This window comes from Marinifilum sp. N1E240 (assembly GCF_009295825.1).
Classification (GTDB): Bacteria; Bacteroidota; Bacteroidia; order Bacteroidales; family Marinifilaceae; genus Marinifilum_A; species Marinifilum_A sediminis.
Genome location: NZ_WHKF01000005.1, coordinates 173014 through 230684 on the forward strand (window position 1 = coordinate 173014; position 57671 = coordinate 230684).

At 33.6% G+C, this 57671-nt stretch carries 49 protein-coding genes and 3 tRNA genes (2 of these 52 only partly in view); 31 read left to right on the forward strand and 21 right to left on the reverse strand.

The genetic code is table 11. The features are described 5' to 3' along the window. The 6 genes from GCQ56_RS14180 to GCQ56_RS14205 form a co-directional block, all read right to left on the reverse strand. Positions 1 to 380: the beginning of a carboxypeptidase-like regulatory domain-containing protein gene (locus GCQ56_RS14180; protein WP_152735149.1), read on the reverse strand. 2341 nt of this gene lie to the left of the window's left edge; 380 of the gene's 2721 nt are visible here — the first part of the coding sequence; the start codon lies at positions 378 to 380; the stop codon falls past the left edge of the window. Positions 381 to 391: 11 nt separating this feature from the next. After that, the gene (locus GCQ56_RS14185) at positions 392 to 1075 is read right to left on the reverse strand and encodes a hypothetical protein (protein ID WP_152735150.1); all 684 of its coding nucleotides are present in this window, start codon (positions 1073 to 1075) and stop codon (positions 392 to 394) included. A gap of 10 nt (positions 1076 to 1085) precedes the next feature. Further along, on the reverse strand, positions 1086 to 2204 hold the full coding sequence (locus tag GCQ56_RS14190) for a DUF4249 domain-containing protein (protein ID WP_152735151.1): 1119 nt from the start codon (positions 2202 to 2204) through the stop codon (positions 1086 to 1088). 244 nt (positions 2205 to 2448) lie between these two features. Continuing rightward, the gene (locus GCQ56_RS14195; RefSeq protein WP_152735152.1) at positions 2449 to 3582 is read right to left on the reverse strand and encodes a DUF4249 domain-containing protein; all 1134 of its coding nucleotides are present in this window, start codon (positions 3580 to 3582) and stop codon (positions 2449 to 2451) included. 62 nt (positions 3583 to 3644) lie between these two features. Then, complete coding sequence (locus GCQ56_RS14200) at positions 3645 to 4766, reverse strand: DUF4249 domain-containing protein (protein WP_152735153.1); 1122 nt, start codon at positions 4764 to 4766, stop codon at positions 3645 to 3647. 366 nt (positions 4767 to 5132) lie between these two features. Continuing rightward, the gene (locus GCQ56_RS14205) at positions 5133 to 5585 is read right to left on the reverse strand and encodes an NfeD family protein (RefSeq protein WP_152735154.1); all 453 of its coding nucleotides are present in this window, start codon (positions 5583 to 5585) and stop codon (positions 5133 to 5135) included. A 226-nt stretch (positions 5586 to 5811) separates the two neighbouring features. Between GCQ56_RS14205 and GCQ56_RS14210 the strand changes: the two genes are divergently transcribed. The 6 genes from GCQ56_RS14210 to GCQ56_RS14235 all read left to right on the forward strand — a co-directional run bounded on the left by GCQ56_RS14210 (position 5812) and on the right by GCQ56_RS14235 (position 12352). Then, complete coding sequence (locus GCQ56_RS14210; protein WP_152735155.1) at positions 5812 to 6957, forward strand: acyl-CoA dehydrogenase family protein; 1146 nt, start codon at positions 5812 to 5814, stop codon at positions 6955 to 6957. Positions 6958 to 6966: 9 nt separating this feature from the next. Further along, a complete protein-coding gene (locus tag GCQ56_RS14215; RefSeq protein WP_152735156.1) occupies positions 6967 to 7962 on the forward strand; it encodes a type 2 isopentenyl-diphosphate Delta-isomerase in 996 nt (331 codons plus the stop codon). A 115-nt stretch (positions 7963 to 8077) separates the two neighbouring features. Next, entirely contained in the window at positions 8078 to 9400 is a 1323-nt protein-coding gene (locus GCQ56_RS14220) for a hydroxymethylglutaryl-CoA reductase, degradative (protein WP_152735157.1), read from the forward strand. A 1-nt stretch (position 9401) separates the two neighbouring features. Further along, entirely contained in the window at positions 9402 to 10328 is a 927-nt protein-coding gene (locus GCQ56_RS14225) for a GYDIA family GHMP kinase (protein WP_152735158.1), read from the forward strand. A gap of 15 nt (positions 10329 to 10343) precedes the next feature. Next, the gene (locus GCQ56_RS14230; protein WP_152735159.1) at positions 10344 to 11393 is read left to right on the forward strand and encodes a diphosphomevalonate/mevalonate 3,5-bisphosphate decarboxylase family protein; all 1050 of its coding nucleotides are present in this window, start codon (positions 10344 to 10346) and stop codon (positions 11391 to 11393) included. Positions 11394 to 11395: 2 nt separating this feature from the next. Continuing rightward, entirely contained in the window at positions 11396 to 12352 is a 957-nt protein-coding gene (locus tag GCQ56_RS14235) for a mevalonate kinase (RefSeq protein WP_152735160.1), read from the forward strand. Here GCQ56_RS14235 and GCQ56_RS14240 read toward each other — a convergent pair. The 3 genes from GCQ56_RS14240 to GCQ56_RS14250 form a co-directional block, all read right to left on the reverse strand. After that, a complete protein-coding gene (locus GCQ56_RS14240; protein WP_152735161.1) occupies positions 12349 to 14262 on the reverse strand; it encodes a tetratricopeptide repeat protein in 1914 nt (637 codons plus the stop codon). The genes GCQ56_RS14235 and GCQ56_RS14240 overlap by 4 nt on opposite strands. A gap of 94 nt (positions 14263 to 14356) precedes the next feature. Next, positions 14357 to 16264: a tetratricopeptide repeat protein gene (locus tag GCQ56_RS14245; RefSeq protein ID WP_152735162.1), complete on the reverse strand. Its 1908-nt coding sequence runs from the start codon at positions 16262 to 16264 to the stop codon at positions 14357 to 14359. A 160-nt stretch (positions 16265 to 16424) separates the two neighbouring features. After that, positions 16425 to 17678: an OmpP1/FadL family transporter gene (locus GCQ56_RS14250; protein ID WP_152735163.1), complete on the reverse strand. Its 1254-nt coding sequence runs from the start codon at positions 17676 to 17678 to the stop codon at positions 16425 to 16427. 192 nt (positions 17679 to 17870) lie between these two features. Between GCQ56_RS14250 and GCQ56_RS14255 the strand changes: the two genes are divergently transcribed. After that, a complete protein-coding gene (locus tag GCQ56_RS14255; RefSeq protein WP_152735164.1) occupies positions 17871 to 19052 on the forward strand; it encodes a Fic family protein in 1182 nt (393 codons plus the stop codon). 52 nt (positions 19053 to 19104) lie between these two features. Here the strand turns inward: GCQ56_RS14255 and sucD are convergent, their stop codons facing one another. Continuing rightward, positions 19105 to 19980, reverse strand: a complete 876-nt coding sequence (gene sucD, locus GCQ56_RS14260; RefSeq protein ID WP_152735165.1) for a succinate--CoA ligase subunit alpha — start codon at positions 19978 to 19980, stop codon at positions 19105 to 19107. After that, positions 19980 to 21149 (reverse strand): ADP-forming succinate--CoA ligase subunit beta, encoded by a 1170-nt coding sequence (gene sucC / locus GCQ56_RS14265; RefSeq protein WP_152735166.1) that lies wholly within the window; start codon positions 21147 to 21149, stop codon positions 19980 to 19982. Before sucC ends, sucD begins: the two co-directional genes overlap by 1 nt. A 559-nt stretch (positions 21150 to 21708) precedes the next feature. Between sucC and GCQ56_RS14270 the strand changes: the two genes are divergently transcribed. The 8 genes from GCQ56_RS14270 to GCQ56_RS14305 all read left to right on the forward strand — a co-directional run bounded on the left by GCQ56_RS14270 (position 21709) and on the right by GCQ56_RS14305 (position 28235). Then, positions 21709 to 22104, forward strand: a complete 396-nt coding sequence (locus tag GCQ56_RS14270) for a YbjN domain-containing protein (protein WP_152735167.1) — start codon at positions 21709 to 21711, stop codon at positions 22102 to 22104. A gap of 20 nt (positions 22105 to 22124) precedes the next feature. Beyond that, on the forward strand, positions 22125 to 22829 hold the full coding sequence (locus GCQ56_RS14275) for a PspA/IM30 family protein (protein WP_152735168.1): 705 nt from the start codon (positions 22125 to 22127) through the stop codon (positions 22827 to 22829). Between the two features lie 29 nt (positions 22830 to 22858). Continuing rightward, positions 22859 to 23404 carry a DUF4178 domain-containing protein gene (locus GCQ56_RS14280; RefSeq protein ID WP_152735169.1) on the forward strand — a complete coding sequence of 182 codons (546 nt, stop codon included), beginning with the start codon at positions 22859 to 22861 and terminating at the stop codon, positions 23402 to 23404. Positions 23405 to 23443: 39 nt separating this feature from the next. Further along, on the forward strand, positions 23444 to 24271 hold the full coding sequence (locus tag GCQ56_RS14285) for a hypothetical protein (protein ID WP_152735170.1): 828 nt from the start codon (positions 23444 to 23446) through the stop codon (positions 24269 to 24271). A gap of 31 nt (positions 24272 to 24302) precedes the next feature. Next, entirely contained in the window at positions 24303 to 25175 is an 873-nt protein-coding gene (locus GCQ56_RS14290; protein WP_227006082.1) for a DUF350 domain-containing protein, read from the forward strand. A 116-nt stretch (positions 25176 to 25291) separates the two neighbouring features. Next, positions 25292 to 26830, forward strand: a complete 1539-nt coding sequence (locus GCQ56_RS14295; RefSeq protein ID WP_299993731.1) for a polyamine aminopropyltransferase — start codon at positions 25292 to 25294, stop codon at positions 26828 to 26830. A gap of 18 nt (positions 26831 to 26848) precedes the next feature. Beyond that, complete coding sequence (gene speD, locus GCQ56_RS14300) at positions 26849 to 27199, forward strand: S-adenosylmethionine decarboxylase (protein ID WP_152735171.1); 351 nt, start codon at positions 26849 to 26851, stop codon at positions 27197 to 27199. 10 nt (positions 27200 to 27209) lie between these two features. Further along, positions 27210 to 28235: a TrkA family potassium uptake protein gene (locus GCQ56_RS14305; protein WP_152735172.1), complete on the forward strand. Its 1026-nt coding sequence runs from the start codon at positions 27210 to 27212 to the stop codon at positions 28233 to 28235. Between the two features lie 145 nt (positions 28236 to 28380). Here GCQ56_RS14305 and rnhA read toward each other — a convergent pair whose 3' ends face one another. From rnhA to GCQ56_RS14335, 6 genes are all read right to left on the reverse strand, one after another. Beyond that, complete coding sequence (gene rnhA, locus GCQ56_RS14310; RefSeq protein ID WP_152735173.1) at positions 28381 to 28839, reverse strand: ribonuclease HI; 459 nt, start codon at positions 28837 to 28839, stop codon at positions 28381 to 28383. A gap of 126 nt (positions 28840 to 28965) precedes the next feature. Next, positions 28966 to 31143, reverse strand: a complete 2178-nt coding sequence (locus GCQ56_RS14315; RefSeq protein WP_152735174.1) for a S46 family peptidase — start codon at positions 31141 to 31143, stop codon at positions 28966 to 28968. A 264-nt stretch (positions 31144 to 31407) separates the two neighbouring features. Continuing rightward, positions 31408 to 32013 (reverse strand): ribonuclease HII, encoded by a 606-nt coding sequence (locus GCQ56_RS14320; protein ID WP_152735175.1) that lies wholly within the window; start codon positions 32011 to 32013, stop codon positions 31408 to 31410. An 87-nt stretch (positions 32014 to 32100) separates the two neighbouring features. Then, on the reverse strand, positions 32101 to 33183 hold the full coding sequence (locus GCQ56_RS14325) for a hypothetical protein (protein WP_152735176.1): 1083 nt from the start codon (positions 33181 to 33183) through the stop codon (positions 32101 to 32103). 30 nt (positions 33184 to 33213) lie between these two features. Further along, a complete protein-coding gene (locus tag GCQ56_RS14330; protein WP_152735177.1) occupies positions 33214 to 33894 on the reverse strand; it encodes a DUF4956 domain-containing protein in 681 nt (226 codons plus the stop codon). Between the two features lie 12 nt (positions 33895 to 33906). Then, positions 33907 to 35055 (reverse strand): metallophosphoesterase, encoded by a 1149-nt coding sequence (locus GCQ56_RS14335; RefSeq protein WP_152735178.1) that lies wholly within the window; start codon positions 35053 to 35055, stop codon positions 33907 to 33909. Between the two features lie 130 nt (positions 35056 to 35185). Here GCQ56_RS14335 and GCQ56_RS14340 point away from each other — a divergent pair, with 130 nt between their 5' ends. From GCQ56_RS14340 to gcvH, 16 genes are all read left to right on the forward strand, one after another. After that, positions 35186 to 35638, forward strand: a complete 453-nt coding sequence (locus GCQ56_RS14340) for a DUF4268 domain-containing protein (RefSeq protein WP_152735179.1) — start codon at positions 35186 to 35188, stop codon at positions 35636 to 35638. A gap of 159 nt (positions 35639 to 35797) precedes the next feature. Beyond that, a tRNA-Met gene (locus GCQ56_RS14345) sits at positions 35798 to 35870 on the forward strand. Positions 35871 to 35949: 79 nt separating this feature from the next. Then, positions 35950 to 36022: transfer RNA gene (locus GCQ56_RS14350), tRNA-Met, on the forward strand. 77 nt (positions 36023 to 36099) lie between these two features. Next, positions 36100 to 36172: transfer RNA gene (locus GCQ56_RS14355), tRNA-Met, on the forward strand. A 112-nt stretch (positions 36173 to 36284) separates the two neighbouring features. Next, positions 36285 to 37157 (forward strand): M23 family metallopeptidase, encoded by an 873-nt coding sequence (locus GCQ56_RS14360; RefSeq protein ID WP_152735180.1) that lies wholly within the window; start codon positions 36285 to 36287, stop codon positions 37155 to 37157. 20 nt (positions 37158 to 37177) lie between these two features. After that, the gene (locus GCQ56_RS14365; protein WP_152735181.1) at positions 37178 to 38326 is read left to right on the forward strand and encodes a 1-deoxy-D-xylulose-5-phosphate reductoisomerase; all 1149 of its coding nucleotides are present in this window, start codon (positions 37178 to 37180) and stop codon (positions 38324 to 38326) included. Positions 38327 to 38405: 79 nt separating this feature from the next. Then, a complete protein-coding gene (gene rseP, locus GCQ56_RS14370) occupies positions 38406 to 39761 on the forward strand; it encodes an RIP metalloprotease RseP (RefSeq protein ID WP_152735182.1) in 1356 nt (451 codons plus the stop codon). A gap of 54 nt (positions 39762 to 39815) precedes the next feature. Next, complete coding sequence (tatA, locus tag GCQ56_RS14375) at positions 39816 to 40013, forward strand: twin-arginine translocase TatA/TatE family subunit (RefSeq protein WP_152735183.1); 198 nt, start codon at positions 39816 to 39818, stop codon at positions 40011 to 40013. 165 nt (positions 40014 to 40178) lie between these two features. Beyond that, complete coding sequence (locus GCQ56_RS14380) at positions 40179 to 41627, forward strand: lytic transglycosylase domain-containing protein (RefSeq protein WP_152735184.1); 1449 nt, start codon at positions 40179 to 40181, stop codon at positions 41625 to 41627. A 25-nt stretch (positions 41628 to 41652) separates the two neighbouring features. Beyond that, complete coding sequence (locus GCQ56_RS14385; RefSeq protein WP_152735185.1) at positions 41653 to 42648, forward strand: DUF4837 family protein; 996 nt, start codon at positions 41653 to 41655, stop codon at positions 42646 to 42648. Between the two features lie 13 nt (positions 42649 to 42661). After that, a complete protein-coding gene (locus GCQ56_RS14390) occupies positions 42662 to 43042 on the forward strand; it encodes a hypothetical protein (RefSeq protein WP_152735186.1) in 381 nt (126 codons plus the stop codon). A 150-nt stretch (positions 43043 to 43192) separates the two neighbouring features. Further along, the gene (locus GCQ56_RS14395; protein ID WP_152735187.1) at positions 43193 to 44632 is read left to right on the forward strand and encodes a M17 family metallopeptidase; all 1440 of its coding nucleotides are present in this window, start codon (positions 43193 to 43195) and stop codon (positions 44630 to 44632) included. A gap of 187 nt (positions 44633 to 44819) precedes the next feature. After that, positions 44820 to 45878, forward strand: coding sequence for a 4-hydroxythreonine-4-phosphate dehydrogenase PdxA (gene pdxA, locus GCQ56_RS14400; RefSeq protein ID WP_152735188.1), 1059 nt, complete (start codon positions 44820 to 44822; stop codon positions 45876 to 45878). Between the two features lie 142 nt (positions 45879 to 46020). Then, a complete protein-coding gene (gene ruvA / locus GCQ56_RS14405) occupies positions 46021 to 46602 on the forward strand; it encodes a Holliday junction branch migration protein RuvA (RefSeq protein WP_152735189.1) in 582 nt (193 codons plus the stop codon). Between the two features lie 46 nt (positions 46603 to 46648). Continuing rightward, positions 46649 to 54175 carry a cell surface protein SprA gene (sprA, locus tag GCQ56_RS14410; RefSeq protein ID WP_152735190.1) on the forward strand — a complete coding sequence of 2509 codons (7527 nt, stop codon included), beginning with the start codon at positions 46649 to 46651 and terminating at the stop codon, positions 54173 to 54175. A 149-nt stretch (positions 54176 to 54324) separates the two neighbouring features. Further along, on the forward strand, positions 54325 to 54699 hold the full coding sequence (gene gcvH / locus GCQ56_RS14415; RefSeq protein ID WP_152735191.1) for a glycine cleavage system protein GcvH: 375 nt from the start codon (positions 54325 to 54327) through the stop codon (positions 54697 to 54699). Positions 54700 to 54754: 55 nt separating this feature from the next. Here the strand turns inward: gcvH and GCQ56_RS14420 are convergent, their stop codons facing one another. The 4 genes from GCQ56_RS14420 to infB all read right to left on the reverse strand — a co-directional run. Next, a complete protein-coding gene (locus GCQ56_RS14420; RefSeq protein ID WP_152735192.1) occupies positions 54755 to 55960 on the reverse strand; it encodes a hypothetical protein in 1206 nt (401 codons plus the stop codon). A gap of 4 nt (positions 55961 to 55964) precedes the next feature. Next, a complete protein-coding gene (locus GCQ56_RS14425) occupies positions 55965 to 56564 on the reverse strand; it encodes a hypothetical protein (RefSeq protein WP_152735193.1) in 600 nt (199 codons plus the stop codon). Next, entirely contained in the window at positions 56542 to 57081 is a 540-nt protein-coding gene (locus GCQ56_RS14430; RefSeq protein WP_152735194.1) for an RNA polymerase sigma factor, read from the reverse strand. Before GCQ56_RS14430 ends, GCQ56_RS14425 begins: the two co-directional genes overlap by 23 nt. Before the next feature lie 244 nt (positions 57082 to 57325). Continuing rightward, positions 57326 to 57671: the 3' end of a translation initiation factor IF-2 gene (gene infB / locus GCQ56_RS14435; protein WP_152735195.1), read on the reverse strand. The gene runs 2672 nt beyond the window's last position; only the last 346 of its 3018 coding nucleotides appear in the window; the start codon falls outside the window, past its right edge; it ends in the stop codon at positions 57326 to 57328.

The window sequence follows — 57671 nt, forward strand, 5'->3', positions numbered from 1 at the left end:
TAATCTTGTTCCGATTCATTTTTAACCTCCTTGTTAATAGGAGTTTCGGGAGTTTTGTTGTTTATAGAAAATTCCGATTTAAGATTTATTCCCTTGGTTAATATTATCACCTTATCTCTAATGATAAAGTTAATATCCGTATCAATTAAAATATCTTGAAGAATTTCCAAAATAGGCTGATTCGAATATTTTTTATTCAGTTTAATATCAGAAACCCATTCGCTTTTGTAGTATATGTTAATCTTGAAATCAGATTCAAGTTTTGTAGAAAATTCTTCAAATGTCATTCCGTCGTATCCAATTGAGAAATTTTCCTGTGCCTTTGATATATTGAGAAATAGAATGCAAAAGCACAGTGTGGTTAGGATTATCTTTTTCATTATATAAGGCTTTAAAGATCAAAATTTAAGATAACAGGTACTATATCCATCGGGTGTTTAGAATTTATTTTCAGTTTATGTAACTGAATGTATTTTTTTATTTCAGTCTTTTGGTCATATAAAAGATCCAGTAAATCTTTACGTTTATTGATAGAGTGTATTTTGTTATCCTTAATGATTGACAACTTATTGTATTTTAAGTATTCATATTTACGAGATTTCATTTTTAATACTTTTTGTTTTTCTCGATGAATAACATAGGTTAAGTTATAAGTTGAAACTAACTGATAGAATGATTTGGGATTTAAGTCTGGGTGAATTAAATCTCCTTTTTTAAAATGAAATTCCTGACCGTTATTCATAAACGAAAATTCCTGTAATCGTGATTTATTAAGTGCAATGATTCGTTTTGTGTTATTTGGAGTAACTATTGTTGCTAACACTTCATTCTGTTCTAAATCGTAACCCAAATTAATGCCATGATATAATACGGAATCAAATCGGATATAGCCTTTCATTTGGAGTTCACCAAGGAAAAGTTGAGAGCCTTCACTATTTAAAATGGTTGGCACCCAAAGTTTACCATTAATGATATTTTCGTTGTCTTGAATTGGAATGGGTTGACACTTTGCTTGAAACTTGACGCATGTTATCAACAAAATACATAAGACAAAGAGGTTTTTAAATGTTTTCATATGAGTTAGTTTAGGGCCAGAATGAAGGTTTTGTGGGTGAGTATTGTAAAGAGCAATCATAACAGAAATTACTTCGCACAAGATATTCGACTACATGTGGTCGAGGGATTACTTGAATGATTTCATATTCATCGGGGTTATAAACAATAGTTATAAATGCTTGACATTCTTCACCCAGAACAGGAAATTCAATATCAAACTGTTCGCTGTTAAATGAACTTCCTAAAGTTGCATATGACGAAACTTGAAAATATCCTAACGCCATTTCTTCAGAATCGCAACATTGTACATTTCCATATATGTTAGCAGGTATGATATCAAATAAATTGCCATTGGTTTGGCTTATTTTTTTAATGTTATTCCAAAAGTTATAACACCTTTGACTTACTGAGTAAGCATTTGCTTTTATGTAATATTCGTAATTTAAATTTACCTGTTCCTCTGTTATAGATGTTAGGGATAAGTGATTTATAGTTTTTTCAGCTAAAATAGATGCATCGTATAGGTTAATGCTTGAAGAAGTTTCTGTGGGATAACAAACATACGCTGGATCTTCTGATTTTGCGATATTTTTAAATGTTCTCCACTCCCAGCTTGATTCGTAATCCCATAAATAATAATCGATATCGTTATTTGGGTTTTCTAAATCAAAATATAGTGAAACTACATTTATTGTTTTGTCTATATCAATGGTTAACGTTTCTTGTTCACCATAAATGGATTTGATATTTATTGGAGAATTTATTTTTTCCGCAATCGATTCATAGGTCTTACCGCCTATGGTGGTTATTTCTACCCAATAACTTTTCCCAATTTCTCCTTTGAAATTTAAATCTGATGTTTGATATGTTCCTGATCTGGATTCTATTAGAGGAATTGAATTGCCATCGTCACAATGAATAATTACCGTAGCTCCGGATTCCATAATAAGGGAATCAGAAGATTCAATATCTACTGTTCGAAATAATTTAACTTTATATGGTCCAGGTTTGTTTGATATTTTACCATCAACAACAAGAATTCCAGATGACGATTCTATTTCGGGAAAAAACTCTTCGGTACATGATTGATTGATATTGAAAATTACAATCAATAGTAGAAAAAATGGGATTTTATTTTTGAATAACATATACTATTTAAAAACTTAATTATGCATTGTGGTGATTATAAATATAATACAAAAAATAGTAAGAGTTATGTTTTTTTTATGTGTTGGTTTGGTCATGCACATAATATAGTGAGAGAGTCAAAAATAAATATGCAACTAGCTAGAGGAATGCTTTGTATTTAATGAGAACACTGTAATTTATTGTGAATTAAAATTAATTTATTTATATCGTATATAAATTAACGTCACATTGAAAATTTAATGATTATGGCCAAAATGATGGTTTATTAGGCGAGTATTTTAAACTGCAATCATAACAGAAATTGTACCGTACATTTAATATTGTTCCTCCTTCAGGTAAGTGATTAACAGATACAATGTGATGTCTTTCAGGATTATATGTTAGTGGGCTTATTTCGAATGTTTTACATTCTGGAGTTATACTTGCAAAATCGACATCATATGACTTTTCATTAAAAGTACCTCCTTTTTGTGCATAGGACGATACCTGAAAATATCCAAGTACTTCATCGTCACTATTACAACATTCGATATTACCTTGCACATTAGCAGGTATAATATCGAATAAATTACCATTAGCTTCACTTACTTTTTTGATATTATCCCAGAAGACATAACACTTTTCGCTTATAGAGTATGCATTTACGGAAATATAATATTCATAAAGTAGGTTAACATGTTTTTCGGTTATTGTGGATAAAGGTAAATGCTTAATATTTTTTTTACTCAGGATTGATGCATCATATATATTTACATTGTTTGAGGATTCATATGGATAACAAATATAGGCTGGATCTTTTGATTTTGGGATTTTACTTATTGTATGCCACTCCCAACTCGCATTGTAATTCCACAAATAGTAATTACTGTTGTTATCTTCATTAATGAAATCAAAATATAATGAAACAGCATTCAGTGTTTCATCTATGTTTATAATTACTTCATTTTGCTCTCCATATATTGTTGTAATTTCAAAAGGAGATTTAATCTCTTCAGAAATGGATTCATAATTATTTCCGTCCGCTGTAGTGATCTCGATCCAATAACTTTTACCAACTTGACCTATAAAATTTAGATCTACGGTTTGATATTTTCCAGGTGTGATTTCAATTAAAGGTACCGAATTGCCATCATTGCAGTGAATAAAAACAGTTGCATTTGATTCATATATTAGAGAATCATTTGATTCAATTTCTACTGTTCTAAATAGATCGACTTCATATGGTCCGGGAGAGTTTGTTATTTTACCATCTACAACTAACATTCCGCCGGAAGAGTCTATTTTTGGAAAATATTTTTCGCTACAAGCGAAGTTCAAAATCAATGTGATAATAAATATTACAGAATACAAACTATTTCTTTTGAGCTTAGGTATCATCCTATTAGAATTGTTTAGCAAAGTGAGAAGTAAGTTTATTTACATGGGAACTAATTAATTTTTCAGTACCAAAATGAAGGTTTATTGGGCGAGTATTTTAAACTGCAATCGTAACAGAATGAGGGTCTAACAGTATAAACTACATCTCCGTTAGGAATTGTTCTCTTGCTAACTATATGATGCAATATTGGATCAGGCTCCATAGTTGGAAAAGAAGTACACTCACCAGGCATATTTCCAGTTGTTAATTCGAATAAGTCTGAAGGAAATGCTTTTCCTCGACTTGTATGAGACGACACTTGAAAATATCCTAATACGGGAGTTTTATCCTCGCACGATTGAATATTTCCTCTAAGATTGGCAGGAATAGCATCAAAAAGACTACCGCTATTTTGACTGTTCTTTTTGATATTATCCCAAAATAAAAAACATTCTTCACTTATTGAATAGACATTTACCATGAAATAATATTCATAAAATATTTTTGCTGTCCTGTCGGTTAAAGTTACGACAGGTAATTTTTCAATGTTTTGAATATCAAATATTGAGGCGTTTATAATATTTATATTATTTGATTTTCCAGTAGGATAACAAACATATTCAGGATTTTCAGTTTTGGGAATGTTTTCAATAGTTTGAAATTCCCAACTTTCTTGGTAATCCCATATGTAGTATTTACTTTTATTTTGATGTTCCTTCAAATTGTAAAAAAAATTAACTCCATCTATTTCATTATCGATATCAATGGTAATTTTTACTTGTTCGGCATATAATGAATCAATTTCTAATTCACCTTGAATTACCTCAGGTATTGATTCATATTTATTTTCATTAGATGTAATTATTTCCACCCAGTAGGTTTTTCCAATTTCACCTATAAAATTTTCGGTTTGAGTTTCGTATACTCCAGTTTTAATTTCATTGAGTATTTCAATATTTCCATCATCACAATTAATAGTGACAATTGCATTTGGTTCTGCAACAATTGAATCTGTAGAATTTATTGCTACTGTTCTAAAAAGTTTAACCTGATAGGGACCGGGAGAATTTGAAATTCTACCATCTACCACTAGCATTCCTTCGGATGAGTTTATTTTAGGACTGTAGACTTCTGTACATGCAAAATTGAATTGTAATAGAATTATAGCAAGCAGGAAGAAAACAAATGATTTAATTAATGACATAATTTATTTATAATCATAGTTTTACTAATTGTTTCCTATAAATATAGTGTGAATAATTGAATGTAATGTATTAATAATGTAAGAAAACATATTTTTTCTCAATCTTAATAACAAGTTAATTATGAATGCCCTAAATGCTTATCTGTGTAAAGGGATAATATGTATGAATAATTCAAAAAAAATACTTTTTGTGCTATTATATTTTTTTTTACGTGTGATGTTTTGTAGATGTTTATAGGAAAAGAAATTTCCTCCCCCGTCAATATTTCTTTTTTATTTAATGAACCGACATGAATAAAATAATTTAGAAACTTGATTATGGGGAGGAAAAAAAGGTTGAAGTTTATCCAACCTAAGGTTTTAGGGTTATACTTTTTCTACAGTTACAATATGATTTTTAGATTTGATAATTTTCACGAAAGATCCTTCGGGTACTTGCTCCCCCAATTTGGTTTCAGCTTTCCATATCGAACCATGTATTATTATTTTTCCAAGACCCTTTTTTTGATTTATTTGTTCCATTACATAAGCTTCTCTACCAATGATGTTTGTGGTAATGTTATTTGTGTAATTGCCTCTTTGAGAAATCAAATGGTTCTTGAAAAGTGGTTTTATTACTAAAAGTATTATCGCATTTAAAACGATAAAAACCAGCAATTGAAGTGATAATTCAAATTCGAAGTAAGCTAATAATCCAACAACAAGAGTACTAACACCAATAAACAGTGATGTGAATGTTGAGATAAAAATCTCAAGAATAAACAATCCTAATGTTAGGCATAGCCATAAGTGCCAAACTTCCAATTCCATTATTGTCATTTTAATAATATTCTAGTGAAATTATGACAAGTATTTATTCTTTCCTAGTGTCAAATGTGTCAAGTTAAATCGATTCTGCAGTGTGCCTTATTTTTGTGGAGATTCAGCCATTTCAAGATAATTCTTTATTAAAAATGATTCTAAATAATTTCAATTAAATAATCTTTTTAATTAGGTTTGCGCTTCAATTAAGACTTGAGGGTCTGAATTAATAGAAAATTAATTTATGAATCCATTTATTACAAAGGAACACGATACTCTTAGAGAAATTGTAAGAGATTTTGCAGAAAAAGAGATAAAAAACATTGCTTCATACCTAGATGAAAAAGAAGAATTCAGCACACATTTGACCAAGAGAATGGGTGAATTGGGATTGTTTGGTATTTATCTTCCAGAAAAATATGGAGGACAAGGAAAGGATTATCTTTCCTTGTTAATTGCAGTTGAGGAAATTGCTCGTATAGATGCTTCCCAGGCTTCCACTTTGGCAGCTCATAATTCGCTGGGAATTGGACCTATTTATTATTTTGGTAGCGAAGATCAGAAGCGAAAATACTTGCCAAAATTGACTACAGGTAATTATGTGTGGGCTTTTGGTTTAACCGAGGATAATGCTGGTTCCGATTCTCGAGGAACAGAATCGAAAGCCATGCTTGAGAAAGAGAAATGGCTGATTAATGGTACAAAACGGTTTATCTCAAACGCCTCTTCAGATTCCTCATTAGGTGTAAGTCTGCAAGTTGCTACAGGGGAAAATAATGGGAAAAAGGAATTATCTGCTATCTTAGTAGACAGATGTACTGATGGATTTTCTGCTGTGCCGTTAAAAGGTAAGATGATGTGGCGAGCTTCCGATACTGCCCTTTTAAAATTCAAAGACTGTAGAGTGCCTAAAGAGAATCTCTTAGGAGAATTAGGTGAGGGGTCAAAAATTATGCTTAAAACTTTGGATTCGGGAAGGTTGACAATTGCTGCAATGGGTTTAGGTTTGGCTCAGGGAGCATATGAAATGGCTCTAAAGTATGCAAATCAGCGTGAACAGTTTGGTAAGCCAATTGCTAAATTTCAGGCTATAGGTTTTAAGTTGGCTGATATGGCTACAAAAATTGAAGCAGCCCGAAATCTATTATATAAGGCATGTTGGTTAAAAGATAATAAACATCCATTTGCAAAGGAGGCAGCTATGGCAAAATTATTTTGTTCTGAAGTGGCACAAGAAGTAGCTAATGAGGCAGTTCAAATTCATGGTGCTTATGGTCTGGTAAAAGAATCAGAAATTGAACGTTTTTATCGTGACCAGAGAATATTGCAAATTGGAGAAGGTACATCTGAAATTCTTAGATTGGTTATTTCAAAGCATATTGGCTGTTAAAATAGGATTATGGCAGATAGAAAAAAGGATCATATTGAATTGGCATTTAGATCTCAAACGGATAAAACAATGCTTGATGAAAGGTTTTATTACGAACCTCTTTTAAGTGCTCATCCTAACAATTCAGAATCTTTATTTACTTTTTTAGGCAAAAGATTAAATACACCGATTTGGGTTTCGAGCATGACTGGAGGAACAGAATTGGCTGGGAAAATAAATCGAAATCTAGCAAAGGCTTGCGCAGAATTTGGTATGGGAATGGGACTTGGTTCTTGTCGCATGTTGCTAGATAGTGATGAATATTTTAATGATTTTGATGTAAGAGATCTTATTGGAGAAGATTTGCCATTATATGCGAATTTAGGTATTTGCCAGTTGGAAGAATTAATCGATAATGATGAACTCCATAAAGTGAGGAGTTTGATATCCCGATTAAGGACAGATGGTTTGATCATTCATATTAATCCAATGCAGGAATGGTTGCAACCCGAAGGCGATAGAATTCTTAAGAATCCAATTGAGAGCATTAAGTATCTAATTGATGAGGTTGACTTTCCAATTGTAGTGAAAGAAGTTGGACAAGGAATGGGACCTGAAAGTATCTGTGAATTGATGAAATTACCTATTCAGGCAATTGAGTTTGCAGCATTTGGTGGAACTAATTTTGCTAAGATAGAAATGATGAGGAATCCTGATAATCAGGTTCAACTGTTTGATCCTCTTACAAAAATTGGTCATTCGGCAGAACAAATGGTAGAGTGGTTAAATGAAATTGTTAGGACTAGTGAGCAAATTAAATGCAAAGAGGTAATAATATCTGGAGGGATTAAGAATTTTCTGGATGGACATTACCTAATGGAAAAGTGTGATATTTCATCGGTTTATGGGCAAGCATCCGAATTGCTAAAATATGCTAAAGAATCTTATGAAGATCTTCATAACTATATTGAATTACAACGAAAAGGATTGGAACTAGCAAAAACTTATTTGAGAGTTAGAAAGTAAGTAAATTGCTAAAAAAGCCCATGTTTTTTGGGACAGCTGAATAAAAAATGTAATTTAGGACTTCGAAGTATTTTATTATTTGCTTTGTTTTTCCCTTAATTCAAAAGATTTGTATATGAGGCGTAAAGAAATTATCTCAGGATTTTCAAAGTTATCTCGTGAAGAAAAAGTAGATGCATTGACTCATAATGCAGAAAAAATTAGATCTCAACTTGATAGTTTTCGATTGCAGAATAAAGAGCAGCAGGATCTTTTGGATGAGATAAGTGAGAATACACTTTCGAATTTTTACTTGCCATTTGGAGTAGCACCAAACTTTGCGATTAACAATCATTTGTATCATATTCCAATGGTTATTGAGGAGAGTTCGGTGATTGCTGCAGCCTCTCGATCGGCTAAATTTTGGGCTGAACATGGAGGCTTTAATGCTCGTGTAGTTTCGGTAATTAAATCGGGACAAGTACATTTTACCTGGAAAGGAGAGAAGGCGAAACTCTTGGATTTACTACCTGAGTTGAAGTATGAACTGTATCGGTCAACTAAAGAGCTTACTCGCAATATGAGACAGCGAGGTGGTGGAATCCAAGGTATAAAGTTGGTTGATTTATCTGAAGAGATGAACAACTATTACCAATTACATGTCACTTTTGATACTATGGATTCAATGGGAGCCAACTTTATCAATTCATGTTTGGAGCAGATGGCAAAAACCATGACTAAGTTTTTCAAATACTATAAAGATCTTAAAGAGGAGGAGAGAGATTTTGAAGTCATCATGTCCATTCTTTCGAATTATACACCAGATTGTTTGGTAGAATGTTGGGTTGAATGTGATGTTGAGGAATTGGATAAAATTCAGCCAGGAATGAGTGGAAAAGTTTTTGCTGAAAAATTTATGAAAGCTGCAAAGATTGCCGAATTGGATGTGTACAGAGCTACAACGCACAACAAAGGAATATTTAATGGGATCGATGCTGTAGCATTAGCTACTGGGAACGATTTTCGTGCCATTGAAGCCAATGGACATGTTTGGGCATCAAAAACCGGTCGATACAAAAGTTTAACTCATGCGTCAATATCTTACAATAAATTCAGATATCAATTGACATTACCATTATCATTGGGCACAGTGGGAGGATTAACAAATTTGCATCCATTAGCCAAGTTTGGATTGGAATTGTTAGGAAAACCTTCGGCAAAAGAGTTGATGATGATTACTGCAGCAGCTGGTCTGGCTAATAATTTTGGAGCATTACGCTCCTTGGTTACTACTGGTATTCAACAGGGACATATGAAAATGCATTTGTCGAATTTATTAAATTCGCTAAAAGCAGATTATGAAGAAAAGAGGCAGGCAATAGAGTATTTTGCTCATAAAACGGTTTCCTATAGTGAAGTGGAAGCTTTTATTAAATCGATTCGTACAAAGCTGCAATAATTTGAAATTACTATATAAATATTATTCGAATGCCAAGTTACTTTTAACTGGTGAATATCTGGTTTTGCATGGTGCTTTAGCATTTGCTGTACCTCTTAAGTACGGACAAATGATGGAAGTTTACGATTCTGATCAGTCAGACTTGGAATGGATTGCCTATGAAAAAGGAAAAGAATGGCTACATTTTTTAATCTCACCTTCCGAGATTGAAAATCAAATTGAAAAAGGGGATACGGAAAAGGAATTTGTTTGCTATTTGTTGAACAGAGCTAAATTTTTGAATGCTGGTTTTCTGAAATCATGCTCTGTTAAAGTAAAAACAAAAATCGATTTTGATAGAGCCTGGGGTTTAGGAACCAGTTCGAGTCTTATTAATAATGTAGCTCAATGGGCAGATGTTAATCCTTATGAACTTCATACAGTGGTTTCGAATGGATCAGGTTATGATATTGCTTGTGCAAATTACTGTAAGCCAATTTTATTTCGCCGCCAGGGAAATCATCCAATGATATATCCTATCGATTTTGATCCTTCATTTCTAAATCAACTCCATTTTGTTTATCGTGGCAACAAACAGAATAGTGAGGAGAGTGTAAGGAAATTTTTGAATGGTAAGCCAGTTTCGAATACCGATTTGGAGAGCATTTCTTTAATTAGTAAAAGAATATTACAATCCGAAAATTCATATGAATTTGATGCTTTAATTTCAGAACATGAACGATTTATTTCTCGGATTTTAGATTGTAAAGCAATTAAGGAGGAGAAGTTTTCCGATTTTAAGGGAAGTATTAAATCTCTTGGTGCCTGGGGAGGTGATTTTATATTGGTTCGTACTGATATGGATAAAAGAGAACTACATAGTTATTTTTTTGAGAAGGGCTTAACAACTATTTTCTCTTGGAAAGATCTGGTATTAGGCACAAATTAAATAGGTTGATAAAAAATGATTGATAAGAATAAGAAAGGTTCAGTTACATGGGAAAGCCCTTCCAATATTGCCTTGGTAAAATATTGGGGCAAAAAAGGAATACAAATTCCATGTAATCCATCTATTAGCATGACGTTAAAAAATGCTGTCACAAAAATGAAGATGGACTATTATCCCAGACAGAAGGGAAATCATCTAAACTTTGAGTTTGAAGGAAAGGCTCAGCCAATTTTCGAACAAAGAATTTCAAAATTTTTAGATGGTTTGAATGATGATTTTTCTTTTATCCAGGATTTTGGCTTTTCCATATTCTCAGAAAATACTTTTCCACATTCAACAGGTATTGCAAGTTCGGCTTCAGCAATGAGTGCTTTGGCATTATGTCTTTGTTCCATGCAAGAAGATGTTTATGGTGTAAAATTAGAAACAGAAGAATTTAATAGAAAAGCCAGTTGTATTGCTCGATTGGCTTCAGGCTCTGCTTCTCGTTCAATTTATGGAGACTATGCTGTATGGGGAGAGAGTAACGCTTTCTCAAAATCTTCGAATGATTATGCTGTACCTTTTGCAAAATATCTTCATCCTGTTTTTGATACTTACCAGGATATGATTTTACTTATTAGTTCCGAGAAAAAAAAGGTTTCAAGTACTGCGGGACATCAACTAATGAAAAATCATCCATATGCAGAATCCAGGTTTGCTCAGGCTAATACTAATTTTGAGAAAACTCTGGGCGTTTTGCGAAGTGGCGATTTAGATAATTTCGTCGAATTAGTGGAAAATGAAGCTTTAAGTTTACACGGCTTAATGATGAATTCAAATCCTTCTTTTACCCTGTTAAAACCGAATACTCTAGAGGCGATTGAAAGAATTCGTGAATATAGAATTGAAACCAAAATTCCACTTTGTTTTACATTGGATGCAGGTCCTAATATTCATTTGTTATTTCCAATTTCAGACTTTGAAAAAGTGAATAGCTTTGTGAATTCTGAATTAGTAGACTTGTTAGAAAACGGAAAGTATCTGTTAGATGAAAAAGGAAAAGGTCCAAGAAAATTAAAATAGAAGTGAAAAATCATCCTGACTTGTTTTACGCTAAAATATTACTCTTTGGGGAGTATTCTGTCTTATTGAATTCAATGGGATTAAGCATTCCATACGCTCACTTTAAAGGAGAACTTACCTTTATTGATGAGGATAAATATACCGATAGAAATTTTGCTAGAAGATCAAATGAAGAATTGAAAAAGTATTTTGAATTTCTCGATTCTAATAGCGAGTTTGGCTCTATTATCAACCTAAGACAATTCAATCAGGACATACAAAATGGATTGTATTTTGAATCCTCTATTCCTGAAAGTTATGGCTTGGGTAGTTCGGGTGCTTTATGTGCTGCCATTTACAAACGTTATGTAAGCAATTCCGATTTATCTGGAGATATCGATGATAAAAAAATTCTTCGAATTAAGGAGTATCTTTCAAAACTTGAATCAGGTTTTCATGGCAGAAGTTCCGGATTAGATCCTTTAAATTCGTATCTAAAATCACCATTGCTAATTCATAATCAGGGAAAAATTGAAATGGTACAGCTTCCGGGAGAGAAGTTTGGAAGTGAAAGTGCTATTTTTTTGATTGATACAAAGCAAATAGGAAATACAGCACCTTTGGTTCAAAATTTTCTCGAAAATTGTAAAAATAAAGAGTATGAAAAGTTGATATGTGAAACTTTAATTCCTTTAAATAATTCTTGTATCACAGATCTTATTGCTGGTAGGTTGGATTCTTTTTTTAATCATCTTACTCATTTATCTCTATTTCAAATTAAGTACTTTAAAAGTTTAATTCCGGAATCTTACCTTAAATTATGGCAAGAAGGATTGGACTCAGATAAGTATTGTTTGAAACTTTGTGGCTCTGGCGGTGGTGGATTTTTACTTGGTTTCACTAAAAATTTCTGCGAGGTAAAAAGTATTCTTCAACAAAAAAATATAGAACCTATACCTGTGTTTCAGAAGCGAACTTAAATGTTGTTTACAGTTAAAGGTATTGAGTAACTAACTTTTGTTCCATGTAAATTGGGGTTGATGTATTTCAAATCTATAATTTCAAAATGCATTTTTTTAGACGATTTGAAATTGTAAATTTTAACACGATCCATAGCTATAGAAGTAGCCAGTGATTTATGACCTCTTTTTAGACTTTGTTTTTTGGCTTCTTCCATTCCAATACCATTATCAGTGATACTGAAAATAATAGACTGCTTGCTTTCGGATAATGAGATATCTATATTGATTTTAGCCTCAGGGTTAGAGCGCAACCTACCATGTATGAGTGCATTTTCTACAAATGGCTGAGCAAGCATTGGAGGTATTAAAACATGATTTTCATCGATATTGTTACTCACTGTAATTTCATATGTAATGTCATTATCGAACCTCAATTTTTGTAAATCGATATAATCCTTTAAAGTAGAAATTTCCACATTTAGGGAAACAAATTCTTCACGTGAGTTTTCTAGAATACCTCGCACCAAACTTGCTAGTCTGGATAAGTAATTATTTGCGTCATCATTTTTTTCATCAAGAATAAAACTTTGAATTGCCGTTAATGAATTGAATAAGAAGTGTGGATTCATTTGAGTTAACAGAACCTTCTGACGCAAATCCATAATTTTGTGATCGGCTCTTAAGCGATTGATTCTTAGTGAAACCAAAACGGCAACAATCCCCAGAATCATAACGATAGTAAGTATAATTATCCAGGCATTTTTTTGTGTTAATTCCAGATTTTGGATCTGCGTTTTTTGTTGTAAGATTTCAAACTCTTTGGCTTTCTTCTCAGATTCGTATAAAGCTGTTAGTTCAGCTACTTTTTCTTCCTGAAAAATGCTGGTTATTGAATCTTTAAGTTTGATGTATTTTTTATAGTATAAAATCGAATTTGGGAAATCACGATTAGATTCCAAAAATTCGGAATAGTATAAATAAGTATCCGCAAGATCTTCAATTAAATTATTCTCTTTATTCGCATTTTCTGCCTTTTTAAAGTAATCTTTAGCAAGTTGATTTTGTTTGGTTTTACTATATAAAACAGCTTTAAAGGTAAAAATCTTACCAAGACCCCAAATGTCATTTAATTTTAACCTAAGATTTTCGCATTGAGAATAATAGTCAAGAGCTTTATCAAACTCTTCCAATCCTTCATAGGCTTGACCAATGTTTAAAAGAATTATGGCTTTATCGCGTACGGTTCCTAATTCTTCATTTAGTGCCAGAGCATCATATTGAATGTTTAAGGATTCCTCGAATTTATTTTGACTGTATTTTATGACTCCAATATTGATAAGTGATTGTAGCAACCTGGATTTATTATCCAATTTCTCAAAAGTATTTTTGGCATGTACGTAGAAACTTAAAGCATTCTCTAAATTCCCAAGCATATGATATACTCCGCCAATATTAAAATAGGTTGAGGCTAGTCCCTTTTGATTATCTAAAGATTCATACAATTTTATAGCCTTGAAATATTGTTTTAAAGCTTGATCATATTTGCAAGTTCTACGATAAATAATACCCATATTACCTATAATCTTGCATACATTTAAAGAATCTCCAGTGATGGTAAATTGTTCAATGGCTTTATTGTAATAGTACATTGAGGAATCGAATGTTCCTTTGTGTATATAGGTGTTTCCTAGTGATTTATATGAGGCTCCAAGTTTTGCTGGTGAATGCAAAGAATCAGCAAATGAAATTGCTTGTTTTCCTACTTTAATACTTGCATCGAAGGAGGAATCACGAAGATGTGTCGCTTGATTTAATAGGTTCTGAAATTGTGTGTTGTTCTGTAATTCTGGAATTGTATCCGAAAAGTTAAACGAATAGGAATTTAGACTTACAAGTATAGAAAATAGGGTCAGAAAAAATATCTTCATAATTAGATCAGATTGATAATCTTAGGGCAAAACTAATCTAAATATCTTCTTTAAAGAAACGGTATCGAACAAAAAATGCGAATGGTAAATTAACTTATGATTTAATGCTTTGAGGAATGCTAAAAGTAACCTGCGTGCCGTGTAAGTTTGAATCGATATGCTTAAGATCAGTGATTTCAAAATTCATCTTTTTAGATGATTTGAAATTATATATTTTCACACGATCTAAAGCTATTGATGTAGCTAAGGATTTGTGATTTTTTTTAAATGTTTGTTTTTTAGCTTCATCAATACCAATACCATTATCTGTTATGCAAAACTTAAGAATTTCCTTATCCGAAGATTGAGATATGCTAATGTTTATTAAAGCTTTAGGATTTGTTCTTAATCGACCATGAATTAAAGCATTTTCAACAAATGGTTGAGCCAGCATAGGAGGAACCATAATTAAATTTTGATCTAAATTTTGATCCACATCAAATTGGTAAGCAATATCATTTTCGAACCTTAATTTTTGCAAGCCAATATAGTCTTCCAGAGTATTTAATTCTGTTTTTAATGAAACAAATTCTTCTCTTGAATTTTCGAGAATACCTCTTACCAAACTGGCTAATCTTGCCAGATAACTATTTGCTTTATCATTTTTATCATCTAAAATAAAACTTTGAATTGCGGTTAAAGAATTGAACAGGAAGTGAGGATTCATTTGAGTTAACAAAACCTTCTGTCGTAAATCCATTATTTTATGATCTGCTCTTAAGCGATTTATCCGTAAGGAAACTAAAACTGCAACTATGCCTAAAATCATAACCACTAGTAGGATGATAATCCATGCATTTTTCTGTCCTAATTCCAGATTTTGAATTTGAGTTTTTTGTTGTAACAATTCAAATTCTTTTTCTTTTTGCTCCGAAAGAAATTTTGCGTTTATTTCATTAAAACGCTGTTCTACTTCTGCATCTTTAATCGAATCATTAAGTTGAATCATTAACGATTGAGTTTTAAATGCCTCTTCATATTTGTTCTGTTGTTGATAGTTTTCTGTTAGGTATAAAAGAATTTCTGCTTGCCAATGTGACATATTATTAGCTATCGCAATGCTTTCTGCTTCCTTGATGTATTTTTCGGCTCTTTTAAAATTATTTTGACTCGCCAGAATTCGACCGAGTTCTATTTTGCAGCTTATATTTCCATTTAAATCGCCAATTCGAGTTCTGATTTCTTCTGATTTTTTTACTTCTTGTAAAGCAATATCCAATTTCCCTTGAGCATGATGAACGTATCCGATATTGAATAAAAGTTTTGATTTAAATAGTTCATCATTTAATTTACTATTTTCCTGCAGAGATTTATCGTAGTAATCCAGACTCAATTGGTAATTCTTCCTTTTTTCGTTGATTACTCCAAGATTACAATAGGCATTAGCAAGTTCCTTTATATTCTTGTGTTTTTTGAAGTTTTTTAAGGCTAAAAGATAGAACTCTTCTGCCTGTTTTAATTCTGTTTGCTCGTGATATAGATTCGCGATATTATTTAAAACACTGCCTTTTCCTTTATCATATTTAGCTTCTTCGTATATGGTTAAATTTTGAATGTAATATTCTAAAGCTTTATCGTACTTTGCTTGTCTTTTGTAGAGTAAGCCTATATTTCCAAGGACCTTTCCAATATCTACTTTCGAATCTATAGCTTCAAATTGCGAAATCGCTTTGTCGTAATAGACAAAAGCGGAGTCGTTGTTGCCAAGGAAATAATAATTGATTCCTTGTGTTTTATATAATTTAGATAATATTTGAGGGTTATTTTCTGTTTCGGCTATATTTACAGCTTGTTGGCAAATAGTAATACTTTCAACCAAAGAGACGTTTCGTAAGTTTAAGGAAGAATCTAATAGAATGGATATTTTTTTAGATGTGATATCTTCACTATTTACATTTGCTACAGAATATGTGTAGTAAAAAAAGGTACTTATTATTAAAATGATTGATTTTAAATTAATCATTTGACTTAGTTGAAGTTTGATTTATAGTCGTTTGGATCTTTACAGACTACAAAATAAAAAAAAATACTTAATCGGTAGCTTTAAAATGATCTATTTGAAATATCTGGTATAAAAAAAGCCTGATCAAATGATCAGGCTTTAATGTTGAGACTATTAGGTCTTATAAGTTGTATGTAATACCAATTCCTGGTAAGAATCCAGTGTTTTTATATTTTCCACCAAAACCACTGTTGCTATCCATTCCATTAACCTCTTCACCTTCAATGTAAAGAAGAGAAATGTCTAAGCTTAGCTTATTGTTTAGCATATAAGAAGCACCTACAGAAAGACCAATTTTATCAGCCCCTGGTGTTTCAGGAGTGTAGTAGTTTTTATTGGTTGGAGTTTCATCATAGTAAAAACCAGCTCTAAGGTCTAATTTTTCATTAGCCGAATATTGAGCACCAATACGATAAATCATTGTATTATCCCAGTTTCTAAGACTTTTAGAATCTAGTACACCTGCTGGATCATTCTCAAAATCAAAATCTAAGGATTTGTATTCATCCCATTTAACAAAATTTACATCAGCTGAAACTAACCATTTTTCGTTAATTTCATATGCCAGACCAATGTTAAAGCTTGCAGGCAGAGGAAGAGTTGCAGAAATTCCACCATCAGGGAAAGCACCAGCAAATGGAGCCAAACTTGAAGGTAAAGTAAAATCTGCTTCACCTTCAGAATAATCTAAATCAATATCAACTTGAGAACGATAAGATAAACCAATATTTAATTTTTCATTAGGTTGTAAAAAGATTCCTAAATTGTAACCATATTTTATCTTGTCACCTTTTAAATTAACATTACCATCAGCAATATAAGATCCGTCTGCAGGATTTAAAACTGGAAAATTTCGGTTTAAATCAAATTCTCCATACACAATATTTAATCCAGCTCCAACACTAATCCAATCAGCTAATTTATAAGAAATAGTTGGTTGGATATAAATTGCTTTTAAGCTAATATCTTGGATTAGATATTTACCAGACCATTCTTTACCCCAATCCACTTTATTACCAAATGGAGTATAAACTCCTAAACCCAATGCAAGCTTGTCATTAACTTTCATTGATCCATATAAATAGAATGGTGTTCCTGTTGGATTATCGGTTTCTTCAACACCTGCTGCTCCTGTAAATTCAGTTTTGATTAGAGTTGCAAAGCCACCAACAGAAAAACTATATTTTTGATCTAAGGTTGCCAAGGCTCCTGGGTTCCATTGCATACTACTAGCATCGAAGTTTAATGCAGTTCCAACATGTCCCATACCGGTTTGTTTAACACCTTGGACATTTACAGCATAACCTTCTGCTTTTACATTTACATTGTATGCCATTACAATAACTGCAATCGCCAAACAAATTTTCCTTATCATAAGTTGATGTTTTAAAATTCGGTATGAATATAATTTATTTTCTTTTGCGTGCAAGACCTTTTACTCCAATTCAGTTACTATTTCTAGTATAAGTTGTAGATTAACAGAAAGATATATGTATTTATATTTGTTGATATGAAAAACATTTTGCTTAAATGAGAATGGATATTATTAAATTTTAATACTTTTATCTTGAATAAAACATACTTATTCAATTATATGAGTGTTAAGTTGAATAAAAATACGCAAGGAAATTTTGCTTATCAAAGTTTTAAAGAAGGGTATCGTAGCGTAACTCCCTCATTAATCAATCGTTCGTTTGAATGGAAGGATAAGCAGATAAATATTTTACTAGAATCGGCAATGTTGGAATTGGGAGAATTGAATGCATATTCAAAATTTTTCCCAAATATGAATCAGCATGTGCCTTTATTTGTAGCGCAAGAATCTGTCGCATCAAATCTGATTGAAGGTAGCAAGTGTAATATCTCTCAAGCCTTTGTGCCTGAAAATTCGAGAAGTTTTAAACGAATTTATGAACAAAAGGAAATCACGAATCATGTTGAGGCTATAAATTGGGGTGTAAATGAACTGCGTAGATTTCCGCTTTCGGTTCGTTTGGTTAAAGAAGCACATAAAATTTTGTGTTCCGATTTACCACAAAAGGAGGATTTTGGGGGCAAAATTCGACCTTTTTACGATTCTAATGATAGTAAATTTGATTCTGATTTTGAATATATTCCACCTAACAAACATGAGTTAAAAATTCTTATTAATGATGGTAAGAAATTTTGGCGTAACGATAATTTGGAGTTGCCCCAGTTAATAAAAATGGCAATTTCGCTTTATCAGTTTGAAAATATTTTACCATTTCTTGATGGTAATGGAAGAACTGCCAGAACCTTGATTCTTTTTGAAATGTTGGAGTTGAAATTCGTTTATAAACCGGTATTTTGCTTGTCGGTATTTTTTGAAAAGAACAGGTTGGAATATTATAATCGATTGAATTTAATTCGATCTAAGAATGATATTGAGCAATGGATTAAGTTTTTTCTTACTGGAATTCGAGAATCTGCGATTCATAGTAAAGAGATTTTGGCTCAACTAAAGAAATTGATCGATAAGTACAATGTTCAGATAGAAACTCAAATGGGTAAGAAAAGACATCAATCAGCTAAGTTGTTGATGTCTGAGTTCTATAGTAAGCCATTTTTAACTGTGAATGAGGTTAAAGAAAAACTTAAGCTTAGTTTTCAATCAGCAAATCAATTGATTAAAGAGTTTGAATCGGCTGGTTTAATAAAAGAGTTGGTAGGTGCTCGTAGAAACAGAATTTTTTATCTGTGGGAGTATTTAAATTTATTCGAATTGTAGGTAAGAAAAAAGGTTGATTCTAGAGAACCAACCTTTCTATATTTTAGTTTTTTTATCCTAAAACTTCTTTCATTTTTTTACCAATATCTGCAGGAGAACTAACCACGTGAATTCCTGCTGCAGCTAGTGCTTTCATTTTTTCTTCGGCAGTACCTTTTCCACCAGCAATAATTGCGCCGGCATGTCCCATACGTTTTCCTGGAGGCGCAGTTTGACCTGCAATAAATGCAACAACAGGCTTATCAACATTTTTAGCAATATATTCAGCAGCAGTTTCTTCATCAGATCCACCAATTTCGCCAATTAGAACAATTGCCTCTGTTTTTGGATCATCATTCAATAATTTCACTGCATCTATGTGTTTGGTTCCAATAATTGGATCTCCACCAATACCAATCGCAGTGGATTGTCCAAAACCTGCCTCACCTAATTGGTGAACAGCTTCGTAGGTTAATGTACCCGAACGAGAAACAATACCTATGGTTCCAGGATTGTGAATAAATCCAGGCATGATACCAATTTTAGCTTCGCCAGGGGTAATAACACCTGGACAGTTAGGACCAACCAAAGTTGTCTCAGGATATTTCTTTAGAAATTCGTGAACTTTTAACATATCAAAAGTTGGAATTCCTTCGGTAATACAAATAACCAATTCAACACCAGCTTCAGCCGCTTCCATAATTGCATCAGCAGCGAATGGAGGTGGAACAAAGATAACAGATGCGTTAGCTCCTGTCTTTTCCACAGCACCTCTCATGGTATTGTGAATCGGAATTTTATCCATAAATAGTTGACCGCCTTTACCAGGAGTAACACCAGCAACTACATTCGTTCCATATTCGATCATTTGTTGGGTATGGAAAGCCCCTTCAGAACCAGTGATTCCCTGAACCACTAACTTTGTATTTTTATCGACTAATACGCTCATTATGCTTCAATTGTTTTAAGGGTGGCTACTACTTTTTTAGCTGCATCTTCTAATTCTGTTGCAGCAATAATATTCATTCCAGATGCCTCTAAAAGTTTCTTGCCTTCTTCAGCATTGGTTCCTTGTAAACGAACCACAATTGGCACTTTTGTATCGATATTTTTGATAGCTTCAATAACTCCTTTAGCAACTCTGTCGCAACGAACAATACCACCAAAAATGTTGATTAGAACAGCTTTTACACTACCATCCGATAGAATAATTCTAAAACCTTTCTCAACAGTCTCAGCAGAAGCCCCTCCTCCAACATCAAGGAAGTTAGCAGGTTCGCCACCAGTAAGTTTAATAATATCCATGGTTCCCATTGCTAAACCGGCACCGTTTACCATACATCCGATATTACCATCTAGCTTAATGTAATTTAATCCAGATCTTCCCGCTTCTATTTCTAATGGTTCTTCTTCGTCTAAATCGCGAAGAGCAGCAATGTCTTTATGGCGATATAAGGCATTTTCATCGAAATTTGCCTTTGCATCAAGTGCGATAACACCTCCTTCTTTTGTAACAACCAAAGGGTTGATTTCAAAAATAGAAGCATCAGTTCCCATGTATGCCTTATAAAGTGCCATTAAGAACTTCACACCATTTTTAAAAGCATCACCAGTTAAATCAAGTGCGAAAGCCATTTGTCTGGCTTGAAAAGCTTGTAAACCAACAGCAGTATCAACTACTACTTTTACGATCTTTTCAGGAGTCTCCTCAGCTACTTTTTCAATTTCCATACCTCCTTCGGTAGATACCATAAAGGTAACTGCAGATGTAGCACGATCCATTACAATACCTGCATACAACTCACGGTCGATATTCGATGCCGCTTCAATTAGAACTTTTTTTACTAGATTTCCTTCAGGACCAGTTTGATGCGTGATCAGTGTCATTCCTAATATGTCATTTGCATATCTGGATACATCCTGAGCTGTAGGTGCGAATTTAACTCCTCCACCTTTACCTCTACCACCGGCATGAATTTGGGCTTTAACAACAACGGGCAATCCAATTTCGGTTGCGGCCTCTTCAGCTTCCTTTACCGAAAAAGCAATTTTGCTTTCCGGAACAGGAACACCAAACGACCGTAAAATTTCTTTTGCTTGATATTCGTGAATCTTCATTCTGTGTAATTTTTTGTTAGGCTTGGAAATGACCTGCAAAAGCTCTGCTAGTATTGTTTTAATTGATTTTGAACAGGTTTAGGCAAGTCGGTTAATAAAATACAATTGTTTAATTTTTTGATGAACCTAAATATATAAATATCTGCATGGAATAAAAAGGACATTTATTGGAAATTTAAAGATTTTCGCATCTTTAAATGATTGTTTGATTTAACTGTTTGATTGCCATGGTTTATGATGTGTATTATTCTTTTTCGATATGGATATAGATTTCAATGATGCTATCAGGTGATGATTAGCATATTTATAATTTGCCAAAATTTCTCCAATGTATTTCTTCAAATTTCAGGAAAACATGTAAAAACTCCCATTTATCGATTTTTTTGAAGATTCTCCCGATTAAATAATGTCTGTATGCTGCGGATTTAGTAATTTCAAACTCAAACCTTAAAAATCAGGGAAGTTGGAGAAATGTCTTTAGTGGCCATAACAGATAAATATTTCTCCAAGAGGATAAATTGTTCTAATTTTAATTAATTCAATTTTAAAACTAAAAAAAATGAGTACATATTATAACAAGGTAAAAGATTACCTATTGAATTTAGAATACAATATTGTTCAGGAAGATACAGCCGAAGAACTTTTCGTAGTTGAAAATCCTGATGGTGGAATTGCAAATTTAATCGTAGATTGTGAGGATCCAATTTTAATTATTGAAGGATTGCTTTTTGAGATATCTGATGAAAATCCTGATATCTATAAGTCCTTATTGATTAAGAATAGAGAAATTATACATGGAGCTTTTACATTGGATGAATCAGGAAAAAAAGTTATTTTCCGCGACACTCTTCAGTTAGAGAATTTAGATCAGAATGAATTGGAAGCAACATTAAACTCATTAGAGATGTTGTTGAGTGAATATTCTGAGGAGATTATTTCATTTTCAAAATTGTAAACGAATAAAATAAAATACAAATGGGAATTTTTAGTAGACTTTTTAACGTGGGCAAAGCAGAAGCTCACTCAGCTATAGATAAATTGGAAGATCCAATTAAGATGACCGAGCAAGGAATCAGAGATCTTAAAAAGGATTTAGATAAAAGCTTACAAGCATTGGCAGAAGTTAAAGCTTTGGCAATTCGCAGTAAGAGAGAATTAAATGAACAATCATCTGTTGCTAAAAACTACGAGCAAAAAGCAATGTTGTTATTGCAAAAAGCTGAGAAAGGTGATTTAGAAATGTCGGAAGCTGAACGTTTGGCTACCGAGGCTCTTACTCGTAAAGAGGAAGCAACTGCAAATGCAGCCCGAGCTCAGGAAGAGGTAAGCAAGTTTGATACGAACATTAGCCAGTTAGATGCAAATGTGAAGAAACTGAAATCGACAATTACTCGTTACGAGAATGAGTTGAGAACTCTAAAAGCACGTGCTCGAGTAAGTTCGGCTACTCAGAAAATTAACAAACAACTTTCAGGAATCGATAGCTCGGGAACAGTTTCTATGCTTGAGAAAATGAAAGATAAAGTTGCTCAACAAGAAGCAATGGCTGAAGCTTATGGCGAAATTTCGATGGAGAACAGAAGTTTAGATGACGAAATTGATGCAACATTAAGCGATACGAATGTGAAAGCTTCAAACGCCTTGGAAGAATTAAAGGCGAAGATGAAGAGCAAAGCATAGCTGTTTTACAAATTTGAACGATAACAAAAATGGGAATATCCGATTTTTTTAAAAGGAAAAAACAGCCCAAGTACGACAGCACCAATATCCGGGTAACCGACCTGGATGTTGGTTTTGTTTTTGAATACGACTTGGAAAGCTGGGAAGTGCAAGCTTGTTACGAGTACGATTGGGGAGATAATTTCTTCACTCAGGAATTTAAGATTTTTAATGGTGTAAAAACCTTGTTTTTATCTGTTGAGGATGATGATGAGATATCTGTTTCAGTTTCTACTAAGATTAAAACTCGTCAACTGGGAACAAAGGTTCACGAAGATTTATTGAACCGTCAAAAAGCACCAACATCTTTCGAATATGAAGGAAGAAAGTACTTTTTTGAGAAGGAAGCTCCAGGTTATTTTAACGATGTAGCTAAAGGAGAGGAGTGGTTGGAATTTGTATCCTGGGATTTTGAAGATGAAAGTGGCGAGTACACTGTAACCATTGAACAATGGGATGAAAAGGAATTTGAAGCTTCAGCTGGTAAGGTGATTAAAGAATTCGAGATTTCGAACATTCTACCTTCTGAGAATTAATAATATTGCCAATAACCTAATATTTAAAAGCTATCATTTATGAATACTGCAGCAAAAATAGTCATTGGGATTATTGTGGTGTTTTTTATTGCAAAAACTTGTGGAAGAGATAAGTCTTCAAGTTCAAGCTATAAAACATCATCATCCCAAACCGCAAAAACATGGGAGAAATCTCCAGTTGATGATTTGATAAAGGATTTGAATGGGGAACAGAACTTTTCAATTATCCTTTTTGATATGGATGCTGATGAGAATGGAAACACCTACCGTCATCAATATCAAACAATCATCCAACGTCCCGATACGGTTATCGAAAGTAAAAGCGATTGGAAAAATGTAAGCGAAACATTCTTTTCTCAGAATATCAATAATATGGGAATGGAGATTGCTTCGAAGAAGGATGGTAAAGTTACCAAACAAGCTGTTCCTGCCGGATACAACCATTACGTTGGTAATGAAAAATACGGACGATGGGAAAATCGTGGAGGTACCTCATTCTGGGCTTTTTATGGGCAGTATGCTTTTATGTCGTCTATGTTTAATATGATGACTTACCGCAGATCGTATTGGGATGATTACAACCGAGGTGGATACTATGGCGGATCTCGTGGTTATTATGGTCCTAGTGGAAGCAACCCTGTATACGGGACTAAGAGTTACACTTCTTCAAGCTCTGGAAGCAAAAGTAAGTGGGCAAGTAAACCATCTACTTTTAAAGATAGAGTTCGCACTAAAGTAAGCCGATCTTCTTCTACGAGCAATTCAAAATTCTCGAAGCAAAGAACTGCTACAAAAACAAAAAGAAGTTCATCAAGATACAGTTCAAGTCGATCCACTCGTTCAAGAAGTGGTGGATTTGGAAAATAAACCCAGTGTATAATTCATAGATTAAAATATTATGATGTCATTATCAGAAATTTCGTTTATCGTTTATGATGCTGTGGTTTATATAGCCGTGGCTTTTGCTATTTTCCTAATTGGGAAATTTGTTTACCAATTGCTTCATCCTTCGTTTAAGGTGAAAGAGGAGTTGGTTAAGAAAGATAATTTTGCTTTTGCAATTGCACATGTTGGTTACTATGTTGGTTTGCTGTTGGCTATTGGAAGCGCAATAGTTGGTCCGTCGAACGGATTGGTTGCCGATATTATCGATATTGCAGTATATGGTTTGCTGGCAATTGTATTGTTGAACTGTTCCATTTTTATTTCCGATTACTTAATGTTGCGTAACTTCTCAATTCGCAAAGAGATTATTGAGGATCAGAATGCAGGAACAGGAATTGTGGAAGGTGCTGTTTCGGTAGCTTCTGGATTGATTATTTTTGGTGCTGTTTCTGGTGAAAGTGGAGATATGCTATTTGGTATTCTTACTGCAGTTGTATTCTGGGCATTTGGACAATTGGCATTAATTTTAACCACTCGTTTCTACAATTGGATAACTCCATACGATCTTCATGAGCACATCGAAAAAGATAACGTTGCTGTTGGTGTCGGTTTTGCCGGAGCTATTATTGCCATTGCCAATTTAATTCGTTTTGGATTGGCTGGTGATTTCGAAGGTTGGTTGCCATCCTTTACCGAAACAGGATTCGAATTAGTTGTTGGTTTAATTCTTTTACCTGTAATGCGTTTAATTACAGATAAGATTTTACTTCCAGGTGAAAGGTTGACTGACGAAATTATCAATCAGGAACATCCAAATGTGGGTGCAGCTTTGGTAGAAGCTTTTGCTTATATCGGAGGATCAGTACTTATCACATGGTGTTTGTAAATAATTAAGAATTAGCAATTACAAATTATTAATTAAATGATTGTTTAGAGAAGTATGAGTAATTGAGTGTATCTCAAACTTGTAATTTGAAATTCGTCATTCGTAATTAAATTATTGTGTTTAAGAATCGATCTACATTACTAAAAGCAGCAATATTTGCCACCGGATTTTCGGGTGTGGTGGCAGAATATATACTGTCTACTCTTGCTCAGTACTTCCTGGGGAATTCTATTATTCATTGGGTGATGATAATTTCACTCATGTTATTCTCCATGGGTTTAGGTAGTAGGATTACCAAGAATTTTGAAACTGGATTATTGAAACGTTTTCTATTATTAGAATTCGCATTATCCTTTATCGTTTCGTTTGCAGCATTGTTGGTTTATACTGCATCGGCATACACGCAAGCTATTGGGATTTTGATTTACTCCTTAGCAATTCTGGTTGGACTTTTAATTGGAATGGAAATTCCGTTGGTGATTCGAATTAACGATGATTACGAGAAACTGCGTTTTAACATTTCCAATATTTTGGAGAACGATTATTATGGTTGTTTGTTGGGTGGTATCTTTTTTGCGTTTATTGGTTTGCCAATATTTGGATTGATTTACACACCTTTTATTCTAGGTTTTGTCAACTTCTCAGTTTCAATCGTGGTTCTTATTTTTCTTTGGGATTTGTTGAAAGCGAGTGATAGAAAACTACTGTTGAGTATAGGTGTTTTCATAATGATAACCTTAAGTACAGGGCTATTTGTTACCGATCCTATTATTAGGTTTGGCGAGCAACAGAAGTATGCTGATAAGGTGATTTATGCGGAGCAAACCAAGTACCAACGAATAGTTATTACCCAATGGAAAAATGATTATTGGTTGTATTTAAATGGCAATCAGCAATTGTGTACTCGCGATGAAATCATGTATCATGAACCATTAGTACATCCTGCAATGACAATGCATCCGAATCCAACGAATGTTTTGGTTTTAGGCGGTGGAGATGGTTGCGCGGTTCGTGAGATCCTGAAATATCCAAAAGTGAAAGAAATCACCTTGGTAGATTTGGATCCTGCAATGACGAATCTGGGGAAAACTAATCCTATATTGACAAAGCTAAATCAAAATTCGTTGAGTAACGAAAAGGTTAAGGTACTGAATGACGATGGATATAAATACCTGCAGGCAACTGATGATTATTACGATATAATTATTATTGATTTACCAGATCCTCGCTCGGTTGAATTGGGCAGATTGTATTCCCACGAATTTTATAAAGTTTGTTATAAACATTTACGCCCTGGTGGTGTAATTATCACACAGGCGGGTAGTCCATATTTTGCGACACAAGCTTTTACCTGTATTCTGGAAACCATGAAAAGTGCTGGTTTCGAAACGGTGCCTATGCACAATCAGGTAATTACACTTGGTGAGTGGGGATGGAGTTTAGGAGTTAAGCAACCTAATGTAGATGTGAAAAAGCAATTGCAGAAACTGGAATTTGATGTGCCTACAAAATGGATAAATAATGAAGCAATGGCATTGATCACTTCTTTTGGTAAAGATTTTTATCCATGGGCAAAAGACAGTGTATATGTGAATAAGATACATGAACCCGTTTTGTACAAGTATTATTTAAAAGGAAACTGGGATCTGTATTAGTAGTAAAAAAGAGTCTAAATGGAGGCAGAAACAAAAATATTAACAGCAAAAATTCACAATCTAAGATTTTGGGTAACAGAGTGCGATCCGGATATCTTAAAAGAAACTTTCCAAAATTATTTGGAACAGGTTGAATTTGTGATTTTGAATTGTTCCGATCATCATTTTCCGGTGCAAGGATACACTGCATTTTGGTTGTTGGCAGAATCGCATTTAGCCATTCATACTTTTCCAGATAAAGGATGGTCCTACGTAGAATTGAGTTCTTGCAATCAATTAAAATCGAAGAATTTTAAGGAGTTGGTTGAAAGAAGCAATTTGGATGTAAATTGGAATGGAAATGGTATAGAAATTTGTTTACCTGAATAAGTCAATTCTTATGAATAAAAAACTCGGGTTTTTAATTGCCTTTTTGGTATATGTTATTGCGATTTTAGCGATTCACTGGTTCGAAAGTCAATCGGCAGAATCCAATATCAAAACCATTGGCGATGCCTTTTGGTATGCAATTGTAACACTTACTACGGTTGGCTATGGTGATTTTTATCCGGTGACTTTACCAGGGAAAATTATTGGTTTAATTGTAATTATTGGTAGTCTTGGAATTTTAGGATTTATTATTGGAGAAGTAACGGTTAGATTCAATCAGTATATGGAAAAGAAAAAAAGTGGTTTTTGGGGAACCGATTTTGACAATCATTATGTGATTATTGGTTGGAATGAGTTCGGACAAAAAGTAGCAAATCAAATTATTCATGCTGGGCAAAAGGTTGCATTTGTAACCAATTCAAAAGCCGATTTAGATCTGATTTCGGATCTGTATTCTTCAAAAGATGTCTTCTGTTTATTTGCCGATTACTCTAATATTGATGCATACAAAAAAATTAATATCGAGAGCTCGAAACGTGTTTTTGTAAATTTTGTAGAGGATTCGGAAACACTGGTTTTTGTTATCAATCTGAAGAAACAATATCCTACTGCAAATGTTGTAGTTACCTGTACTAACCCAAGTTTGAAAGATACTTTCCTGAATGCAGGAATCGATCATGTAATTGCTCAAAACGAGGTGGCTTCTAAATTGGTTGCTTCCTATTTATTTGAGCCTCATGTAGCAACCTATACCGAAGATTTAATTGCGACTAGTGTTGCCGAAGAGGACTCAGATATACAGCAATATTTAATCACAGAAGAATGTGATTTTTCGGGATCGGATTACATGAATGCTTTCATGAAGCTGAAATTGGATTACAATTCCATATTAATTGGCTTGGTAAAAGATGATAAAATCATTAAAAATCCTGTAAAAGGAACTACTATAGATACAGGAAACTATTTGATTCTGATTTCAACAGGGGACAGCAAACAAAATCTGGAAAACTTTTTTGGAGTAAAGGAAGGAGAATAGCATTACCAGAAAGAGGAAAGTCCACTCAGCCTAAGGGTGAAGTGGTCCCCTGCTTAAGGGGTAATAGTGTCGTAGCCTAAGGAGGAATGCTCTTCCTGCTTAAGGGTGAACAGTCTCACATTATAAATTGGCGTATTATAGAAATTTACTCTGGATTGTATCCTACATCATCCGGAAGGTTGGGTGCCTTAGAAGCCATAACTGCGAGTTCATCTGCTCGCTCGTTACCAGGAATGTTTGCATGACCTTTCACCCACACAAATTTTACATTGTGTTTCTTATAGATCTCAAGAAATCGCATCCATAAATCAGCATTTTTCTTTCCCTTAAAACGTTTTTTCACCCAACCGAATACCCACTTTTTATCTACTGAATCGATTACGTATTTTGAATCAGAATAAATCGTAACATCGCAGCCAGGATTTTTAAGCGTTTCCAAACCTACGATTACAGCCAGTAATTCCATTCTGTTATTGGTAGTAAGTTTATAACCCTGGTTTAAATCTTTACGGTGTTTCCCCGATATTAAAACAACTCCATATCCTCCCGGTCCGGGATTTCCACTTGCTGCACCATCGGTAAACATTGTAATTTTTGCTGACATCTTAATTGGTTTGGGATTTCTAAATCAAAAGTAAGAAAATTTACCTTCCATTTCTCGATTTGCAAACATAGAAAAAGGATGTCCGAAAATTCGAACATCCTTTTGATTTATTTTGTGAGTGGTTAATTACTTCACAATAGTTAATTCGTCGATGATGTTTTGAGCACCTGCAAACTTATCAATAATGAAAAGTGTGTAACGAATATCAAGGTTGATACATCTTTGAAGGTTATCCTCAAAATCGATATCACCAGACATCGCTTCAGAGTTACCATCGAAAGCAGTACCAATTAACTCACCATTCCCGTTGATTACAGGAGAACCTGAGTTACCACCAGTAATGTCGTTGTTTGTAAGGAAACAAGCTGGTAAGTGACCATTCTTGTCCGCATACATACCGAAGTCTTTCTTTTCGTATAATTCCTTCAATTTAGCAGGAACAACGAATTCTGGATTTGTTGGATCTTCTTTTTCCATTACACCTTTTAAAGTAGTGTAGTGGTAGTAGTAAGCACCATCTTTAGGAGCATATCCACCAACAGTTCCGTAAGTTAAACGAAGAGTAGAGTTGGCATCAGGAGCAAGATTTTTCTCTTTGTTGATTTGCAATAAACCATCAACGAATAAACGCATACCTTTATTTAACTCATCAGCACCTGCACTCATTTTTTCATAGCTTGCGCCATACGACTTTCTTACAGAAAGCCCAATGTTTAGAAGTAAATCATTTTCTAAAACTTCTAATTCAGGAGCTACGATAAACTTGTTGAATTTCTCCTCAGATGCGAACACTGAATTTGCATAAACTTCTTCAGCAAACTTATCAAAGTCATTGTTGTACTCTTCAGCAATAGTTTTGAAAATTTCAGGACTTTCTTCTACAGCGATTTTATCAGCATACATTTTATACAATCCAGCCATCAATTTTTGATCGGTTGGAGCATTGTAATCTTTATAGAATCTTTTTGCAGATGCCTTTAGTTTTGTAATTGCCTTTTCAATTGCTACAGTATCTTGCTTTTCAGCAGCTAATAATTTTTTCAAATTCTTAGCTCTAGAAGCAAACATTGGAGCTTCAGCACCTTGAGCAAGAGCTTCGCCAATATATGAACTTGCAAAGCGTGCATCTTTTCTATCAGCAAAAGCTTTTTTAATCATATTTAAAGCTTCTGCATATTTTGCTGCACGTTTTGGTTTCTCATTAGCCCAATCAAGATATTCTTTTTCAATATCTTCTTTAGCGCCTTTTGTATTTAGTTTCTTAAGTGCTTTGTTCTGCTCGTTAGAGTATTTCCAGTAGTTAGCACTTCCCGCATGCTTCGAAGCATACTGAATTCTAACTTTAGGATCTTTAAGCATATCTTTTTTCATGATATCCAACTTCAAAGTACGAATGTCGTAACGATTTTGGTTGGTAATTTTCATTGTCTCATCAAGACCATAAGAAGTTAGGTAACGATTTGTAGTTCCAGGGAAACCCATAATCATTGCAAAATCTTGTTCTTCAACACCTTTTACAGAGATAGGTAGGTGATGCTTAGGCTTCAATGGTACGTTTTCTTCTGCATAAGCAGCAGGCTTTCCATCAGGAGCAGTATAAATTCTGAACATTGAAAAGTCAGCAGTGTGACGAGGCCACATCCAGTTGTCAGTATCGCCACCAAATTTACCCATTGATTGAGGAGGAGCACCAACTAAACGAACATCTTTGTAAATTTCATATACGAAAAGGAAATATTGATTTCCCTTGAACATACTTTTAATGTTTGCTTTGTAATGTGTTCCTTCAACTGCTTTTTCTTCCAATTTTATTGCAGCTTCCTCAATAGCTTTGTAACGCTCTTCTTCAGTCATATCATCTTTAACCTTAGCAAGAACTTTTTTGGTTACATCTTTCATGCGAACCAAAATTGAAGCAGTAATTCCAGGATTTGTTAACTCTTCTTTTTTATCATATGCCCAAAAACCATCAGAAAGGTAATCGTGCTCTGGAGTAGAGTGTGATTGAATTACACCGAATCCACAGTGGTGATTGGTTAAGAATAATCCCTGGTCCGAAATAATTTCACCAGTACAAAAATGACGGAATGGTCTTCCTTCACTTCCTAAACCAACAATCGCATCTTTTAAACTTGAATTGTTAATGTCGTAAATATCTTCAGAAGATAATTTTAATCCCATCTCCTGCATTTCTGCAGCATTTTTTTTCAATAGAGATAAAAGCCACATTCCTTCGTCAGCCTTCACATTCGAAAAGCTAAGCAAAAGGCTTAATCCCAAAATTAATGATCCTAATTTTCTCATTTTAGTAATTTAATTTTAAAAAGATCCTCAAAGTTTTATGCTAAAACTTAAGGAAGTATTTATTGTTTGTAAGTATTCTGTTGACAAACAAAGTTAATATTAATTCGATGTATTAAAATGTCTGGATTGGGGTTGAAAAACAGTATAGAATCTAAATAATACAAAATCAACCGTTTATGAGTTTATGCGCTTTCTGTTTTTAGACAAACACATTAATTTTCTCGTTCAAATTTGACTCATAATCAATTGTTAATGAAGTTTTTGTTAGAATTTTAACTCCATTTGATCGGGTTGTAATCCAAAACTTTTTCGATGATATGGGGTAATTCCATGTTCACGAATGGCGAGTCTGTGTTTTTTTGTTGGATATCCCTTGTTGCTGTTCCAATCGTAATTTGAATATTCCTTATGGATGGATAACATATAGTCATCACGGTAAGTTTTCGCTAATATGGATGCTGCAGCTATGGATAAAAATTTGCCATCGCCTTTTATAATGCAGGTATGTTCAATTTTTGGATAAGGATTGAATCGATTGCCATCAATTAACAAATGTTCCGGCTTAACCTTCAATTGATCAATTGCTCGATGCATTGCCAGAAAAGAGGCATTTAAAATATTTATTTGATCTATTTCCTGATGGTCAACAGTTCCAACAGCCCATGCCAGAGCCTCTTTTTCGATTATCTCACGAAGTATATACCTTTTCTTTTCCGATAATTTTTTAGAATCGTTAAGCAAATCGTTAGAAAAATTAGTAGGTAAAATTACTGCTGCGGCAAATACAGGACCGGCAAGACACCCTCTTCCAGCTTCATCGCAACCGGCTTCAATTCTATTCTTTTCCAGGTAAAGAGCTAAATCATTCATGTCAATTCAAATTTTCGACAAATATAAACCAATAGTACATTCATCGACGAAAATACTTGAAATAATGAACTCAAATATAGCTAGGAATTACTTTTGATATTTAATGGTTCTGGCGTGGTCTATGAATTCAGATTTAATCCTTTTCGGATTTTCGATAACTTTATAGAAATCATCGAAATAATTCAAAACTCGTTCCTTTTCTTTGTCGCTAAGATATTCACAGTTAGTGTACAACTCGTAAAGAACATTTTTTTTCATTCTGAATTCTCTAAATATATATTCCAAATCTTTTGCAGATCTTTTATAGCCTCTGTACAATCTTTCATGAATAGATTTGATATCTAACTTTTGATTGGGAACGGCATAAGGAGCATTTACCAAACTTGCCCAATCAAAATCATAGGGTACGGGAGTTGGTCGTGAATTGGGTGTTTTACTAATTAACTTGATGTTGTGAAGAGTAGGAACGCCCCAGTCTGTGTTTCCAATCAGGTACTGAAAAATTGCCAGTTTTGTTACTTTATTTATTAGGGTATGATCTTGATGGACTTTGGAATCATATCGTGCAATTTTTCCATTACGTTCAGCCATTTTCTCAAAATCTTCAATAAAAAAGGCATGTTTAATAAGTGGATCCATCTGTCCCTTACTGTCTTTGTAAGTTATTTTTGCAAGCCTTACTCTAAAGCTTTCAGGTGTAAATAAATTGTAGGCTTTGTAAATCAAATATTCCTGAATAATCATTTGCTCATATCTGGAATTGCGATTCTGACAATGAGTAACCATTTTCAGTTTCTTTTGATTGTGAAATAGTGAGTAGCTCGATTGAGATTTATTAAATTTTATTCGAATTGGAGGAAAAGCACAGATGCTTCGGTCTTTTCTAAAATTCCCCCTGGTTTTTAAATCCACTGTCATGGATACAATAGAATCTCCTAAATGATAAGATAATCGTGCTTTATGATATTTATTTTTGTCACCAATATCTCTTACCAAACTTTTTAAGTCCGTAGTTATTGATAGTTCTATTAATGAATCAGATTCAAACAGATTTGGCGCACGGTAGATAGAGTCTTCCTGTATACTTGCAGCTCCTTTTGAAACTAAAGGGTGCAAGAGGATAAAACTCCATAATATAGAAGCTAAAATATATCTTAATTTTGTTATCATAGCAGTGGGAAACTATTGATGTATTTTAAATTATTCCATTCCTTTATCGCTTAATTCAGCATCAGTTAGGATGTTTGTATTTGCATCATCTTTATAGAAAATGGTTAAGCGAATACTGTTTTTGGCTAAATCGATTTGTCCAATTTTAAATCGAGTGATTTCCATTCCGGTTCTGGCTTTAATATCTTCTCGTAATAGATGATGTTTTCCAGGATGAATTAGATCCATTCGATCGTAAATTATGGTTCGTCTTGCCATGTGGCGACGCATCCAAACTCTTTCCATAACCCATGTGGTAGCCATAAAGGCAAAGTTTGTCACCAAAATTTCACCAAGACTCACATCTCTTCTTGCTAGTGCATTAATAACTGATATGGTAATTACCAGAAAAAGATAGGTCATTTCCCGAATTGGAATGGTATCTGTTCGATAGCGGATAATTCCAAAAATGGCAAATAATCCAAGGGCAAAACCCAATTGCAGATCTATACTACCTAATAAGAAACATAGAAAGAACACTGTTGTACTTATCATGATATAGGTAAACACATAAGTTCTTTTTCCTGTTGCTCTAAAATAAACGTAATTGATAACAAATACGGTTACAATAAGGTTTAAACCAAATCGAAGTAAAAGCTCCAATAAATCATTTGGGTTAATAACAGTTGTTGGCACGCCTACGGTACTAATTAAATTTGTAAGTAATTCCATTCTTTCTCAACTTTATTGTAATCGTTCTTTTTCTTTGTGTGCAAATATCCGATAATATTTTTGATTCTCAATCAATAAGCCCTGGTCTATAAAACTTGGATCTCCAATTGGAACGTCCATAGCAATAAGCTTAAACGAATAAAATGGATATACTCTTGCAACTGGAGTATGCCCAAATATGATGACAATTGAATCATAGAATTCCAAGGTTTTTATTACATCAGCCAATGCTATGCGATCATAGTTTGGAGTTCTGTTTAGATATCCTCGATACCACAAAGGACTATATGAATATAAGAATAAATCGACTAATGTTGTATCATTAAGTTGTGTATAATTGTTTAAATGATACCTCATTTTCATGTTTACTTCATCAATTTTAAACTTTTTCGCTAAAAATTGAGGAGATATTCCTGCATGAACAAACAATTGTTTGCCTATTCTAACCAATGTATTTTTAGACCTTAACCAATTTCCTAAAACCGAATATTTATCAAAGAAATGAGAATAATGATACTTTAAATGGCGCGCCGCATGTTTGTATTTATCATCAACGTATCTATCATCAAATAGTAGTGCCATCATTTCGTGATTTCCAATAATGTAGTGTACGTTTCCTCCAGCTTTTTTAGCCTGTATTTCCAGTTGAAAAATTAACCACAAACATTCGGTTACTTCACTTCCTCTATCAAATACATCGCCTGTGAAAACAATTCGACCTTTACCATATTTCCATTGATTGTTTTCGTCAATTACACCGTTATTTCTAAGCATTTTTAGGAGAGATTCATATTGACCGTGAATATCTCCTAAGACTATAATTTTATCTGAAGATTCGTAAATTCCAGAGTGAGGTTTTATTTTTTTGGGAATAATATAGGTTGATGTGTCTTTTCCTACAAAGCCTTTAAAAATGATAGTGTCATTTTTGTATCGAAACGATTTGGAAATTTTTCTTGTTCTGTTTTTTAAACTATCATGCTGAATGTAAAAAATATCTACACGATTACTTGTGGAGTATCTAATGTGAGGTCCCTCGGTATATGAAGAAACAATCAACGAATCTTTTTCTTTTTGTATTTTTTGTGAAAAAGAATTGTTGCTAAAAGATAATAAGCTCAAAAGACTAATAATATATGTAGTGGTAATGTAAATACGCATTTAAAATTTCCCTATTTAGAGTATTTAAAGATAGGATTATTTTTTTATCTCAAGAATGACATTAAATTATAAGCAAAGGGTTAGACAAAATCGTAAGATAAATTAATTTTGTGCTCAAAGAGAAATTAAGATGTATACAAAAGAAGAGAAAAGAGAAATCAGAATTGAATTTTGGGATGGATTTAAAAGATACTCAAAGAAAAAGGGTCGTAAAATGACATCATGGGTATTGAAAGGAACTCAAATGAGAGAAGCTCAGCTAAAGTTCGATCTAAATGAGAATGGCGCTTTTGTAATGCTGCAAATTGATAGTAAGTTTGATTCTAAGCGTTACTCTGTTTATGAGAAGTTCGAAAAGTATAAAACTGTTATAAATGAAACTTGTGGGGAAGATCTTCTGTGGGATAAAGATTATTTTATGGATGGTTTTAAGGAAGTTAGTTTGATTTATTTTCATAAGGCAGAGGCATCTGTTTTTAATAAAGATGAATGGAATAACTATTTTGAATTTCTATTTTCAAAAATGAGCATGCTAGAAGAAGCATTTCTAGATGTGAAGGAAGTTGTTCAAAATTTGGAATAAAAAATTGCAAATGTATATGTATGATTTTCAGGCTTAAAAAATCCTAAAGAGTTGTGTGTTGAGGGATTTGTTGGGAATTTTGCATTTAAATTTTGTTTTAGAATAAAAGGCTCTTATCTTTGCAACCGCAAAAAGAAAGATATAAGTCTTAAGATATATTGCGGGGTGGAGCAGTTGGTAGCTCGTTGGGCTCATAACCCAAAGGTCATCGGTTCGAGTCCGGTCCCCGCTACTAAGAAGCTTTGAAAAGTCAAAGCTTATTTTTTTACCGAAAGGTAAATGAAAAAGACATATCAAATATAAAAATATATTGCGGGGTGGAGCAGTTGGTAGCTCGTTGGGCTCATAACCCAAAGGTCATCGGTTCGAGTCCGGTCCCCGCTACTAAGAAGCTTTGAAAAGTCAAAGCTTATTTTTACCGAAAGGTAAATGAAAAAGACATATCAAATATAAAAATATATTGCGGGGTGGAGCAGTTGGTAGCTCGTTGGGCTCATAACCCAAAGGTCATCGGTTCGAGTCCGGTCCCCGCTACTATTAAAAGGCTTTGAATTTATTCAAAGCCTTTTTTTATTCCATCCATTTAAAGACTCTTTAATTAAGTGATTTCTGTTACCTTTGCGTAAATATTTTAGATTCTTTCACTATGAGTCAGTTAAAAGAGAAAACTCCTTTATTAGAAAAATTAAAGAATAAATACAGGCTAACTATCTCTAACGAAGCCACTTTTGATGAAGCACTTTCAATTCGATTGTCTCGCTTGAATGTTTTTACCGTAACAGGTGTATTTTCCATTCTTCTTATTGCTTTGGTAACTTTATTGATAGCGTTTACGCCACTTCGAGAGTATATTCCTGGGTATCCTGATGGTGAAATGAGAAAAAATATAGAACAAAACTCGGTTCTTGTTGATTCACTAATTCTTGAATTGGAAAAAAGGGATCAGTTTTTTAATGGAATTCGAAATGTTATCTCTGGTAACGATTTTGATAATGTAAGTCAGAGTGCTTCAGATACAATTGTCGATCCAAAATATAAAAATCTAAGTTTTACGAAATCAGCCTCTGATTCTATATTTCGAGAGGAGCATGAGGAAGATGAAAAGTACAATTTAACCTTAGACGATGCTCCAAAATCGAAAGGTTTATCGAATATTCATTTCTTTGCTCCTATAAAAGGAATGATATCCAATCATTACAATAATAAAATGGAACATTACGGTACTGACATTGTTGGTGGTGTAAATGAAAGAATTTCCTCGATTTTGGATGGAACGGTAATTTTTTCGGAATGGACATTGAATACCGGTTATGTGATACAGATTCAACATTCAAACAATTTGTTATCAGTTTACAAGCACAATTCGGAACTTTTAAAGAAAGCTGGAGAGAGAGTTAAAGCTGGTGAAGCAATTGCTTTATTAGGAAATTCAGGTGAATTAACTTCTGGTCCGCATCTTCATTTTGAACTGTGGCACAACGGAAGACCTTTGAATCCGGAAGATTATATAAAATTCTAAAAACAAAATTCAAAATATTAATGAGCAAACATATTGCTATTCTGGGATCAACTGGTTCCATTGGGACACAAACGCTTGAGGTGGTTGAGGCGAATCCGGAAGAATTTACAGTAGATGTTTTAACGGCAAATAACAATGTTGAACTTCTAATTGAGCAGGCAATTAAATTTAAACCAGATGTGGTTGTTATTGCTTGTGAAGAAAAATACCTTCAAATTTCCGATGCTTTAAAAGATGAACCGATAAAAGTTTATGCTGGTCATGATGCTATTGCACAGGTTGTGCAAATGGGAGCGATTGATGTTGTTGTTACGGCGATGGTTGGTTATTCAGGATTACTCCCTACAATTAATGCAATTAAAGCCAGAAAGAATATTGCTTTGGCAAATAAGGAAACTTTGGTTGTAGCCGGTGAAATCATTCAGAAACTAGCATTGGAATATGGCGTTAGTATTTACCCAGTAGATTCCGAACATTCGGCAATTTTTCAATGTTTGATGGGAGAGTTTGATAATCCTATCGAGAAAATTTATCTGACTGCATCGGGAGGACCTTTTAGAGGGAAGGATAAAAAGTTTTTGGAATCAGTTACATCCAAACAAGCACTTAAACATCCCAACTGGGATATGGGAGCGAAAATTACCATTGATTCTGCAAGTATGATGAATAAAGGTTTTGAGGCAATCGAAGCCAAATGGTTGTTCGATTTGCGTCCAGATCAGGTAGATGTTATTGTACATCATCAGTCAATTGTTCATTCTGTTGTTCAGTTCCAGGATGGATCGATGAAAGCGCAAATGGGTTTACCCGATATGAAACTTCCTATTCAATTTGCTTTAACGTATCCGAAAAGGTTAAAAACCGATTTCGCCCGATTTAATTTTATGGATTATCCTGAATTGAGTTTTTCAGCTGCAGATTCAGATAATTTTAGAAATTTGGCTTTGGCTTACGAAGCTATGAATAAGGGAGGGAATTTACCTTGTATTATAAATGCGGCGAACGAGATTGTCGTTGATGCTTTTTTGAGAGATCAGGTAGGTTTCTTACAAATGAGTGATATTATTGAATCGTGCATGCTTAAAGCGGATTTTATAAAAAATCCAACTTATGAGGATTATGTATTTACAGATACTGAAGCTCGTAAATTAGCTCAATCAATGTTGTAAAAAATACCTATCTTAGGCAGCCTTGAAATAAGCCGAAAATGGATTAGGTGTATTGATGAAATTATTTAATTAAAATTGAATGGAAGTATTAGTTAAAATAGGACAATTTTTATTGAGTTTGTCCATCTTGGTGGTGTTACATGAATTAGGACACTTTGCCTTTGCTAAACTATTTAAAACCAGAGTTGAGAAATTTTATATGTTTTTCAATCCTGGATTTTCACTGTTTAAGTTTAAAAAAGGCGATACAGAATATGGTATAGGATGGATTCCTTTGGGAGGATATGTGAAGATATCAGGAATGATTGACGAATCAATGGATAAGGAGCAAATGGCATTGCCTCCAAAACCTTACGAATTTAGATCGAAACCTGCATGGCAGCGTTTATTGATTATGGTTGGTGGAGTTTTGGTGAATTTTATATTGGCATTTGTAATTTATATTGCTGTATTGTTTGCCTGGGGCGAGCAGTATTTACCTGCTGAAAATGCAAAGTATGGTGTTGTCTGCGATTCTTTATCTCATAGCATAGGTCTTGAGGATGGTGATATAATTGTAGCTTTGGATAATCAGAAATTGGAGCGATTTTCTCAAATTGTCCCAAAAATTATTTTGAACCGTCCAGCAAGTATGCAAGTTATTCGCGATGGAGTGAATACCGATATTCAAATTCCTTCCTCATTTGTTCCTGAATTGCTAGAACGAAGCAGTAAGAAATTTGCTGTAGATCCATCAATTCAATTGCGAAGACCTTTTCATCCGTATAAGGTTGCTAAAGTAGCAAAGGATTCTCCTGCGAAATTAGCTGGTCTTAAAAAGAATGATGAGATTAAAAATATTGATGGTTTGGATTTTGAATTCTTTAATGAATTCCAAAATTACATGAAAACCAAAGCAGATAAGGAAGTTCAAGTTTTGGTTCTTAGAGATCAAAAAGAAATCTCACTGAATATTACTTTAACTGATGAAGGCCTTTTAGGGATTAGAGGTGGATCTGATGTAAATCAATTCGAATATGAGACAATTAAATATAGTTTTGCTGAAGCCGTTCCTGCAGGAATTAATAAAGGCTTAAATAAATTAGGAGAATACGTAAAGCAATTCAGTCTTATTTTCGATAAAGAGGTGAAGGGATATAAATCAATAGGTGGATTTGGAACCATTGGCAGTATTTTTCCTCCGGTTTGGGATTGGCATGCATTCTGGAATCTAACAGCATTCTTGTCTATTATTCTGGCAATAATGAATATCTTACCAATCCCAGCTCTTGATGGAGGACATGTGTTGTTCTTGTTTTATGAAATTATTACTGGACGTAAGCCGGGAGATAAATTTCTGGAATATGCACAAATGGTAGGAATGGTCCTTTTGTTTGGATTGTTAATTTTTGCCAATGCCAACGATGTGATGAAATGGATTTCTAGTTGGAAATAGAAATTAAACTAAAAATGCTAACTTAGCGGTATAAAACAATAAAACTCAATAGATATGAACCTTTTTGTAATAGCCGGAATGATCGGTCCCTGGCAAATCGTTATTATTGTATTCGTAATTGTACTTCTTTTTGGAGGGAAAAAAATTCCAGAACTAATGAAAGGATTAGGACAGGGAATGAAGGAGTTTAAAAAAGCTACAGACCTTGAAGACAAAGACAAGGATAAAGATAAAGAGTCAATGGACAAATAAATGAAAGGCAGGTTTTATCCTGCCTTTTTTAATGAATTCAAGTCAAGTTCTAAACTATAACTAAGTTTTTCGTTTGAAATTTGATCTATCATTTGGATGGTACTTGTAATTTAATTATTTTCAATTCGAATTTCGATAACCCGAAACCTATAACCTCTATTTTGCATGAAGAAATATTTACTTCTTTTTCTGATTTGTTTTATTGGAAGTGCTCAGTTATTTGCGCAATCTCCTTTTCGTATACTGAATAAGGAAAAACCAGAAAACTTAAATGAAATAAATCAGCGCTTGATCTATTTTACAGATGAAATGTTGAAAGAAGAATTGCCTAACAATACAATTCTTGATGCAAATTTTATTCCCGTATTTTCTGATGAGGTATATAAGGAAAGGATGAGAAAATTGGATGATCAAACTCCAATTGCTTTGGATTTTAAGCCTGTGGTTAGAAGACATATTGAGGCTTACGCTGTTCGTCATCGTGAGAAAACTGGAAGAATAATGGAACGATCAGAATTGTATTTTCCTTTATTCGAAGAGTGTCTTGATAAATATGGACTTCCTCTGGAGTTAAAATATCTATCGGTAATTGAATCGGCACTTGATCCAAAAGCAAAATCTAGATCTGGCGCAATGGGTTTATGGCAATTCATGTACAACTCATGCAAGATGTTCGATCTTAGAGTTACATCTTATATTGATGAGAGAATGGATCCTGAAAAATCGACCGAAGCGGCCTGCAGATATTTGCAATATTTACATAGGATTTTTGGAGATTGGCAATTGGCTATAGCAGCATATAACGGTGGTCCAGGTGTTGTTCGAGATGCAATTCAACGTTCTGGCGGGAAAACAGATTTTTGGGCTATCTCTCCTTATTTGCCGCAGCAAACAAGGAATTATGTGCCTGCATTTATTGCAGCCAATTATATTATGAATTACAATAGAGAGCACAATATTATTTCTGGAGCATATGATCATCCATACTTTAGAATTTCACCTGTAAATGTCAAAAAACAAATTTTTTTCAAAAATGTTGCTTTGGCAATAGATATTCCTTTGGAAGATTTGCGAAAGTTGAATCCAATTTACAAGCGAGATGTTATACCTGTAAGTGAATTGCCTGCAAAATTAGTTTTGCCAGCTGAAAAAATTGGTTCTTTTATTGATCATGAAGAGCAGATTTACGCCATGACCAATGAGCCTAAAAAATATATGGAGTTGCAAAAAGAGCTTTCATCTACCAAAGGAAAATATTGTATAGTCCATGTGGTTAAATCAGGAGAATATTTTCATAAAATTGCGATGAAATATTCCTGTACAACTCACAATATAATGGATTGGAATCAACTTAAAAGTCAGGATATTTATGTTGGTCAACGATTAAAAGTTTGGGTTGTACCTTCCGATGAAATTGCACAAAAACCCAATAGAGAACCATTAATAAAGAAGAGTAAATTTTTGCTTTATGAGGTTCAGGAAGGTGATAGTTTACAATCTATAGCAAATCAATTTGAAGTAAAATCATTGGACGACCTGGTTGAAATAAATAGTATGAATGACAAATCATCAGTAGTGCCAGGTACGATATTGAAAATAGTTCAATACGAATAGAAAGAAATCAAAAAAACATCTAGTTATGAAAAAAATAATTCACATTACACTTATCTGCATACTGGTATTAATCGCTGCAGTATCCTGTAAAAAAACAACTAAAGGATTACGACCTGTTGTAACGGGCGCTTCAGGAGAACTTCTTATTTTGGTGAATGATGCCCTGTGGGAAGGTGTTGTTGGTGATACTTTAAAAAGTATAATTGCCGATTATCAAGTTGGTTTGCCACAAAATGAACCATTATTTGATATTCTTCATCTTAATCACAATGCATTTGGAACCATGTTTAAAACCCATAGAAGTATTCTCGACTTAAGAGTTTCAACTAAGGTTAAAGAAAATGGAATTGCGGTAAAGGATGAGTTTTATGCAAAAACTCAATCTTTTATGAAGATTGAGACTGATAGCAAAAAGGCGATGATCGATTTGCTTACTGAAAATAGAATTAAAATTCTTTCGTATTTCTTATTAGGTGAAAGAAATAGAAAGATTAAAACCATTAAAAAGAATGTTGTTCAGGAAGTATATGAAAAGGTGAAAAAGAAATATGATATTACCTTATCATTTCCTGGAGGATATACCATTAATAAAGAAGAAGGTGATTTCTTATGGATAAGTAATGAAACTCCAACAACTAGTCAGGGAATGTTTATTTATTCATTTGAGTACTTGTCAGAGGATATGTTTTCTAAAGAGTCTATTTTGCAAAGAAGAAATGCTCTATTAAAGAATTACGTGCCTGGTCCTACCAAAGGTAGTTATATGAGTACAGAAGAAGAATTCCCAATTTCGTATCGTCAATTTGAATTTGATGGTAATTATGCTTGCGAATTAAGAGGATTGTGGAAAGTTGAAAATGATTTTATGGGAGGTCCATTTGTTAGCATTACTTACTTGGACGAGAAAGCCAATAGAATTGTATGTCTTGATTCTTACGTGTACTATCCAAACAACAACAAACGAGAAATGTTGCGTGAATTGGAAGCAATCATGTACACTTTTGTAGATTTGAATAAATAAAAATTATCATCATATGAAATTACCCGATTACAATAATTTGAGTATCGAACCTTATCGGGATCGAGAGGAAATTATTCGTCAAGTGGCAGCGCAGATCGAGAAAGATTTTGCGCAATTTGGACTTGAGGTTCAATTTTCGGGTGATATTAATTATGCATACGAAGAGTTGTACTCGCAACTAAAGGAGCACTTAATATGGTTGATGGATCGAGATTATCATCGGTTGATTCTTTTATTGTATCAAATAGATTTGAGTGAAAAACAGGTTATTCAAGCAGAATTAAAATATCCGGATGTACCAAAATCAGATCTTTTAGCAGAACTGGTAATTCTTCGGGAATTGAAAAAAGTATTAATCAGGAATTACTTTAAAGAAAACCCTGATAAACTATAATTACAGAACCGTAGCTTTTGGCTACGGTTTTCTTTTTGCATTAAATCGAAGAGATCATATTCTTTTTACTATTTTTACTAGACTCCTAAATTTTTAGGGAAATAATAATTGAACTCATTAGCTTAGTTCTAATCTTTAATATTATAATTCATGAATTTAGAACTTATAAAATTCGATAAATCAGTGGATAATGATAATGTTATTTATTTGTCAACCATTGAGAACTATAAAAATTTACCACTCTCTGATGTGGAACTACAATACCTTATCAAACAGGTAGATCAGGACATAAAATTGATTGAAATAAATCGATATTCTCATAAGATTTTTGTTTATGTGTCAGACATTAAAATTTATGGCAATAAGGATTATGAAAAAATGAGAAAATTGGGATTTAGTTTACATGCTAAAATCCAGGAAAGTAAAATTTCAAAAGTAAGTATTGTTGATCACCTATTGGAAAAAGAGGCAGTGTTGCCTTTTGTAGAAGGGCTTTCGTTGACTAATTATCAATTTATTAAATATTTAAAAGATACTAGCAAAGTAAAGCATCACCTTACTGAGCTTCATCTCCAAAGTGAGGTGGTTTCAGAAGCTGACTTGGAAGAATTGCAGGCAGTTTGCGAAGGTGTAAAAAATGCTCGAGAATTGGTAAATGAACCTTTGAGTTATCTTACCGCAAAAAAGCTTAGTGAAGAGATTGAAAGAATGGGTAAGGAATCCGGATTCTCAGTAGATGTTCTTGAAATGAATAAAATTCAGAGCTTAAAAATGGGAGGTTTGTTAGCTGTAAATAAAGGCAGTTTGGATGGACCTACTTTTTCAATTCTGGAATGGAAACCGGAAAATGCTGTGAATTCAGCCCCAATTGTTCTGGTTGGGAAAGGAATTGTATACGATACAGGAGGATTAAGTCTGAAGCCAACTAAGGATAGTATGGATTTAATGAAATCTGATATGGGAGGTGCCGCTTCAGTTGCTGGAGCATTGTATGCAGTATCGAAAGCGAAGCTTCCAGTACATGTTATTGGTTTAATCCCTGCTACTGACAATCGACCTAGTGGCAATGCTTATGTGCCAGGAGATATCATTACCATGTACAATGGCTTAACGGTTGAGGTTTTAAATACCGATGCGGAAGGACGTTTAATATTGGCAGATGCATTGAGTTACGCTAAGAAGTATGATCCTGAATTTGTTGTTGATTTGGCTACTCTTACAGGTGCTGCGGCAGTTGCAATTGGAAAGTATGGTCTTGTTGCCATGGGAAATGAGGATTGTGCTCCTAATATGAAAAAGCTGAAAGAATCTGGTGAAAAAGTTTACGAAAGAGTTGTGGAGTTTCCGTTTTGGGATGAATTTGGTGAACTGATTAAATCGGATATTGCAGATCTTAAGAATATGGGTGGCAGAGATGGTGGTGCCATTACTGCAGGAAAATTTTTGGAGCATTTTACAGATTATCCTTGGATACACATTGATATTGCAGGTCCAGCTTTTTTAGGTGGAATGGATAATTACAGAGGTAAAGGAGGTACTGGTACCGGTGTACGTTTACTTTATGATTTTATTAAAAATTATCAATCATAAGGAATCCTGAAAAACATGGTTGTGATTAGATGATTCTTTATATTTTTGTAATCGCAGATTTTATTGTTTTTCTTTTGGATTACAATATCTTGCAATAGAGTTGTACATGTAATTGATAATAACTCAAAAATTATAGATTGCGAAGGATTTAGATTCTTTGTGATTGAAAAATGAACGATTTAGACAGATGAAAAATACAAAGATAAAAGTAGGAATAACACACGGTGATATTAATGGAATTGGTTACGAAGTGATAATAAAATCACTAATGGACAATCGAATTTTTGAGATTTGTACCCCTATTATTTACGGTTCGCCAAAAGTGGCAGCCTATCACCGAAAGGCATTAAATATAGATAATTTCAGTCTGAACAATATTAAGGAAGCACATGAGGCTCATCCTAAAAGAGCCAATATAATCAATTGTGTAGATGAGAATGTAAAAGTAGAATTGGGAAAATCCAGTCGTAGTGCCGGTACTTCTGCTTTTCAGTCTTTGGAAGCTGCTGTTGCAGATCTTAAAAAAGGTGCAATTGATGTATTAATTACGGCTCCAATTAATAAAAAAAATATTCAATCTAAGGATTTTGAATTTCCTGGGCATACTGAATATCTAGAAAGTAAATTGGAATCAGGAAAATCTTTAATGTTGCTATTGAGTGACAAGCTTCGTGTTGGAGTTGTGGCTGGACATGTTCCTATTGTAGATGTTCCTAAGAAAATTACCAAAGAGGCAATTTTAGAGAAATTGGAAATTCTGAATACTTCTTTGCTTAAAGATTTTGGAATTCAACGACCTAAGATTGCTGTTCTTAGCTTAAATCCTCATGCTGGAGATGATGGATTAATTGGCATGGAAGAGAAAGAAATTATTAATCCTGCTCTCGATGAGGCTAGAAAGAACAGTATTATGGCTTTAGGTCCATTTCCTGCAGATGGATTCTTTGGATCTGATGACTATAAAAAGTTCGATGCTATTTTAGCAATGTACCACGATCAGGGATTGGCTCCATTTAAAGCATTGGCGTTTGATTCTGGAGTGAATTTCACTGCTGGTTTATCAGGAATTCGTACTTCTCCTGCTCACGGTACTGCCTACTCAATTGCAGGAACCAATGTAGCATCAGAAACTTCTTTCCGCGAAGCATTGTATTTGGCTATTGATATTCATAAAAATAGAGATTGTTTCGAAGAGGCAACGAAAAATCCACTTAAACCTGCAGAAAGTGTAAAAAATATTCAATAAAAAATTAAACAATATTAAAGAAAGAGCGGTTAAATGTAAATCGCTCTTTCTTTTTTTGTTAAAAGCTGAATATCATTATTAAAATTGCATATTTTTACATATTTTAAGTTTTTCAAAATTTGAAATAGCCAATTCATAATTTATGTTTGAGTACATTAAAGGAGATCTTGCCGATCTAACACCTACATCTGCAGTAATCGATAACAATGGTATCGGTTATTTTCTGAACATTTCATTGAATACATATTCTAAATTATCTGGGCACAATACGGCTCATTTATATCTTCATCAGGTAATTCGAGATGATGCACATTTACTTTTTGGATTTATTGATGATAAGGAAAGACAGATTTTTCGTCATTTAATTTCGGTTTCAGGAGTTGGAGCCAATACTGCCCGAGTGATGTTGTCTTCTCTTACGCCTCCAGAAATACAAACTGCAATTTTATCGAATAATGCTAAAACATTACAGGGTGTAAAAGGAATTGGAGCCAAATCGGCACAACGAATTATAATTGAGTTGAAGGATAAGTTGGGTAAAGATTCTGATATCTCTGAAATTTCGCTTCTTCAAGACAATACAAGTAAAGATGAAGCGTTATCAGCATTAGTAATGTTGGGTTTTGCAAAAAATGCTGTTACAAAAGTTATAGATAAATTGTATAAGCAAAATCCAGCATCAAGTGTTGAAGAATTAATCAAATTGGCTCTGAAACAATTGTAATAAATCAACGTAATTGCTTTACTAACCTAAGGTAATCTAACTAGAATTGAAAAAACTGTTTAAATATACTCTGGCCCTCTGTTTTGTATTACTGTGTAGTGCTTTAAAAAGCAACCAATCGGTTAATGCTGGTTATTTTCCATATGATAATCTGTTCGAAAACTACCAACAAACAGATACTTTGAAGAATGCTAATGCCAATTCTCAAAGAATCGTAAATCCGCGATCACCTTTTTTTAAAGATAATCCTAATGCTAAGAATGATTCTTTAAGGTATCCTTTTGATGATGAAAACGACAATGTTGAGTTTGGTTCTCAGCAAGAATCATCTTTGTATTTAAAAGATCCTAAAAATATTCAATCCTCTATTCAATATGACCCTGTAAGCGGGAATTATATTCTTGTAAAAAAGATTGGAGAAATGCAGTATCGAAGACCAATATCGATGACTGCTGAAGAATATGAAAAGTATGTGGCGGAAACTTCTATTCGAGACTATTGGATGGAACGTAGTCGTAACGATGGTGCATCTTCGAATAACGAATTGGTTCCAGATATGAAATTTGGAGGACAATTTGTAGATAAAATTTTTGGAAGCAATACCATTAAAATAAAGCCACAGGGGTCGGCTGAATTAACTTTCGGAATCAATACAACAAAGGTTGAAAATCCAACTCTTCCCGAAAATTTAAGAAAAACGACCAGTTTCGATTTTGATGAGAAAATTCAAATGAATGTAACTGGTACCGTTGGGGAGAAATTGAAAATGGATGTCAATTACAATACTGAAGCAACTTTTGATTTTGAAAATCAAATGCGCCTGGAGTATACTGGTGACGAAGATGAGATTATTAAGAAAGTGGAAGCTGGAAATGTTTCTATGCCTATTTCGAATACTCTTATTACAGGAGGTCAAAACCTTTTTGGTGTTAAAACACAAATGCAATTTGGCAAATTATCGGTAACATCTGTTTTCTCACAACAAAAAGGTGAAACTTCGGTCATTCAGTTAGAAAATGGAGCTCAGGAAAATGAGTATGAAATTTCGGTTGATCAGTATGAGGCAAATCGTCACTTTTTCCTTTCAAAATATTTCTATGATAATTACGATAAGGCACTTGCAAATTTGCCTGTTGTAAATTCTGCAATATCTATTAATAAAATTGAAGTTTGGGTAACCAATAAAACATCAAATTTTCAGAGTGCCAGAAATGTAGTTTCATTTGTTGATTTGGCTGAAGATGCTGCTAATATTGATAAAACTGGGCTTTTTACTGCAGATGTAAGTAGTACGTTACCTTCTAATGAAAGGAATAATTTGTATGATCGAATGCTGAATGAATTTTCGGCTATTCGCGATATTAACGAGGTTACGAGCACACTGAGTACTGTAGGTGGTGGTTTTGCAAGTGGATATGATTATGAGAAGGTAGAAAATGCGAGAAAACTTACTGAGTCGGAATATGAAGTTAATGAGAAGTTAGGATACATTTCTTTGACTCAGGCTTTGAATGCCGATGAAGTTTTGGCCGTATCATACGAATATACATATAGAGGACAGGTGTATAGAGTAGGAGAATTTTCTTCTGATGGAGTAAGTGCTCCGCAAACTCTAATAATGAAACTTTTGAAAGGTACTAATCTAAGTCCTAAGCAACCTACCTGGGAGCTTATGATGAAAAATATCTATAATATTGGTGCGTATCAGGTTAACCAAGAGGATTTTGTGCTGAATATTTTATATCAGAACGATCAGGCAGGAACTAAGGTTAATTATTTACCTGAAGGAGATATTAAAAATGAGATATTACTACAAGTACTAAATCTGGATAATCTTAATTCTCAGTTGGATCCTGGTTCAGATGGGATGTTCGATTATATCAATGGAGTAACAATTTATAGTAATAATGGTAGAATTATCTTCCCTATAATAGAACCATTTGGAGAATTTTTAAGAGAGAAAATAGGAAACAATGCAATTGCTGATAAATACGTTTTTGAAGAATTATATGAATTAACTCAGAATGAAGCGCAGCAAATTGCAGAAAAGAATAAATACTCTCTTAAAGGAAGTTATAAGTCATCTACCAGTTCAGAGATTTCGCTGAATGCCTTAAATGTAGAGCCCGGATCGGTAAGTGTAAAGGCTGGAGGTATCAAATTGGTTGAAAATATCGATTATACCGTAGATTATACTTTAGGTCGTGTTAAAATTATTAATCAAAGTTTGTTAGAGTCAAGTACTCCAATTACGATCGAATCTGAGAACAATTCACTTTTTAATATTCAAACAAAAACATTACTTGGTGTTCAAATGGATTATCAGATTAATGATGATTTTAATTTAGGAGCCACTGTAATGCACCTTTCTGAACAGCCATTAACACAGAAAGTGAATATTGGTGATGAACCAATTTCCAATACAATTTGGGGATTAAACGGTAGTTACCAAACCGAATCGATGTTTCTAACCAGAATGATAGACAAGCTACCATTTATTGAGACAAAAGAGCCATCGAAAATTTCGGTAGAAGGGGAATTTGCTCAATTAATTCCTGGACATAATAGTGCCATTGGAAGTTCGGGAACTGCTTATATAGATGATTTTGAGGGCACCGAAACATCTATAGATATGAAAAGTTTGAGTTCATGGGTGTTGGCGAGTACACCTCAAAATAATGAGGCTCAGTTTCCTGAAGGAAAATTGAGTGATGATTTATCGTATGGTTTCAACCGTGCAAAATTAGCATGGTACGTTATCGACCCATTGTTCTTGAGAAACAATTCAGCAACTCCAGGTCATATTAAAGCGGATAAGGATCAACAATCAAATCACTTTGTTCGTGAAATTTACGAAGAAGAAATTTGGCCAAATAAAGAGAGAGCTTCTGGAGTTCCAACGAATATATCTGTATTAAACTTAGCATATTACCCAGAGGAGAAAGGTCCTTACAATTATGATGTTGATGGTGAGCCGGGAATTTCACAGGGTATGAAACCTGATGGAACATTGAATGATCCAGAAAGTAGATGGGGAGGTATCATGCGTAGAATAGAAACCAATGATTTCGAAGCTGCAAATATTGCCTACATTGAGTTTTGGATGATGGATCCATTTGTTTACGATGAAAACCATAAGGGTGGTGATTTGTACTTTAATTTGGGTAATGTTTCGGAGGATGTACTGAGGGACTCAAGAAAATCTTTTGAAAATGGATTACCAACCGATGAGAATATCACATTGGTTGACAGTACGGTTTGGGGACGTGTTCCATTGGTACAATCTCTAGTAAATGCATTTGATAATAATACCAATTCCAGAAGATATCAGGATGTTGGTCTTGATGGATTAAGTACGACTGATGAGTTAACTTATTTCGATGATTATATACAAGCTATTAGTATATCTGGAAATTTAGGAACAGGATCTGGAGCTTATCAAAAAGCAGTAAATGACCCATCTAGTGATAACTATCATTATTTTAGAGGTAGCGATTACGATGCTGATGAAGTTAGTATTCTGGAAAGATATAAACAATATAATGGTCCGGAAGGAAACTCTCCTACTTCGGAATTATCTCCAGAAGCTTATCCAACATCGGCAACAACTCTGCCTGACGTGGAGGATATCAACCATGATAATACTTTGAGTGAGAGTGAAGCTTACTATCAATATCGAGTTCACCTAGAACCTAGTGAAATGGAAATTGGTAAAAATTTCATTACTGATAAAATCACGAGTAATGTTGATTTAGAGAATGGTACCGAGGGAACTGTAAATTGGTTTCAATTTAAAATTCCGGTGAGTGAATTCGAAGATCAATTTGGTAATATTAGTGACTTTACCTCCATTCGATTTATGAGAATGTTCTTAAAGGATTTTGATGAAGAGGTAATCATGCGTTTTGCGACACTTGATTTGGTTCGAGACGATTGGAGAAAATATGAACAGGCCATTAATGAGGAGATTAATGATGTTGTTGTTTCGGATGCTGGTTTTGATATCACTGCGATTAATATTGAGGAAAATGCAGCTAAGGAACCTGTAAATTATGTATTGCCTCCTGGAATTGATCGTGTTGTAGATCCTAGTAATCCACAACTTATTCAGTTGAACGAGCAGGCAATTTTGCTGAAAGTTACCGATTTGGAGAATGGAAAAGGAAAAGGTGCTTATAAAACCTTAAATATGGACGTTCGTAAATATGGCAAATTAAAAATGGATGTTCATGCCGAAGAAATTGATGGTTTTCCATTGAATGACGAGGAAGTAACTGCATTTATTCGATTGGGATCCGATTATCAGGATAACTACTATGAATATGAAATACCATTGCACTTGACTGCTCCAGGTTTATATAATGGAGATAATGAGGATGATAGATTATTGGTTTGGCCAGATGAAAATAGATTTGATTTTAAATTGAAATTGTTTCAAACCATAAAGCAATTGAGAAATGATGCGGTTAGAGCTTCGGCATTAGTTGATTATTCAACAGTTTATAGTTCTACAGTAGAGGAGCTTTCAGATGATTCAGATCCTAATAAAACCAATCATATTGTTCGAATTAAGGGTAATCCAAATCTCGCTAACGTAAGAACTGTAATGATTGGTATTAAGAATCCGATTGAAGATATTACGGGAAGTGACGATCAGCAACCAAAGTCGGTAGAAGTTTGGATGAATGAATTGCGTTTGACTGATTTTGATGAAGAAGGAGGTTGGGCAGCCAATTTAAGAGTAACAACAAAATTGGCGGATTTAGGTACGGTTACCTGGGCAGGAACAAAAATAACTTCCGGATTTGGAGGAATAGAAGATGGAGTTAATGAAAGATATACCGATGATATCTTCCAGTATGATTTATCTGCTAGTTTGGAATTAGGAAAGTTTTTTCCTGAAAAATCGGGGGTTAAAATACCATTGTATTATGCCATATCTGAGGAAACAATAAGTCCTGAGTACAATCCATTAGATCCGGATATACCACTAGATGTAGCTTTGGATAATGCAGACACGAAAGCCGAAAGAGATTCGATAAAACACATCTCTCAGGAATATACAAAACGTAAGAGTTTCAACTTAACCAATGTAAGAATTGAAAAGAAAGAGGGGAAGCCAAAATTATTGGATGTGTCAAATCTTTCCTTAACCTATTCTTATAATGAAACTTATTCGCGTGATGTGAATACGGTTCGCGATTTAGAAAAGAATTACCGAGGCGTTATTAATTATAACTATACCAATCGACCTAAGATTGTTCAACCGTTCAAAAAGGTTAAATCACTACAGAAGCCAGCATATAGGTTAATTAAAGATTTCAATTTTTACTATTTGCCTACTCAGCTTTCTTTCAGGTCTGATTTGCAACGATACTACCATGAAATAGAAAATCGAAACATTGAAGAGCCAGGTTTAAAAATTGACCCTTCGTATGATAAAGATTTTATTTGGTACAGGTATTATGATTTGAAATACAATTTAACTAAAGGTTTAAAGTTTGATTTCTCTGCAACGAATACCTCGAGAATAGATGAACCTGATGGAATTGTTGATAGAGATCGTGATCGCGATGCCTATGATATCTGGAAAGATTCGATTTGGAATAATATAATGGATGGTGGTAGAAACATTCAGTATCACCATAATTTTAATGTTACTTATACGGTACCAATTAATAAAATACCATTGCTAAATTGGACTTCGCTTAATGCAAGATATTCCGGATCTTACGATTGGGATGCAGGTGCAGTAACAGCCGATACAATTGAGTTAGGGAATACAATTCGCAATTCCAATAACATTCAGTTGAACGGTCAACTAAAAATGGTGAGTCTTTATAATAAAATTGGATTCCTGAAAAAAATCAATCGGAAATACGATTCGAACCGGAAATACAAAAAGAAAACCAAGAGTTATAAGAAAGTAAATTACGAGGGAAATCTGGATGAGTTAAAGGCTGGAGTTCCTACATCAATTTACCACAAACTATTAACCGAAGACATTACTGTAAAGGTATACGATAAACAAGGGCGAGAGGTAAAAGTTAAGGTTAAACCTGTAACAGGAAACCGCGCTAAAATCACAGCATCGAAAAATGTGAAAGATCTTCGTGTGAGAATTACAGGTAAAGTAACCGAGAAAGATGGTATTCTTACGGTTATTGGTGAAAAGTTTTTACGAACATTGATGAGTGTTAGAAATATCAGTATCAACTATTCGGAGATAAACTCGACTACTTTACCTGGATACTTACCACAAACCAATTACTTTGGTGGAGAATCGTTTAATGGGACTAAAGCACCGGGATTTAAGTTTTTAAGCGGAGGTCAGGATAGAGGTTTTGCCAGAACTGCTGCTGATAATGGTTGGATTACCACTGATCAAACCTTGAATGAGCCTTATGTAATGAGTCATACTCAAAATTTCTCATTGCGAAGTACAATTGAGCCAGTTAAAGGTTTAAAGATTGATTTAACAGCCAATAGAAATTATTCAAGGAACAGAAGTGAATACTATATTTATAATGAAGATAATTCTACTTTTTCAAATGAAAATCTAGTAAAATCAGGTAATTTCAGCATGAGTTTTATGAGTGTTAAATCTGCATTTTTCACGATTGGAAACACCGGAGATTACTCTTCCAAGTATTTCGATGAATTCCTTGAAACCCGAAAAAGTGAATCGTTGAGATTGGCGAAGAATCGATATGGTTCTTCATATGAAGATCATTCAATATTAGATGAGAAAGGTGATGAAACTGGATTTTACGACGGATACAATTCTACTTCTCAGGAAGTATTAATACCTGCATTTTTAAAAGCATATGGTAATGGTGGAAGTGGTTATAACAAACTATTCCCAGGTATCGATAAAATGATGCCAAATTGGAGAGTAACTTTTGAAGGTTTGTCTAAACTGCCATTTGTTAAGCGTTATTTCAAATCCATTAATATGAGTCATGCATATACATCTACATACGATGTTGGTTCATACAATACCAATTTAAGCTATGAAGAAGGGGATGATGGTTTTAGTATAATCAGAGATATGTCTGATAACTTTTTGCCACTATATGAAGCAAATTCGATTTCGATTAACGAACAATTTAATCCACTTATAAATGTGGATATGATTTGGAAAAATAACTTTTCTACAAGTTTTGAGATTAAGCGAACGCGAAATTTAATCTTGAGTTTAACCAATACTCAATTAACCGAAGTAGCTTCTAACGAGGTGATATTTGGATTGGGTTATAGATTCGATAATTTCGGAATGATCATTGGTTCGGGATCGCGACAAAAGAAATTTAAGAGTGATTTGAATTTACGTGGGGATTTATCGATACGTAAAAACAGTACGATTATTCGAAAAATTGTTGATGAAGTGGATCAGTTAACTTCAGGACAGAAAGTAGTTACATTGAAAATGAGTGCCGACTACGTTTTAAGTAACCGATTCAATTTGCGACTGTATTATGATCGTATTGTAAATACACCGTATGTATCGCTTTCGTATCCGACTACTACTACCGAGTTTGGTGCGAGTATTCGATTTACATTGGCTAATTAATCGTCTTTTAAGACTGGTTTTAAATGACTTGTTAAAATTTTAAGATTAAGTTGTAAAACATTCATTTCAAACAAAAGTCATATTTTATAATTGAAAAAAAAATGTAAATTTGAGCCATTAATAAACCTCTTTTAAAACAACATACTATCATGAATGTACCTGAAAATTTAAAGTACACAAAAGATCACGAATGGATTCGTGTAGAAGGTGATAACGCTTTTATTGGTGTGACAGACTTTGCTCAAGGAGAACTTGGAGACATCGTTTTTGTCGAAGTTGAAACCGAAGGCGAAGAATTAGATAAAGAAGAAGTATTTGGAACTATTGAAGCTGTTAAAACAGTATCTGATATGTTCATGCCAATTGGTGGTGAAGTATTAGAGTTTAACGAAAAGCTTGAAGATGCTCCTGAATCAATCAACTCTGATCCTTATGGTGAAGGTTGGATTGTTAAAGTAAAAATTGCTGATACTGCAGAATTAGAAGAATTACTAACTGCTGAGCAATACCAAGAATTACTATAAGAGAATTCTCGATATAGAAAACCCCTTTCACCATTGGTAAAAGGGGTTTTTAAATTTAGAAATTAAGAGAAAAACCAATACCTAGAAGGAATTTCTCATCGTGAAAAGAGTAATTGAATTCGGGTTGAATATTTATTCCATTATGGAAACCGTACTTGAAAAATATTCTTCCAGTATCTTTTCCATAAATCTCCCCTTCGCGCCTTACTAAGTATCCAAATCCAGCTCCTATCCATTGATTTTTACCAATTGGATCACCGGTTTTAATATCCATTAAAGCATCTATAAATACATTATTTTTAATCTTATTATCTTGACCAAAAGATTTAAGTTGAGTTCTCAATCCTACTTTAGATGAGTAATTCATTTTTTCATTAAATTGTAAGTATAAATAGGTGTTAGCATTCGCAGAAAGCTTGCCTTTTACGATAGAAGTCCCAACACCAGCATCTAAACCTACTTTTAAAAACCTCGGTCTTTCGTTTCCTTTCTCACCTAATTTTCTGTCATATTTAAATTCACCATTTTCTTTTTTGTAGTGTAGTTTTGAAAAGTACTGATAATATCTTCTCTTCAGGAATCGTTCTTTTTCGCTTGCTAGAAAGTTTTTGATTTTATTAAAATCAAATTCATTTATTTCATCTAGATCTGTTACATAAAATCTAATGCTCCAAAGCAATTCTTTAACTTCTATTATATGTTGCCATTGTACTTTGTTATACAATTTGTTTTTCTTAATTAAAAACTCTCTACTTTCTTGCGAAGTTTTTCTTTCGTTAACGCTTAGTTTATATTTTTTACTGATTTTGCCTTTATAGTAGTTTTTGTACGTTATATAGTTTAAACTATCTCGTTTTTCTTTTGAAATACCTGCGTCTTTTGATTCTTGATTATTAAGTTTTATAGTTTCAAAAAATTCTTTAGAGTATAAGTTTGGTCTTTTTGAGTGGAGTGTTATATGATATTTTCTTTCATCTTTAAATGGGATTTCATGCAGTTTTTCCTTTAAAATTTCTAGATCATGATTAAGAGGATTCCAAAAAAAAGTATTTGAATATTCATCCTTCATGGAACCAAAAATATTGTACCAGGAATAACTTAATTCAATCATTTTTCCTTCTCCATAATCAATGAAAAGCGTATCTCTTTTGTTCGATAAACCCCATTGGTAATTTTTAGGTGCGTTAAACCATTTCCCTTGCGATTTTACTTCTGGTATCAAAATAAAAGCTATTAGGAATAATATTATTATTTTTTTCATATTGTTAATTTTTAAATAGTTTGCCAATCTTTCTTGCAAGTGACTTACTCTTCGATTGGTTACTTGTATTACTTGCCAAACGATCACTTTCATAGTAAACAGGTAAATCGAGTTCCGGAATCTCGCGTTCTGTTTCGTCTAGTTGTTTGCGTTTGGTAATTTGTATGTATAGTTTATCTTCTACATTATTTTGGAATACTATTGGCTGATTAATTACAATTGTTGGCAGTTGAGGTAATGGAAAATAATTTCTTTGATCCAATAGTGCTATATTCGATTTCACTAGAGAATCTCTTAATATTTGGTTTTTAGTTTCAACTTGTTTCTTCTTTATTTTCAGGGACGAAATAAGATTTTTTTGGCTCACTATATTACCTTGTTGACTTGTAATGTAATTGTATTGTTGATAATGAAGGTAAAGTGAAGAACCTAGCATTGGAATGAGAATTGCCACAGCAATTTTCCAATTCTTATTCGATTTTTGTCGTATTCTACCTTGCAAAGAGCTTAAAATTCGATCTTTATTGAAAGTAATATCCGATGGAATACAACTCTGATTTTTAAGGTTTTTTATAAAAATATCATCCAACATATTTGGCTGCATAATTGTGCGATTTTAACTGTGTTTTTAAAGTATTTCTTGCTCTAGTTAGTTGTGAGCGAGATGCACTTTCACTAATATTTAATTCTTTGGCTATTTCCTTGTGTGAATAGCCTTCTATAACATAGAGATTGAAAACAGTTCGATATCCATCTGGCAGATTTCTAATCACTTTTAAACAAGATTCTAATTCAAGTGTATTTTCTATGTCTGGTATTTCTAATATTGATAAATTTTGAAATTCATTGTCGTTTGCTAAAGTCAATCTTTTTTGTTCTCTTAGGAAGAGTAAACTCTCGTTAACCATAATTTGATTTAACCATCCGATGGTTGCTTTTTCATTTTCAAATTTGAAATTATCTAAAGCTTCGTAAATTTTAATAAATCCTCTTTGTAATACTTCTTCAGCATCGAATTGAGAAGCAACATATCGTAGCACCAAAAGAAAGAGTGGTTTAGAATAAGACTGATAAAGCCTGTTGAAAACAGTTTTCTTATTTTTCTTAAAGAGTCTTAGCATCTAACTTTTAGCTTTTCGATTATTTGAATTTCTCTAATTTACATATAGAATACATAAGCTTAATAAAACGCTGCATCAAGTTTTAAAATAATTTCACATAAGTGAGTTTGGAGGTGTAAATATTTTATCAGATTTATTGTAAATCGTAAGCCTTCTTGGGGATCGACTAAAATGATTGATTTAGTATGGAGCAAAAAAAAAGCAGTCCGTTTGGACTGCTTTTTAAATATATTTGAATTGTGTATTACAATTTCTTTTTCACTTCGGTTTCTTCGAATGCTTCAACCATATCTCCAACTTTGATATCGTTGTATTTTTCGATGTTCAAACCACACTCGTATCCTTTTGCAACATCTTTTGCGTCATCTTTAAATCGCTTCAAAGATCCTAATGTTCCCGTGTGGATAACAATACCATCACGGATTAGACGGATTCGAGAACTACGTTTGATTTTTCCTTCACGAACAATACAACCAGCAATTGTTCCAACTTTACTAATCTTGAATGTTTCAAGAACTTCAACAGTTGCCACAATTTCTTCCTTAATTTCAGGAGAAAGCATACCTTCCATTGCTGATTTCAATTCTTCA

Excerpts from the sequence above, each read along its gene's own strand:
- GCQ56_RS14185 (WP_152735150.1), bottom strand. The coding sequence starts at position 1,075 with ATGAAAACATTTAAAAACCTCTTTGTCTTATGTATTTTGTTGATAACA.
- GCQ56_RS14190 (WP_152735151.1), bottom strand. The coding sequence starts at position 2,204 with ATGTTATTCAAAAATAAAATCCCATTTTTTCTACTATTGATTGTAATT.
- GCQ56_RS14195 (WP_152735152.1), bottom strand. The coding sequence starts at position 3,582 with ATGATACCTAAGCTCAAAAGAAATAGTTTGTATTCTGTAATATTTATT.
- GCQ56_RS14200 (WP_152735153.1), bottom strand. The coding sequence starts at position 4,766 with ATGTCATTAATTAAATCATTTGTTTTCTTCCTGCTTGCTATAATTCTA.
- GCQ56_RS14205 (WP_152735154.1), bottom strand. The coding sequence starts at position 5,585 with ATGACAATAATGGAATTGGAAGTTTGGCACTTATGGCTATGCCTAACA.
- GCQ56_RS14210 (WP_152735155.1), top strand. The coding sequence starts at position 5,812 with ATGAATCCATTTATTACAAAGGAACACGATACTCTTAGAGAAATTGTA.
- GCQ56_RS14215 (WP_152735156.1), top strand. The coding sequence starts at position 6,967 with ATGGCAGATAGAAAAAAGGATCATATTGAATTGGCATTTAGATCTCAA.
- GCQ56_RS14220 (WP_152735157.1), top strand. The coding sequence starts at position 8,078 with ATGAGGCGTAAAGAAATTATCTCAGGATTTTCAAAGTTATCTCGTGAA.
- GCQ56_RS14230 (WP_152735159.1), top strand. The coding sequence starts at position 10,344 with ATGATTGATAAGAATAAGAAAGGTTCAGTTACATGGGAAAGCCCTTCC.
- GCQ56_RS14240 (WP_152735161.1), bottom strand. The coding sequence starts at position 14,262 with ATGAAGATATTTTTTCTGACCCTATTTTCTATACTTGTAAGTCTAAAT.
- GCQ56_RS14245 (WP_152735162.1), bottom strand. The coding sequence starts at position 16,264 with ATGATTAATTTAAAATCAATCATTTTAATAATAAGTACCTTTTTTTAC.
- GCQ56_RS14250 (WP_152735163.1), bottom strand. The coding sequence starts at position 17,678 with ATGATAAGGAAAATTTGTTTGGCGATTGCAGTTATTGTAATGGCATAC.
- sucD (WP_152735165.1), bottom strand. The coding sequence starts at position 19,980 with ATGAGCGTATTAGTCGATAAAAATACAAAGTTAGTGGTTCAGGGAATC.
- sucC (WP_152735166.1), bottom strand. The coding sequence starts at position 21,149 with ATGAAGATTCACGAATATCAAGCAAAAGAAATTTTACGGTCGTTTGGT.
- GCQ56_RS14270 (WP_152735167.1), top strand. The coding sequence starts at position 21,709 with ATGAGTACATATTATAACAAGGTAAAAGATTACCTATTGAATTTAGAA.
- GCQ56_RS14275 (WP_152735168.1), top strand. The coding sequence starts at position 22,125 with ATGGGAATTTTTAGTAGACTTTTTAACGTGGGCAAAGCAGAAGCTCAC.
- GCQ56_RS14280 (WP_152735169.1), top strand. The coding sequence starts at position 22,859 with ATGGGAATATCCGATTTTTTTAAAAGGAAAAAACAGCCCAAGTACGAC.
- GCQ56_RS14285 (WP_152735170.1), top strand. The coding sequence starts at position 23,444 with ATGAATACTGCAGCAAAAATAGTCATTGGGATTATTGTGGTGTTTTTT.
- GCQ56_RS14290 (WP_227006082.1), top strand. The coding sequence starts at position 24,303 with ATGATGTCATTATCAGAAATTTCGTTTATCGTTTATGATGCTGTGGTT.
- speD (WP_152735171.1), top strand. The coding sequence starts at position 26,849 with ATGGAGGCAGAAACAAAAATATTAACAGCAAAAATTCACAATCTAAGA.
- GCQ56_RS14305 (WP_152735172.1), top strand. The coding sequence starts at position 27,210 with ATGAATAAAAAACTCGGGTTTTTAATTGCCTTTTTGGTATATGTTATT.
- rnhA (WP_152735173.1), bottom strand. The coding sequence starts at position 28,839 with ATGTCAGCAAAAATTACAATGTTTACCGATGGTGCAGCAAGTGGAAAT.
- GCQ56_RS14315 (WP_152735174.1), bottom strand. The coding sequence starts at position 31,143 with ATGAGAAAATTAGGATCATTAATTTTGGGATTAAGCCTTTTGCTTAGC.
- GCQ56_RS14320 (WP_152735175.1), bottom strand. The coding sequence starts at position 32,013 with ATGAATGATTTAGCTCTTTACCTGGAAAAGAATAGAATTGAAGCCGGT.
- GCQ56_RS14325 (WP_152735176.1), bottom strand. The coding sequence starts at position 33,183 with ATGATAACAAAATTAAGATATATTTTAGCTTCTATATTATGGAGTTTT.
- GCQ56_RS14330 (WP_152735177.1), bottom strand. The coding sequence starts at position 33,894 with ATGGAATTACTTACAAATTTAATTAGTACCGTAGGCGTGCCAACAACT.
- GCQ56_RS14335 (WP_152735178.1), bottom strand. The coding sequence starts at position 35,055 with ATGCGTATTTACATTACCACTACATATATTATTAGTCTTTTGAGCTTA.
- GCQ56_RS14340 (WP_152735179.1), top strand. The coding sequence starts at position 35,186 with ATGTATACAAAAGAAGAGAAAAGAGAAATCAGAATTGAATTTTGGGAT.
- GCQ56_RS14360 (WP_152735180.1), top strand. The coding sequence starts at position 36,285 with ATGAGTCAGTTAAAAGAGAAAACTCCTTTATTAGAAAAATTAAAGAAT.
- GCQ56_RS14365 (WP_152735181.1), top strand. The coding sequence starts at position 37,178 with ATGAGCAAACATATTGCTATTCTGGGATCAACTGGTTCCATTGGGACA.
- rseP (WP_152735182.1), top strand. The coding sequence starts at position 38,406 with ATGGAAGTATTAGTTAAAATAGGACAATTTTTATTGAGTTTGTCCATC.
- tatA (WP_152735183.1), top strand. The coding sequence starts at position 39,816 with ATGAACCTTTTTGTAATAGCCGGAATGATCGGTCCCTGGCAAATCGTT.
- GCQ56_RS14380 (WP_152735184.1), top strand. The coding sequence starts at position 40,179 with ATGAAGAAATATTTACTTCTTTTTCTGATTTGTTTTATTGGAAGTGCT.
- GCQ56_RS14385 (WP_152735185.1), top strand. The coding sequence starts at position 41,653 with ATGAAAAAAATAATTCACATTACACTTATCTGCATACTGGTATTAATC.
- GCQ56_RS14390 (WP_152735186.1), top strand. The coding sequence starts at position 42,662 with ATGAAATTACCCGATTACAATAATTTGAGTATCGAACCTTATCGGGAT.
- GCQ56_RS14395 (WP_152735187.1), top strand. The coding sequence starts at position 43,193 with ATGAATTTAGAACTTATAAAATTCGATAAATCAGTGGATAATGATAAT.
- pdxA (WP_152735188.1), top strand. The coding sequence starts at position 44,820 with ATGAAAAATACAAAGATAAAAGTAGGAATAACACACGGTGATATTAAT.
- ruvA (WP_152735189.1), top strand. The coding sequence starts at position 46,021 with ATGTTTGAGTACATTAAAGGAGATCTTGCCGATCTAACACCTACATCT.
- gcvH (WP_152735191.1), top strand. The coding sequence starts at position 54,325 with ATGAATGTACCTGAAAATTTAAAGTACACAAAAGATCACGAATGGATT.
- GCQ56_RS14420 (WP_152735192.1), bottom strand. The coding sequence starts at position 55,960 with ATGAAAAAAATAATAATATTATTCCTAATAGCTTTTATTTTGATACCA.
- GCQ56_RS14425 (WP_152735193.1), bottom strand. The coding sequence starts at position 56,564 with ATGCAGCCAAATATGTTGGATGATATTTTTATAAAAAACCTTAAAAAT.
- GCQ56_RS14430 (WP_152735194.1), bottom strand. The coding sequence starts at position 57,081 with ATGCTAAGACTCTTTAAGAAAAATAAGAAAACTGTTTTCAACAGGCTT.